Below are 57,671 nucleotides of genomic sequence, written 5' to 3'. Positions count from 1 at the left end.
AACTCGTTGATAATTCCCATAGGGACTAGCATCAATCCCGCCCTTAAATTAACATTGTTAGCCACATTATAATTTATAAAAGCTTGTTCTACAAAAACTTCCTCTACATGCTCTATTTCAATCTCCGTAACAAATTGTGTTTTTTCATTGAATTTATATCCAAATAATAAAACCAGCCGTTGTACATCTATTTCACCATTATCCCCCTCAGGTTGATTGTAAAGGACTTCTCCATACGCCCCCACTGTAACTGCTGATGCATAATTGCCCGATAAAATACGTTGGGCGGCATTTAATTGCTTTTGGGGGTCTAATTGGATAGAATCTGTTAAAATAGTTTGCGAATAGGTAATTAATGAAATAAAAGACGTAGTTAAAAAAAGTTTGAATTTCATTTTAGCTTTATTTAGACTGATTTTAAATAATTATTGTTTTACGGGACAAAAATAAAAATGAAAATGAAACACACAAAGCTTATTTAGACTTATTTTAAATAAATTTTAAAGAAGGTATAAACAGGAATGGTTTTTAGTATAGCTGACTCCTTATTTAATAATATGCTGTGAATATTTTGGTAGCTTCATTATAGGCACTTTCAAAACTCATGGCATGCAAACCTGTATCTGCTTTAATACTGTTAAAATAAGACACCATCTTTTCTGTGGGCATATTTCCGGTGAGTTCATCCTTCGCCATAGGGCATCCTCCAAATCCTTGGATAGCACCATCAAAGCGACGGCATCCCGCTTCATATGCCATTGCCACTTTCTCATGCCAAGACGTAGGCGTGGTATGCAAATGTGCCCCAAATTCAATCCCAGGATATTTAGGGATTAAATTAGAAAACAAATAGTTGATGACATCTGGGGTAGAGCTCCCAATAGTATCAGAAAGCGATAATATCTTTACGCCCATACCGGAAAGTTTTTCTGTCCACTCCCCTACTATGTCCACATCCCAAGGGTCTCCATACGGGTTTCCAAACCCCATGGAAAGATACGCTACTACTTCTTTACTTTTTTGAGCAGCGATTTCCAGTATCTTTTGTAAAACAATAAGGCTTTCTGCAATCGTTTTATGCGTATTCCGCATCTGGAAGTTCTCAGAAATGGAAAAAGGATAGCCCAAATAAGTTATTTCTTCATGGATGCTCGCCGCTTCAGCCCCCCTAACATTGGCCACAATGGCAAGTAATTTGCTTTTTGTCTCCGAAAGATCAAGTTGAGCCAACACTGCTGCAGTATCAACCATTTGTGGAATTGCCTTAGGCGATACAAAACTTCCAAAATCAATTGTATCAAAACCTACTCTGAGTAACGATTGAATGTAACGTACTTTCTCTAGGGTAGGAATAAAGTCCTTAATCCCTTGCATTGCATCACGAGGACATTCTATGAGTTTCACCTGTTCCATTAAAAAAGTACTTTTATTCGTTCTGTTGACAACTCCGAAAAACGCGTTATCACAAAGTCAGCTTCTGATAAATCCTGATTTCCTGAGTTCAGATTCCTATATCCTATACATTTCATCCCAGCAGCTTTAGCTGCCGTTACCCCATTTTTACTGTCTTCTATGACTACAAAAGAGTCAGCAGGTTCATTATACAATCGGGCAACTTCCAGAAATATATCCGGAAAAGGTTTTCCCCTAGCTACATCTTCACTGCTCACCAAGTAATCAAAATAATGCTGAATCCTTGTTTTTTTAGTAAACGCTTCTATGATTTTCTTAGGAGAAGAAGATCCTACCGATAATTTAAACGCTTCCTTCTTAAAAGTATCAAGCAAGAGGCCAACATGATCATTTTCCGCTATATCTCTTTTTTGGATCTCATTAAATTTAAGCTCTTTTTCAATTTCCAACAATTCTTCAATAGGGGTTGAAATTTTGTGGTCTATTTTTATTTTCTCCCACATTTGTACCGGGGCCATCCCTACTAATGTATGGTGGTAGGCTTCAGAAAAATCAATTCCGATATGTGCAAATACGTGCTCCTCCAACTCCATATGAATAGGCTCACTATCTACTAACACGCCATCCATATCAAAAATCACATAATGCATTCACTTTATTTAGAAGTGTCCAAAAATAACCAATCCAACCGATTTCTAAAATATTTTAAGGTAGTAAAATAAAAATACCAATCCCTATGAATACCATAACTTGTGTCCATTTGAGAACAACCCCTATTTGAGTATGGTGCTTAATATAATTAGAAATAACTCCTGCCATAACAGCTACCAGGCCAAAAATGATAAATGCTTGCAGCATGAAAATCCCCCCAAGAATATAAAACTGCGTGATGGTTGAAACTTCATTACTAAATAAAAAACCAGGAAAAAAAGCTAAAAAAAACAGGGTTACCTTTGGGTTTAAAACATTCATCATAAAACCTTGTTTAAAAAGTCCTGTCAATGATCTTTTTAGTACTTTATCTTTAGTTAACGACAGCAAAACATCACTCTTATATACTTTATATGCCAAATAAAAAAGATATCCCGCACCAAATAACTTTATAATAAAATAAGCGGTTGTACTCTCTTTAATAAGAACAGAAATACCAAAAGCAACCAGTGTGGTATGTATCAATATACCACTTACCAATCCTAAAGCTGTAACCACTCCATGTTTTCTTCCGTTTACCACACCCTGCATAAGTACATAAATAATATCAGGCCCGGGAGAAATGGTCAATGCCATGGAAGCTATCAGAAAAGAAAGAAGGGTTTCATAGTTCATTCTACCAAGAATTATGGCAACAAAAATAAACTTAAATTATGGCATCATATGTATTAACTACATTATAGCTGATATTTCCCTGAAAATTGCATTATGTAAAAACCCATATTAACATCTTTTTAAGGAATCCGAAGTTTCTTTTTACTAAATTTATCGCTAAACTAACGCAACATTTACAATGAAACACATTCTCTCCCTAGCGATGCTGTTTGCATCCATCGTTACATTTTCCCAAAACTTCTCCATGGATCATATAAAAGGAATGAAGCCCCGGAATATTGGCCCTGCCGGTATGAGTGGCCGGGTCACCGCTATTGATGTGGTAGAATCCAATACAGATATTATGTATGTGGGGACTGCCTCTGGTGGCCTATGGAAATCTACTTCCGGTGGTGTCAAATGGGAACCTGTTTTTGAAAAAGAAGCAACAGGGTCTATTGGTGCTGTGGCTATCCAGCAATCAAACCCTTCCGTAATCTGGGTAGGTACTGGTGAAGGTAACCCTAGGAACAGTCTAAATGGAGGTTACGGTATTTACAAGTCACTTGACGGTGGAAAAAACTGGAAATTGATGGGCTTAGAAAAAACCCGCCATATTCACAGAGTAATTATTGACCCTACCGACCCTAACACGGTTTATGTAGGGGCTATTGGTTCTCCTTGGGGGGAACATCCGGAACGTGGTGTCTATAAAACCACAGACGGTGGAGAAACCTGGCAAAAAATATTGTTCGTAAACAATAAAACAGGTACAGCCGATTTGGTAATGGACCCAACAAACCCAAACAAGATTATTGCTGCTATGTGGGAACATAAGCGCGACCCTTGGTTTTTCAAATCAGGCGGAGAAGGCAGCGGACTCTACATCACTTTTGACGGTGGTAAAACATGGAAAAAACGTACCGATGAAGATGGCTTGCCCAAAGGAGAATTAGGACGTATCGGGATTGCAATTTCCGCTAACAAACCCAATATTGTATATGCCCTGATAGAAGCAAAGAAGAATGCCCTGTACAAAAGTGAAGACGGCGGTTTTAAATGGAAAAAAATAAACGATAAAAATGATATCGGAAACCGTCCATTCTACTATTCTGAAATCTATGTTGACCCACAAAATGAAAATCGGGTATATTCCATCTATACCTATGTGAACGTATCAGAAGACGGTGGCAAAAACTTTAAGCAGCTCATGCCAGCCTATGGAGTAGATAATGGCGTACACCCCGACCACCACGCCTGGTGGATACACCCAAAAGATGGCAGCTTCATGATTGATGGGAATGACGGGGGCATGAATATTACACACGATGGTGGGGAAACATGGCGGTTTATTGGCAACCTCCCTGTAGCACAATTCTATCATATCAGTTATGACAATGAATTTCCATACAATGTTTATGGAGGCATGCAAGACAATGGTTCATGGAGAGGTCCTGCATATGTGTGGAGGGCACAAGGGATACGCAATGCCTATTGGCAGGAAATCGCTTTTGGCGATGGGTTTGATGTAGTCCCTGACCTTGATGATTCCCGCTACGGTTACGCTATGAGTCAACAAGGGTTTGTAGCTCGTTATGATTGGATGACTGGAAACAGCTACTCTGTAAGACCTACGCACCCTGATCCTGATGTAAAACTTCGTTTTAATTGGAATTCAGCTATTGGGCAAGATCCTTTTGACAATGCAACTGTGTATTTTGGAAGCCAGTTTGTTCATAAAAGTACTGACAAAGGCTTAACATGGGAAGTGATTTCACCCGATCTAACTACAAATGACCCCGAAAAACAAAAACAAAGCGAAAGTGGTGGATTGACCATTGATGCCACAGGTGCAGAAAATCATACCACCATTCTAGTTATAGAACCTTCACCTCTTGAAAAAAACATGCTCTGGGTAGGAACAGACGACGGAAATGTACATATTACCCAGAATGGAGGGGCTACTTGGACCAATGTATCAGCAAACATCAAGGGATTGCCCAAAGGAAGTTGGATTCCCCAAATAAAAGCATCCAACAAAAACAAAGGGGAAGCTTTATTAATTGCCAATGACTACAGGCGGTTCAATTATACCCCTTATGCATACAGGACTAAAGATTACGGAAAAACATGGCAGCGCATTGTAGATGAAAACGATGTTGAAAGCTATACACTTAGTATTATTGAAGATCCCGAAAATCCGAATTTATTGTTCCTAGGAACGGATGATGGACTATACATCAGTATAGATGCCGGCAACAAATGGACAAAATGGACCGAAGGATTTCCCACCGTATCTATAAAAGACCTCGCTATCCATCCTCGGGAACACGATCTCATCATTGGGACTTTTGGGCGCGCTGCATGGATACTAGACGATATTCGTCCGTTGCGTGCCATGGCTAAAGATAAAAGTGTGCTATCCAAAGAAATTGCACTCTTTGATCCCCCAACAGCTTATCAAGCTGCCTATCAGCAACCTAACGGAAGCCGTTTTGGAGGTGATGCATTATACAATGGAGAAAACAGAAAACGAGGTGCTATGCTCTCTTTTTATCTCCATAAAAAAGAAACTCCAAAAGAAGAAAAAGATAAAAAGGAAAAAGACGATCCTAAAAAAGAAGAAGGCAAAGAGAAAAAAGCCACCAAAGATTCTATAAAAATAGAAATCTATGATGGTGACCGGTTGATACGCACCCTCAAACAAAAAACCCCGAAGGAAAATGGTATTCACAGAGTCTATTGGGGCATGGATGAAAAAGGGCCCGACAGGCCATCCAGAACCATTCGTAAAAACCAAAGAGAGCCCGGCGGCACGCAGGTAAAACCCGGAACTTATACCGTTAAGCTTATATATGGTGAGCTCGTTGAAGAAACCTCCATTACCGTAAAATCAGATCCTCGTATTCCGGTATCGCAAACAGCTATCAATGAACAATACGATGCTGTTAAGAAACTGGAAAACTATACCCAGGTAGCAGCAGATGCTGTAAAGCAGTTGGTAGAAAGTAAAAACACAGTCTCTGAATTTGAAAAAGAACTTAAAGAAGCCGACAAAGAAAAATACAAAGAGGCCATTGAAGCATCGAAAGAGATTGTAAAAAAGATTGACAGTGTTGTTGCTTTATACATTGGCAAAGAAGACAAAAGGCAAGGGATTACCAGGAATCCAGAGCCAAGTGCTATCCAGCGTCTCCAAACTGCTTATTTCTATAGCGCAAGTAGGCCTTCAGGTATTACAGCTACCGAAAAGCAGTTGATACAACAAGCAAAAGATGCACTGGATGCCGCTGTTAAAAAAACCAATGGGTTTTTTGACAATGAATGGAAAACATACAAAGAAACCATCGAGCAAATTGAGCTCTCCAAATTCAAAGAAACAAAAGCCTTTAAACTAGAATAAGGCTTAAAAAATAAATTATGTTATTTTTAAAGGATGTCATATTGAGCGCAGTCGAAATATGACATCCTTCTTGTCTCTAGTAAACAAAAACAATACAAAATGAGTGTAACTATTATAGAATTCAAAAACAAACAGGGACAAACCCTATCCGGACGTTTAGAATTGCCCGCAGACAGCCGTCCGCACAACTTTGTGCTCTTTGCACATTGTTTTACCTGCAACAAAAACCTGAGTGCCGTTCGCAATATCAGTAGGGCACTCGCTAGTAACGGTTTTGGTGTGCTCCGGTTCGATTTTACCGGATTGGGCGAAAGCGAAGGCGAGTTCGCCGATACCAATTTCTCCGGAAATGTTGAAGATTTAATCACTGCAGCCAATTATTTAGCAGAACATTATAAAAGTCCTTCCCTCATTATTGGGCATTCCCTTGGCGGGGCCGCTGTTATCTTCGCTGCCTCAAAAATAGACAGCATCCAGGCCATTGCCACTATAGGTGCCCCATCCAACCCCACACACGTAAAACATTTATTCAAAAGTGACTTGGATGCCATCAATAAAGACGGGAAAGCAACCGTAAACCTTAGTGGCAGGGATTTTACCATAAAAAAACAGTTTATAGACGACCTCGAAAGCAAATCGTTGCCCGATACCGTCAAGGAAATGCGGAAACCATTGCTCGTTATGCACTCCCCGCAAGACACCACTGTAGGCGTGCAAAACGCCAAAGAAATCTATGATGCTGCTTTTCACCCCAAAAGTTTTGTTTCCTTAGATGGTGCCGACCATCTACTCACCAACAAGCAAGATTCGCTCTATGTGGGCGAGGTCATCGCCTCCTGGGCAAAACGCTATATTTCCACTCCAGAGACCCCAAAGCTACAGACACAACACCAAGTAGTGGCCAACCTCGATACCGAAGACGGCTTTACCACACAAATGAAGTTAGGCGACCATTTTCTCACGGCTGACGAACCCGAAAGTGTGGGCGGGCAAAACTTCGGACCCAACCCGTATGAATTGGTATCTGCTGGCTTAGCGGCTTGTACCGCCATGACCATACGGATGTATGCCTCCCATAAAAAGTGGGATTTGCAAAATATTGAAGTGCACATCAGCCACGATAAAAAATATGCCGAAGATTGTGAAAATCCCGAATCTAAAACAGCAAAGATTGATACCTTTACCCGGGAAATAAGGCTCATAGGCAACCTCGAGGAAACCCAGCGCAACCGTATTTTGAACATCGCCAATAAGTGCCCCGTCCATAAAACACTCCATAGTGATATTAAGGTAGAAACGGTTCTAAAATAATAAAGAAGCTATTGTCATATTGAGCGCAGTCGAAATATAACAACAGTTGAAGCACCACAACATGAAAGACGAAGAAAACTACATCGCCATCAACAAAGCAGCCTGGAACAACAAAACCCAGCACCACATACATTCCCGGTTTTACAACCTGGAAGGCTTTTTAAAAGGCGATTCTTCGCTCAACGAGATCGAACTCCAATTGCTGGGCGATATCCAAGGCAAAAGTGTATTGCATTTACAATGCCACTTCGGGCAAGACACTATCTCACTGGCCAGAATGGGGGCAAGCTGTACCGGGGTAGACCTCGCTGACAAAGCCATTGAAACTGCTATTTCCCTCACCGAAAAAACCGGGGCCGATGCCCGTTTCATCTGTTGCGACCTCTACAGCCTCCCCGAGCATTTAAACGAGCAATTCGATATTGTCTTTACCAGTTACGGCACCATTGGGTGGTTGCCCGACCTCAACAAATGGGCCGGCATTGTAGCCCGTTACCTAAAGCCCGGCGGTACATTTATCATGGCTGAATTCCACCCCGTTATCTGGATGTACGACGACCATTTCCAGATCGTGGAACACAGCTATTTTAATACCGGGGCCATTATCGATACCGAGCAGGGCACCTATGCCGACCGCAACGCCCCCACCACACAAAAGTACGTAAGCTGGAACCACAGCCTTAGCGAAGTTCTCAACAATTTGATAGCGCATGGGCTAGAAATAACTACGTTTAACGAATACAACTACTCCCCCTACAACTGCTTTGTAAATGCGATAGAAATTGCCCCGAAAAAATACCAGATTGCCTATATGGGCGACAAAATCCCAATGATATATGCCTTAAAGGCGACCAAAAAACAATAAACCATCAACGCAGTCATTTCGATCCCGATGGCTATCGGGAGAGAAATCTCATGAAAACAAGTAACCATTAAAAATAGATTTCTCCTCCTCGCCATCTGCGAGGGATTCGAAATGACGTTCTTTATAAAATTACAGTTTTACCGTAATAAACTACTTTTTATGTAGGTTTTTATATTTTTATTAGTAGAAATAGTTTAGATTTGTTGAGGTATACTACATAGTTTGAAATTTGACATATCTACCAACATTAGATGGATATAGAGGTAAAAGTTCAGTATATAAACTAGTTGCGCTTCATGCTGAAAAACCGAAGAGACAACAAATGAAAACGAAACAATTCGAAAGAACAATGAATCAAAAGATTAAAACTTCATGGACAAATTAAAGTTCTACATAACGAATAGATTCATACTTCTTTTAGTCAGTATAGCAATATTCATAGGAATCCATTACCTGCTAACTGACTCTATTTTGCCAGACACTTCAACCAAAAATATTTGGTTCTATTCGGGACTTTTCATGTTATTTTTTTCAATCCTGTTTATAGAGCCATACTATTCATCCCCAAAAAATGTAATTACAAATTCAATTCCATTATTGCTTGTCTATCTATCAATAAAAGAATCATTTACCAACGATACTCTTTGGTATTTCACAATATCATTAATCGGAATTTTAATCATCCTATCTATCATTGCTATTGCCCTCACATCTGACAATGAAAGCACTGAATCAGCTAGAAATAAATTATCTAATCTTCTTAAAAACATTGCAGTTTTTGTTGGAAGGGGGAAAGTCATTTACTCTTTTGTCTTCATATCAGTTCTCATCCTATACAAATCAGATATAGTTAAGGAACTAAGTGACAGTTACCTGTTTACAATGGTAATTCTGTGGGGTTCTGTTTTAATCATCGATTCAAAATCGCTTCATAATTCGTTTGCTAGAAAACAAAATAAAATTCAGTCAAATGCTATTGGCGAAATTTTCGGAGTTCAATCAAAGAAAATTTTCCTTGTAAAGCTATATGAAGATAGAAGCAAGAACATCAAGCGATTTGATATTGTAACCTTTAAATATTCAATGCAAGACTCAGATTCTTATGCAATCGCAGGTATTGTAATTGATACATATCTGCTTAATCAAGAAAAGTGGATTAAAGTATTACAGTTAGGAACTACCACTAAAGATTTATCCTACTTCAAGCGAAATGTAGTTTGTAAAGTCGTTTTGCCTAATGAAATAGAAGAACTATCTAATTCACTTAGAATAAAAGATTTCGTTGGTGTAGTAATTGAAAAATCATCTATTGGCTCGATAAAATTTGAATATTCAAAACAAACCGATGACATTCAGGAAGGAGATTTATTGGAACTGAAAGTAGGTAGCCATAGACTATTTTACCAGGTAATTGGTGGAACAACAGAACTTGAAAAGTTGGAAAGTAAGAATGAAACAGGATTTATTGAAGGAGAGGCGATACAACTAGGAGAATGGCAAAATGACCTTCTTTCTTTTCAAAAATTCGGTTGGGTTCCATCTATTAACACTCCTATTTTTAAAGCCGACACAAGTAATACAGAGATTCAAGAATTCGAATATCCTGAATTTCAACTAGGTACTATTCCAAACACAAAGCTACCTTCAATCATCAATTTAAATGAAGCTGTTAGCCATCATTTAGCGTTATTAGGAGTTACAGGCTCTGGAAAGTCATTCCTTGCAAGAGAAATAATTAAATCATTAAAAACAGATACAAATGTAATTTGTATTGATTTTACAGGTGAATACAAGATTGACCTAGAAGGACTAAATCCAATCGAATTAATAAAAGTTGAAGGATTAAATTCTCTCGAAGAGACATTTGCGGAAAAGCACGAAAAGGCTTTAAATCGTAGACCTGCGGAAGAACTTGAATTAAAGAAAAAGATTCAAGGTCAACTTGATGATTATGTAAAAGATTTTATTGAAGGAGACGAAAACCTTGGATTATTTGAACTGCCTGCATTATCGAATACTTCGTTCATTTTAGAGTTTACTCAATTTTTTATTGAGAGCGTTTTTAATTACGCAAAAGCAAATAAAGGAAGTCGTGTATGTTTGGTACTAGAAGAAGCACACACCATAGTTCCTGAGACAAACTTTTTAGGAGATTTAGGAGATTATGGTAGCTCTAAGGCACTAGTAAATAAGATGTCTCAAATTGCATTACAAGGCAGGAAGTATGGAGTTGGTTTAATTGTTATCGCTCAAAGAACAGCTAATGTATCAAAGACAGTACTTACTCAATGTAATTCAATTATTTGCTTCCAAGCTTTTGACGAAACCAGTTTTACTTTTTTAGGCAATTATATTGGCAAAGATTTAGTGCAAGCATTGCCCAATTTGAAACGATATCACGCAATTGTAACAGGTAAAGCAATTCGTTCGAATTTACCTATGATAGTAAATCTTGAAAGAGAAACTGAATAAAATAAACCCACTAGTGTACATTTACAATCCATGCCACCGCTAACACAAACGCACAACGTATACCGGCAACAACCATAAATTAAAAACATACCCTAGCCCTCCAATATGCCCACTTATATGACATATTATTTAATTAAAACTTGCAAAAAAGTAACTTTTAAGTTACCTTTGAAATGACAGCTAAAAAAGTTAGGAAAGTAATTGCGTACAAGCATTTTTTTAAAGAATTCCTTTTGGCGCAACCCACAAAGGTTCAGGACAAAATATTTAAAGTAATTGAAATCATTGAAACCTATGAACACGTTCCAAAAACATATTTAAAATCAATTACAGGAACTAACGGGCTTTTTGAAGCCCGTATTCAACTGGCCTCAAATATTTGGCGGGTCTTCTGTTTTTTTGACAAAGGAAAACTGGTTATCTTACTGAACGGGTTTACCAAAAAAACACAAAAGACACCTCAGAAAGAGATTAATAAAGCTGCCCGGTTAATGGCAGAATATTTTGAAGAAAAAAATACATCATATGAAAACAAAAGATTGGAGTGATATAAAGGATGAAGTTTACGGAAAAAAAGGTACAGGGCGCAGGGATGGCCTTGAAAGGGAATTTGAATCGTTCAAGATTGGGCTTTTACTTCGCAAAGCACGGGAAGAAAAAAACCTCACCCAAGAACAACTGGGCGACCTTGTGGATAAAAAACGCACCTATATTTCGAGGGTGGAGAACAATGGGAGCAACCTTACATTGAAAACTCTCTATGACATCGTTGAAAAAGGCCTGGGCGGAAAGGTAAAAATATCCATCGAAGTATAAATAATGCCATGTCACGTTACAATTTCAAAAATTATCTGGCACATACTCCCTTTTTACCAAAAGCAATTTCAGTACCTTTACGTAAAACTACGTATAAATTATAATCGATATTTTTATGTCAAAAAAGTGCCTATTCATACTCGCTGCCGTTCTCCTTTCAGCAGCCATCAGTTGTAAAAAAACGGAAAAGAAAACAGATCCTGTTAAAAAAGAAATAACAGAAGTTATAGAAGTAACCACCCTAAAATTCGCCCTGGAACCCAAAAGCGAAAGTACTGCCGCCGGAGAAGTAACCTTTAGTGAAGAAAACGGAAAAGTGACCATGACGGCCACTTTAACAGGACTTACCGAAGGCGAACACGCCATTCACATCCATGAAAAAGCAGACTGCTCCTCCCCTGACGGGAAATCGACCGGGGGCCATTGGAACCCTACATTTGTGCCACACGGGAAATGGGGTGCTGCAGAAGGCTACCACAAAGGCGATATCGGGAACTTTACGGCCGATGCCAATGGAAATGGCAGCATTACCATGACCACGGACGAATGGTGCATAGGGTGTGGCGATGAAACCAAAGACATTCTTGGAAGAGCAATTATTGTGCACCAAGGGGTGGATGATTATGTAACACAACCTACCGGAGCTGCCGGCGGACGTGTAAGCTGTGGTGGCATTATTCAGTAATAAACATCCTTTAAAAAAAGAAGCTACCTAAAAGTGTCATTTCGATTCCGATACCTATCGGGAGAGAAATCTTATCTAATTTTAGCAATCTGATTATTAAAAGCCTAGATTTCTCATCCCGGCAACTACCGGGGATTCGAAATGACCTGAATTCAAAATCTTTTTGAGTGGCTTTTTTGTTTACTTTTATTTAAAAATTCAAGGTATGAACCCTTCAGCCTCCGGATGGATCAAGAAAGCGTTATCATTGTTAGAAAACGAGCCTTTTTTTAACAATACTACAGATACTGCGTTTTACCTCCGGCTCAGGGAAACAGGGTTTGTGTATGGTACCAATGTTGCCACTGTTTTTGACGTGCAATCGGAAAACACCCTCACAGAGAGGGAAATGGCTAAAGTCAATCTATTTACTTCCCTTTTGTTCTTTTATCAGTCAGAAACCAAAAATAAGGACACCAAACGTGCCATTGATCACATTTTAAGCTTTTATCAATGCCTAAAAGCACGGAATTTCTCCTTTCTGGACAAGATCATTATTGGAAAACATGGTGTCGCACAGCTAGAAAAAGTGATTGATACACGTGTGCGGGGCAATACCAATATCTTCACAAAATACTTTGGGAACATCGTTACCAATGTGCTGCTTTTTGTAGATATATTGGCTTTTATTCACTACCTGAGAGGGGATAAAAATTGTGAGGTGTACGTAAAAAACACTGAAATTGTATTGACCAATACAATCTTAAAGGCCCTAAGCTCAAAAGAAAAAAAATCGGACTATGATGAATTGCTCATCCGGTTGGTAGAATCCTCCTTACGTTACCATGAAATTACATCTTTCAATATTTTTAAAGGTAAAGAGGATTGTTTTGGAAACTATACTTACTTGCTAGAAAAATATTACTTTCTCGATTTAGCTACCATGGCCATCTGGGACGATATTCAACTGGATACAAATGAGCATCATTTTTTGCATGGCCTGGGCAACCGGTTACAGCTTCCTTCCCCGTATGTATCGGAAGCAGCCACATATACCCATACTTTTATTGAAGCGCATAAAGAATCTATTGCGTTTTTTAATTCATCCAATCCTGTAAAAAACTTTTATGAGCAAGCAGGTAAAACAGTCAGCAAACTCATTCTGAGAAATAGAAAACGGTTGACCAAGGAGTTGTTAGAAAGTAAGGAGTTGGTGGTATTGCTTACAAAATCAACACATAAAGAACTCTCTGAAACCGAAAAACGAAAAGTGCGGGAACAGTTGTTGGATGTTTGTAAAAGCATTCCTTCCCTGGCCATTTTTGCTTTGCCCGGTGGGGCTGTCCTGCTTCCCATCTTTGTGAAGTTCATTCCAAAACTGCTTCCTTCTGCTTTTGATGACAACAGGGTTTCTAAAGGCCCTGATACATAAAAATGCCCCACGAAACGTGAGGCATGGCTTTAAGTGTTATAATATATACAGTTTATCCCAAAGAAGCCACATGCTTAGCAAGGCTGCTCTTTAAGTTTGCTGCTTTATTTTTATGGATAACGTTGCGTTTTGCCAACTTGTCAATCATCGATACTACCGTTGGGAACAATGTAGTCGCTTCTTTGGCCTTCTCTATAGTGCGCAGTTTTTTAATCGCATTACGAGTGGTTTTGTGTTGGTATTTGTTTCGCAAACGTTTTGATTCGTTACTTCTAATCCTTTTTAACGCTGACTTGTGATTTGCCATTTTTCTTCTTTGTTTGTTCTGCGAATACTATCGCTCTTCTAAAAATTGTTTTCGTAGTCCGTAGGGGAATCGAACCCCTGTTACCAGGATGAAAACCTGGCGTCCTAACCCCTAGACGAACGGACCGGTTTATTTTAGTAGCCCGTAGGGGAATCGAACCCCTGTTACCAGGATGAAAACCTGGCGTCCTAACCCCTAGACGAACGGACCGGTTTATTTTAGTAGCCCGTAGGGGAATCGAACCCCTGTTACCAGGATGAAAACCTGGCGTCCTAACCCCTAGACGAACGGACCGGTTTATTTTAGTAGCCCGTAGGGGAATCGAACCCCTGTTACCAGGATGAAAACCTGGCGTCCTAACCCCTAGACGAACGGGCCATGCTTTTCGCTTACGCGGATGCAAAAATACAACTATTTTTAAATGATACAATAGCTGTAAAACATTTTTTAAAACTCATGCGCTAATACGCCTTGGCAAATAGCACTCGTTGTGATGAAAGCTTTCCGCTATACACGCAAACACCTTCCTCTTTTTTACCATCTAAAAGGATGCAACGTATCGTGGCTTTGGTAAGCTCTTTTATCTTTTCCTCTGTTTCCGGGGTCCCGTCCCAATGGGCAGACAAGAACCCGCCTTTAGATTCCAAGACCTGCTTGAATTCCTCAAAACTGTTCACCTCGGTAATATGTGCTTCTCTGTGTTTTAAAGCTTTATTATATATATTGGCCTGAATCTCTTCCAACAAACTCTCTACTTTTTTCACAACATCGGCTTCTGCAACCAACTCTTTATGCAAGGTGTCACGACGGGCTATCTCATAGGTACCGTTTTCCATGTCGCGCTGGCCAATGGCCAATCGTACAGGAACCCCTTTTAGTTCATATTCATTGAATTTCCATCCGGGTTTTTGGGTATCACGGTCATCATATTTTACAGAAATACCTTTTGCACGTAATGCTTTTACCAAAGGATGTACCCGTTCAGAAATCAAGGTGAGTTGTTCTTCCCCTTTGTAAATAGGCACAATGACCACCTGTATAGGGGCCAGTTTTGGGGGCAGCACTAATCCGTTGTCATCACTATGTGTCATTACCAAAGCACCCATTAAACGTGTAGAAACACCCCATGAAGTTGCCCAAACATACTCCTGTTGCCCTTCTTTGGTTGTAAATTTCACATCAAAGGCTTTGGCAAAATTTTGCCCTAAAAAATGTGAAGTCCCTGCCTGAAGTGCCTTTCCGTCCTGCATCAAAGCTTCAATACAATAGGTTTCTTCTGCTCCGGCAAATCGTTCGCTTTCACTTTTCACCCCTTTTATTACAGGCATGCCCATATAATTTTCAGCAAAATCGGCATATACATGCATCATCTGTTCCGCTTCTGCTATCGCTTCTTCACGGGTTGCATGCGCAGTATGTCCTTCCTGCCATAAAAACTCTGCAGTACGTAAAAACAACCGGGTACGCATTTCCCATCGTACCACATTGGCCCATTGGTTCACCAAGATAGGAAGGTCCCGGTAGGATTGGATCCATTTCCGGTACGTGTCCCAAATAATCGTTTCAGAGGTTGGACGCACAATAAGTTCTTCTTCCAGTTTCGCTTCAGGATCTACTACAATACCGCTACCGTCTTCTGCATTTTTTAACCGATAATGGGTCACTACGGCGCACTCTTTGGCAAACCCTTCTACATGGGCCGCCTCTTTACTCAAGTACGATTTTGGTATGAATAATGGAAAATACGCATTTTCATGGCCCGTTTCTTTGAACATCCTGTCTAATTCTGCCTGCATTTTTTCCCAGATCGCATAACCATAAGGTTTTATCACCATACAGCCTCTTACTCCTGAGTTTTCAGCCAAATCAGCCTTTACGACCAACTCATTGTACCATTTTGAATAATCCTCATTTCTGGTTGTTAGTTTCTTGCTCATTACTTTTAGTTTGGCATAAATATTGTATCTTTATTAGAAGAAATGGTCTGGCAAAACTAACCATTTTTACTATGTACAACAATAAATTTTTGCGATGATGAAAACTTCCAACTTCCTTCAACGGTATAAATTATTTTTATTGATCCCCATTTTAACCTTTTTACTGGTTTCTTGTGGTTCCTATCAGCAATCTTCTTATTATGATAGGGTTTATGGTGAAGACCCGTATTACAATTATGGTGTTTCTGAGCAACCGGAAGAAGAGCCTACCTATTATGAAGACTATTTTGGGCAAAAAGCGCAGGATTATGAATTAATACTGGGAGAAGAAGAAGTTTTTACCGATGTTGATTCATATACTAGTACCCCTGACAGTACTGATGTAGCTTATGATTATGCGTACCGTTCAGGAAATGCCGGATGGGGCGAAAACCCAAGTAGTGTTTCCATAAACATATATAGCTCTCCTTATTATGGTTGGGGCGGATTTTATGGAAGTTACTGGAACAATTGGTATTGGGGATGGAACAATCCTTACTGGGGGTGGAATGTCGGGTTTGGAAACCCTTATTTCTATGGTTCCTGGGGAGGGTTTGGCCCTTGGGGAGGATTTGGCCTATGGGGATTACCTTACTATGGAAATTTCTACGGATATCCATATTATGGTGGATTTGCGTATGGTTACCCATATGCATACAGAAACCGCTCTTACTCCTACACCAACAGTCGTAGAGGTTATTACAACAGAAGTAACTTAAGTGGTGTAAATAGCCGCAGCAATAGGTTTTATAGAAGTAATGACGGTATTTACCGAAGAGGGCGAAATTCTACGATAAACTCTAACCGAAGGGGTTACAATAACAGTTCACGTATCAATAGTAACCGTAGCCGAAGAAATAATAATTACTATAGGGGCAACCGTTCATACAGAAATAATGATGGTAACCGCTCACGATCATACAGGAACAATTCTAATTACAAAAGGAACAATTCCAATAATCGGTCCTACAGAAATAATTCGGGCTCACGTAGGAGTTCCGGGTTTTCAAGGCCTTCTTATTCAAGACCTAGTAGCGGCTCTAACCGGTCTTCAGGAGGAAGCCGGGGAAGAAGTAACGGACGGAATAATTAATAGACATCCAACTCAATAAGTAAACTCATGAAAAAAATAGCATTCTTCTTTGCAGTGGTGTTAACTGCTACAGTCAATCACGCACAATCCATAAGTGATGTCCTCCGATATAGTATGGAAAACACGCAGGGAACTGCCCGTTTCCAAGGGCTAAGTGGAGCTATGGGGGCTATAGGAGGCGATTTATCCGCCATCAATGTAAACCCTGCAGGATCTTCATTGTTCAAGAACAGTTTTCTTACTTTTTCATTAAGCAACTACAATGCTAATAATGAAACACGCTATTTTAATGGTTTTAATGAATCGGACACTGACAATGTTGAGTTTAATCAGGCCGGTGGTGTGCTTGTATTTAAAAATGCTAATCCGGAGTCGAAAGGATGGAAAAAATTTGCCATTGCCTTCAACTATGACCTTGTAAACAGCTATGACAATGAGTTTTTTGCTTCAGGCATCAGTGATCAATCCATCGATCAATATTTCTTGACATTTGCGCAAGGAGTGCCTTTAGGCCCTTTGTTTATTCAGGATGGGGAGTTTATTGAAGAAGCATACTTAGATATTGGTGCTAACCTTGGTTTTGGCCCACAACAAGCCTTTTTAGGCTATTTTGGAGGTGTAATAGACCCCGTTGACATTAATGATGATAACAATACGGACTATATTTCAAATGGAATCTTTTCCGATGTTAATCAAGCCTATTTAAGGCTTACCTCAGGATATAATAACAAATTTACAGCTAATGTTTCAGGTCAATATAACGAGCATCTCTTTGTTGGGGCTTCTTTAAATTTCCATGATGTATTTTATGAGAATTTCTCCCTTTTTGAGGAAAGTGGTTACGATGCTACTTCACCCCTGCAAGGTGTTAGTTTTGACAATCTGCTCAGAACCTTTGGGGATGCGTTCTCCTTTACTATTGGTGGTATTGCAAAGATCAATGATGCAGTTCATATAGGAGCTACTTATCAATCCCCTACATGGTACCGTTTCACGGATCAATTATCACAGCGTATCAATTCTAACCTAGCAGATAGTGAAATTGGGTTTATTGACTTCTCTATTGTCAATATTTTCCCAGATTATAAAATTCAGGTACCGGCAAAACTTACCGGGAGCTTAGCGCTTATTTTTGGAGAAGAAGGCTTCATAAATTTTGATTATAGCTATCAAAACATGGAAAATGCTGAACTAAGGCCGAATTCTGATCCTGATTTTGCTAATGAAAATGCATTTATCAGTAGTCAACTAAAAGCAGTTTCTTCCTTTAAAATAGGGGGGGAATATAAAATTGATGACTGGCATGTACGGGGCGGTTACCGTTTTGAAGAAAGCCCTTATGAAAATAGCAATACAATTGGTGACCTAAGCGGTTTTTCTTTAGGTGTAGGCTATACTTTTGGCCCTACGGTGTTTGATGTAGGGTTTAGCCAAACACAACGCGACATTAACACGCCTTTGTTTGAGACAGGGTTGACCAATGCTGCCAACATAGATGCTACAAACACAAATTTAACGTTCTCGTTAAGTTTTAACCTATAAAAACGTTATATAAAAGCACCTAAAACAAAAAAGCGGTTATACGAATTTGCTGTTTTCTTATGATAACTTAAGATAACGTTAAACACGATATCCTCTTTAATAATTAACTATCTTTGCAGTCTTATTATTCCGATCGAATGAAAATAGATAAATCTTTAGAAAAACAATTTGAGGAGTTAGGGGATAACCATGCGGCCGGTTCTGCTAAGACACCTTTAAGGGATGATGCATTTGAATTATCAGACGATGAGAAGATTGAACGCATCCAACAAGATGTGTACAATATTATGGATACCTTGGGGCTCGACCTCACTGATGATAGCTTACGGGGAACACCAACCCGGGTTGCCAAAATGTTTGTAAAAGAACTCTTTCAAGGGTTGCACCCTAATAAAAAACCCAGTGCCTCTACCTTTAAAAACAAATATAAATACGGCGAGATGCTGGTGGAAAAAAATATTACTGTTTACTCTACCTGCGAGCACCATTTGTTGCCTATTGTTGGTAAAGCACATATTGCTTATATTTCTAACGGAACTGTAGTAGGCCTTTCAAAAATGAACCGAATAGTTGATTATTTTGCTAAACGCCCACAAGTACAGGAACGAATGACGATGCAGATTGTACAGGAATTGCAACGGGTTTTAAATACTGAAGATGTGGCTTGTGTAATTGATGCCAAGCACCTTTGTGTAAATTCCAGAGGAATACGTGATGTAGACAGTAGCACGATAACAGCCGAATTTGGTGGAAAATTTAAAGAAAAAGAAACCCGAAGAGAGTTTTTGGACTATATAAAAATGGATACTGCGTTTTAAGCTGAAAAAAGATCATCAATCAAAATGCAAGAGTACAAAGAGCAGCAGCTAAAAATTTACAATTCACTTTCCGGAAAAAAAGAAAACTTCCAACCTATTAATGAAGGTTATGTCGGCATGTACGTATGTGGCCCTACAGTATATAGCAATGTTCACTTAGGAAATTGCCGCACTTTCATTTCTTTCGATTTGGTTTTTAGGTATCTAAAACATCTGGGATATAAAGTTCGGTATGTTAGGAACATTACAGATGCTGGTCACCTAGAAAATGACGCTGACGAAGGCGAAGACCGTATTGCTAAAAAAGCCCGGTTGGAACAAATAGAACCAATGGAAGTGGTACAACGCTATACCGTTGACTTTCACAACACCCTTGCAAAGTTCAATAATTTACCTCCGAGCATTGAACCTACTGCTACCGGCCATATTATTGAGCAAATAGCAATTATTGAAGACATTCTTGATAAAGGGTATGCCTATGAAGTGAATGGCTCTGTTTATTTTGACGTTTTGAAATTTAACGAGTCCAATCACTATGGAAAATTGAGTGGTCGGAACATCGAAGATATGATCCATAATACTAGGACACTCGATGGACAAGATGACAAGAAAAACCCTCAGGACTTTGCTTTGTGGAAAAAAGCAGAGCCACAGCACATTATGCGTTGGCCTTCGCCATGGAGCGATGGGTTTCCCGGCTGGCATTTGGAATGTACAGCCATGAGCACCAAGTATTTAGGTGAGCAATTCGACATACACGGAGGTGGTATGGACTTGAAATTCCCACATCACGAATGTGAAATTGCACAAGCAGAAGCTTCTAATGGCCAAAGTCCGGTAAAATATTGGATGCATGCCAACATGCTTACTTTGAATGGTAAAAAAATGGCAAAATCGACCGGAAATAATATCCTGCCCGATGAAATTTTCTCTGGAGACAATACCATTCTAAGTAAACCTTTTGCCCCTTCTGCCGTACGTTTTTTTATATTGCAAGCACATTATCGAAGCATTCTTGACTTTAGCAATGATGCCCTCCTAGCCTCAGAAAAAGGATTTAACCGTTTGATCGATGCCATTCATGTGTTAGATGAATTAAAGCCTACTGGAGAAACCTCCGGTTTTGATAGCTTAAAGTGGAAGCAGGATTGCTATGATGCCATGAATGATGATTTTAACAGTCCTATACTTATTGCGCATCTCTTTGACGCGGTTAAGTATATCAATCAGGTTAAAGATGGAAAGGCTACTATTTCAGCAGAAAACCTCCAAATTTTAAAGAAAACTATCCATACTTTTGTTTTTGATGTGTTGGGACTTGCCCATACTGCTTCGGCAGATGCTACCACAGATAAACTGTCTGGCGTAGTGGAATTATTGATTGCGCTAAGAGCAGAAGCACGTGCCAACAAAGATTTTGCTACTTCTGATAAAATACGGGATGAACTGGAAGAACTAGGCATTCAATTGAAAGACGGGAAAGAAGGAACTACGTTCAGTCTATAAATAATTGACCTGAAAATAATAATGAGCAAACAAAAGCTAAATACCACTTCGGGAAACACTTCGTTTGCAACCATATTAAAAAGCATCTTCATAGCTCCTTTTATTCTGTTGGTAAAAATATATCAATACCTGATTTCTCCCTTAACACCGGCTACTTGCCGCTACTCTCCTACTTGTTCCCAATATACTGTTGAAGCCTTAAAGAAACATGGCCTGTTTAAAGGTGGCCGATTGGCTATCAAAAGAATTTTTAGTTGCCACCCTTGGGGAGGCAGTGGTTATGATCCGGTACCTTAAAGAATCATTCTAAAGAACCAATAAATACAAAAGTCTACTAACTATTTTCCTATATTTACAACGCTAAATTCTTTAAACCCATAAACATGTATTTTTTAGGTATTACCTGGAATCCTGATAAAGCATTATTTGAAATTGGTTCTTTTCAGCTTCGTTACTACAGCCTTATGTTTGTTATTGCATTTTCGTTAGGTTGGTATATTATGAAGCGTATTTTTACCAGAGAAGGGCAATCACTGGAAAAACTCGATTCTCTATTTGTATATTCTGTGATAGCCACTCTTTTAGGGGCTCGGCTTGGGCATGTTTTCTTTTACGACTGGGCTTATTTTAAAGACCATTTACTGGAAATCATCCTGCCTTTTCGTTTCTCACCAACATTTGAGTTTACCGGATTTAGTGGTTTGGCCAGTCATGGTGCAGCCATCGGAATTATCATCGCTATGTATTTATACCGAAGGAAATACCCGGAACTCAAACTGTCATGGATACTCGATAGAATTGTGATCCCTGTAGCTTCAGGAGCTGTTTTTGTGCGTATTGGAAACTTCATGAACTCCGAAATCAACGGAAAAGAAGTGGACGCCGATTTTCCTCTGGGTGTCCGTTTTGTACAAGATGCCATTTCTGAACGCGAAGCGTTTCAAATTACGGGAGAACGTAATATCTCGGAAGCCTATAACCTTATTGTGAGCGACCCGCGGTTTGCAGATACGTTAAATACTATTCCGTTTCGCCATCCGGCACAATTGTATGAGGCATTCTCTTATATATTCGTATTTCTCATCCTTTGGTTTGTTTATCGTAAGACCGATAAAAAAGATAAACCTTTTTTCCTCTTCGGCCTGTTCTTAGTGTTATTATGGACAGTCCGTTTCTTTGTGGAGTTTGTAAAAACAAGTCAGGGCGGATTTGAATCGGTATTCAATAATGCGCTTTCTACAGGTCAACTATTGAGCATTCCATTTATCATTGCCGGGTTGTATTTTATGTTTAAGCCCGCTAAAAAATAGTTCTTATGAAAGTTTTTAGTTCCATGTTTATCCTGATAGCCCTTGTAGGTTTGACCGTAGCCTGCAATGATGGCAAGAAAAAAAGCCCCGTAAAAAAACAGGTGGTCGCTTTTAAAAAGGAAGGTACGTTACAACTCCTGAAACCGGATCAACCAGTTTATAAAACGATAGACATTGAAATTGCGGATAATGACTATGAAACCGAAACCGGATTGATGTACCGAACATCAATGGAAGAAAACCATGGTATGTTGTTTATTTTTAAAGAAGAAGCACCTCGTTATTTCTACATGAAAAACACTGAAATTCCATTGGACATTATCTACATTAATTCCGAACTGAAGATTGTAAGTTTTGTAGAAAACGCTACACCTTTTGATGAAGCTTCACTCCCCTCTAATTTCCCTGCAAAATATGTTTTAGAACTTAATGCGGGATTGGTCAAACAGTGGAATGTTCAGGTAGGGGATTCTATTTCTTTTATAAAGGATTGATTATTAAAGCAGATTATTCAAGTATTTCCTTTTTAAGCAGAGGGGCAAGTTCTTGCTTGATAAAATTCTTAATTTATTTGGTATAGTAAAAATAATTTTTCTGTTATATTTGGTTTAGTTGTATAAAAATTCTACCGAATCATTCCATAGCTAAGACTATCATGGCTAATTAAAAAAAGAAAGACTAAAGACTTTTTTATGAGACATTTAATTCAAATTTTGACTTTAACTATATTATTATCAAGTTGCAGACAAGAACAATCAAATAATAAAGTTGAGATACAAAAAAAATCGAAATTTTCAGAGAAAGAAATTTCAATTTTCACAATCTCATCAATAATGAACCAATCCCCCTCAATTATTTCTGCGACACAAGAAAGTAACATCTATTTGGTTTCATACAAAAGACCTTCTGATGGGAAAGAATTTGAATACAAAATCAAATTTGAAGGAAAAGATAAAATTATTTGGGGAAATAGTGACGGACGATGGAGGGATACAGAATTTGACGAGAAAATTAACTATATGGAGAGTGATGATAAAATGATAATCGTTCAAAAGTTCGGTGATGGTTCGACTATTGGTAAAGAATTTACGAAGAGTGATTTTGAAAAATAAAAAACTAGCTAAAACAATGGCTAAGAAAGAAAGCATGCTCTGCAATCAATGTGTTAAAAATAATGTTATCAAAGCTGTTTCCCTGCCAAAATTGTTGGCAAAATACTTTCGGCTACTTGAATTGCCCTCTTCCTCAAGCTATTTTTCTAATGGCGCACAGTGCAACTTTAAATACCCTATTCCACAAAACCTCCCGACTTTGAACCTTATAATCTAGATTTCTATTTAAAATACAACCCTCACAGGTTTTAAAAACCTGTGAGGGTTGTATAAAAAATATTCTTTTTCTACTTTTTATCTTTTGTTGCTGTTCCTTTATCTTTTAATGTATCAAACATCACCGGGGTTGCAATAAACAAAGAAGAGTACGTACCCACCATAATACCTACGATCATCGCAAACATAAACCCTCGTAAAGATTCTCCTCCAAAGATGAAGATGGCTAACAATACCACCAAAGTAGTTAACGAGGTGTTCAACGTTCTTCCTAAGGTATTGTTAAGTGCCAAATTGGTATTTTCGCCTGCTCTCCAACCTTTTTCAGAGATAATCTCTCGGATACGGTCAAATACAATTACAGTATCGTTCAGGGAATATCCTATTACCGTTAAGATCGCTGCAATAAAGGCTTGGTCTATCTCCATATTAAATGGCATGAATTTATAGGTCAAAGAGAAGATCCCTAGTACAATGAGTACATCATGGAATACCGCTGCAACTGCCCCTAAGGAGAACTGCCACTTACGGAAACGCAATAAAATATATAGGAACACTACGGCTAATGAGCCTAAAACAGCCCATAAGGCCCCTCTCTTAATATCATCTGCGATAGTAGGTCCTACTTTAATAGATTGCATAATCCCTACTTTTTTAGTGTCGCTTCCAATCATGAAATCTTCATAGGTAATACCGGATGGTAAATACTTTTGGAGCGCTGTAAACAAACTTTGTTGGATTTCCTCATCCACTTCCGTTCCTTCTTCATCTACTTTATATTTGGTGGTTATTTTAACCTGATTAGCGCCTCCAAACGTTTTTACTTCTGTGTTTCCGAATATAGGCGACAGGTCATTTGCAATTTCCGTAGGGTTTACCGGGTTTTCAAAACGTACTTGATAGGAACGCCCTCCAACGAAATCAACACCTTGGTTTAATCCCTGCGTCACTAATGAAAAAATGCCTATGGCTATAATAATCCCTGAGATGATATATGCCATTTTTCGTTTTCCTAAGAAATTGATATTCAAATTCTTAAATAAATTCTTAGTAATAGCCGTAGAGAAATCTAAGGAACGTTTACCTTCTTTGATATAACCTTCTAACAGTAATCGGGTTACAAAAATAGCACTGAACAGTGAGGTTGCGATACCAATTAATAAGGTAGTGGCAAATCCTTGAATAGGTCCTGTACCAAATACTAACAGAATAAGTGCTGTTAATCCGGTAGTGATATTGGCATCGAGAATTGAAGATAGTGCATTACCAAACCCATCGGCAATGGATTGTTTCATACCTTTTCCTTTTGCCAATTCTTCTTTTGATCGCTCAAAAATAAGTACATTGGCATCTACTGACATCCCTATGGTCAATACAATACCTGCAATACCGGGAAGTGTTAATACCGCACCTAAACCTGAGAGTACCCCGAAAATGAGCAGGATATTAAATATCAAAGCGATATCGGCAAAAACACCTGCTTTTCCATAGTAGAATACCATCCATACCAATACGATAATCATGGCAATAATAAAAGACATGAAACCACTATCAATAGCTTCTTGTCCTAATGACGGACCTACTACTTCTGATTGTATAATATCTGCAGAGGCAGGTAATTTACCGGCCCTTAATACATTTGCTAAGTCAATAGCTTCATTGAGCGTGAATTGTCCTGAAATTTCTGAGTTTCCACCGGAAATAGCTCCTCTGGATACTCCAGGTGCCGAATATACGATCTCATCCAATACAATGGCAATATTTCCTTGTTCCCTGAACGCTTTTCCTGTAAGTTCTTCCCATATTTTTGACCCTTTACCATTCATCTGCATAGAAACGGCAGGTTTGTTAAACTGGTCATACGTCTGGGTAGCATCTACTACCACACTTCCACTTAAAGGTGCCTCCCGTTCTCTGTTTGATCTTAATGCGTACAAATCAGCTACTTCTGAATCGTCAGCTACTTTTCCCCAAACAAACTTGGCAAATTGGAGTTCTGCCGGCAAGAGTTGCCTTACTTGAGACATTTTTAAGTATGTATTTACCTTGGAAGTGTCTTTAACCGCAAAACTTGCTACTACAGGTGATCCCTGCTGCCCTCCCCCTACGATCATATCAAATAAAGGGTTTACCTGTTTTGCAAGGTCTAAAGAGTCTTTGTTTACATCTGAAAGTAATGAGTCAATACTAGATACTACTTCTTCTGGTTCTTCTTTTTCTACAGCTACCAAATCTTTTAACCGATTGTTGGCAGCTACTAAAAACGATGCTACTTCTTCCGCTTTAAAGGTTTCCCAAAATTCCAACTGTGCCGTACTTTGTAACAGTTTTTTAACCCTGTCTACATCTTTTGCTCCTGGCAATTCTACCAAGATACGCCCGGAAGTCCCTAATCGTTGTATGTTGGGTTGGGTTACCCCAAATTTATCAATACGTTTACGTAATACTTCAAATGCAGAAATAATAGATTCGTCTACTTTTCTTCGAATGATAGGCCGTACCTGATCATCTGTCATTTGAAAATTTATCTCATCGCTCAGTGTTTTGTTAGCAAAGATATCGGGGGAAGCTAAGTTGGTATCACCTTTTATGGCTTCAAAAGCTTCAAAGAATAAATCTACATAGGTTCTGTCACTGTTTTTTGAGGCTTCGTCTGCATCTGCCAAAGCTCTATTAAATACAGGGTCTTTAGAGTTGTTAGCTAATCCTTTAAGAATATCTTTTACAGATATTTGAAGGATTACATTGATTCCTCCTTTTAGGTCAAGCCCTTTGTTTAGCTCTTTTTCTTTTGCTTGGTTATATGTAAAGCTTGCTACTCCTATGTCGTATACTTGCTTGCTCCCTATAGAATCGAGGTATCTCGCTTCTTCTATTTCTCTTTTTACTACATAATCTTCTTCGGAGTCTGCTATTTTATTGGTTGCAAAAACGGTTGCTTCTTTTTCTATTTTATTCGTGATATATGTGAATGATAGTTGATAAATACTAACAATTCCAAATAAAAAAGCAAACAGCCTGATTAGTCCCTTGTTCTGCATTTTTCTTTTATTTAATAATGAGGTTTAAAAAACGAGCAAATATATAATTTACCATAAGATTAAACAATTATTTGCCATCTTATTGTATAAAAAAGGCCGTTTTATAACGGCCTTAAAAATGTATTTTTAGATTCTGTTTATTTCAAAATATCTTTTAAAGCACTATTCATGTTCCGAACAGCATCGGCACTCTTGGCAAATAAGGCTTTTTCTTCTTCATTGAGATTGACATCTACAATTTCTTCTAAACCATTTTTTCCTATAATACATGGCACCCCAATACAGATATCACTTTGACCGTATTCACCTTCCAGGTATACGGAGCAAGGGATCATTTTCTTTTGGTTATTTAAAATACTATCCACTAAGTATGACACGGATGCTCCGGGTGCGTACCATGCAGAAGTACCCAACAATTTTGTTAGTGTAGCACCACCTACCATGGTATCGGCTGCTACTTTTTTCAGGGCTTCTTCCGAAAGAAACTTAGAAACCGGAATACCGTTATAAGAGGCCAATCGCGTTAACGGAATCATAGTGGTATCTCCGTGCCCTCCTATGACCATTCCATGGACATCATTAGCAGGTTTGTCTAAAGCTAAAGACAAGTACGTTTTAAAGCGAGAACTATCCAGTGCACCACCCATTCCTATAATCCTGTTTTTTGGAAGTCCTGTAGCTTTTAACGCCAGATATGTCATGGTGTCCATTGGGTTAGAGACTACTACGATAATTGCATTTGGGGAATGTTCAAGGATATTCTCTGCCACAGTTTGTACAATCCCTGCATTGATCCCGATAAGTTCTTCTCTCGTCATTCCGGGTTTTCTTGGGATTCCTGATGTAATAACTACGACATCACTTCCGGCTGTCTTAGTATAGTCGTTGGTACTTCCTGTTACTTTAGTATTAAAACCCAAAGTAGTTTGGGTTTGTGTAATGTCTAACGCTTTTCCTTCGGCAAAGCCTTCCTTAATATCTAATAAAACGATTTCGCTTGCTATTCTTCTATACGCAATGGCATCTGCACATGTAGCACCCACATTGCCGGCACCCACTATAGTAACTTTCATGTATCTCTGTATTTTGGATTAATATTTGTTTTGGCAAAATTACAGAATTACGCAGAAAAGACACTGGCTCATTTGTTTTATTTTTAAGGTATTCTACCTAAAACCAAAGCTCACCCCAAATGAAAGGTTATTATATGATGCTAATGTATAATCGGCATTAAGCCTAAAAAAACCTAGTTTGAGGTATGCTCCCAAAGAAGCCCGTATCCCTGAGGTACTACTATCAATGGAAAGTGGGTCTATTAGTGTATCTCCTGCAATAGCTCCTGATTGTATTATGTAGGTTCCCTTTAAATCAGTTTTTGAATTTCCCGTAGCATATCCAAGTCCTCCATAAAAATTAAAAACCGGAAATTTTGTAGAACCTATCACATGAAATATCCAGGTATCAGTAACATGCTCTAAGCGTTGATTACTTCCTGAAACAATGCTTGTGGCTGTGAAATCGTAAGTTCCGTCTAAGCGGGTGTACCCTATCAAGCCGGAAATAGCTACCGGAAATAGCTTGTCAGCAGGAAGCCATGAAGTAAATTCATGTTGTATACCAAAACCGTATAAGCCGGCTTCTACTTCCTCTGTTTCTACTTTAGGGAAATAACGTGCTTTGATTTCCGTGCCTTTTATGAGCCCGAAACTAACTTGTAAAAAAGCACTGGGCATAAAATTGATATCAGATGAACCTAATCCTGTAGGCAATTCAAACACCGCATCATCTACTGCTCCCGGAAGCGGCCCTTCCACCACCATAGCTACATTTTCTATATCTCCGAAAGCCGTAGATACTTCTTTTGAAGGACTGCCATCTAAAAAGCGAAGGTTTTCATAGTCTGCTGTGTTAAGTACGAAATTTTTATTTTCATCTTTTACAAAGGATGCATTTCCTATTACGGAAATTTCAAAACCGAACAGCTTTTTTGCCTTTCCACTATTGAACCAACCACTATTTAAGTTGTATACCAATGCATCTGTAGCAGGGTTGAGATAGTCTCCCAGATATTGTTCGGTATCATTTACACCTGCTGATAAAATATCTTCTATGTTTTCTTGTGAATACGTAGTAGTAATTGCTGACATGCAAACTACCACAAATAGGATTTTTTTCATGATTTGAATATAATTTGGTTGCTACAAAGTAACAAAAAAATGAAAAACTCGTAATTACCACGAGTTTTTACAAGTTATTTATACTACTCATAAAGATACTTACGCATCAATATTGGCGTATACCGCGTTCTTTTCAATAAATTCACGCCGTGGCGGTACTTCATCGCCCATAAGCATGGAAAATATGCGGTCGGCTTCACTACCGCTATCTATGGTAACTTGCCTAAGGGTCCTAAATTCAGGGTTCATGGTAGTGTCCCATAGCTGATCGGCATTCATTTCTCCCAAACCTTTGTAGCGTTGTACAGAGGCACCATTACCAAATTGCTCCAGCAACACATCGCGTTCCTTATCACTCCATGCGTATTCTTTTTTAGTCCCTTTTTTAACAAGATATAAAGGTGGCGTAGCAATATATACATGGCCATTTTCTATGAGTTCTCGCATGTAGCGGAAGAAGAATGTCAAGATTAAAGTAGAAATATGAGATCCATCTACATCGGCATCACACATAATAATAACTTTATAATATCTTAGTTTTTCAAGGTTCAACTCTTTACTGTCTTCTTCAGTTCCTATGGTAACTCCCAATGCGGTAAAAATATTCCTGATTTCTTCATTTTCAAACACTTTGTGCTGCATCGCTTTTTCTACATTAAGGATTTTACCCCTCAGTGGCAATATGGCCTGAAAATTCCGATCTCTTCCTTGCTTTGCGGTACCACCTGCAGAGTCTCCCTCTACCAAAAATACTTCACATTTTTCAGGGTCTTGTTCGGAACAATCGGAGAGTTTTCCGGGAAGCCCCGTACCGTTCATTACCGATTTTCGCTGTACCATTTCTCGGGCTTTCCTTGCTGCATGGCGTGCCTGTGCTGCCAGAATAACTTTTTGAACAATGGTTTTGGCATCATTGGGATGTTCTTCCAGATAATTCTCCAACATCTCTGATACTGCCTGAGAAACGGCTGAAGTGACCTCTCTATTCCCTAATTTGGTCTTGGTTTGTCCTTCAAATTGTGGTTCGGCAACTTTTACAGAAACAATAGCAGTCAATCCTTCACGGAAATCATCTCCAGAGATTTCAAATTTCAACTTATCGAGCATTCCCGACGTATCTGCATATTTTTTTAAGGTGGTTGTTAAACCTCTTCGAAACCCTGAAAGGTGCGTTCCCCCTTCATGGGTATTTATGTTATTGACATAGGAATGCAAGTTTTCATTGAAGGAAGTGTTATACGTCATGGCAACTTCTACAGGAATACCATTTTTTTCACCTTCCATTGCGATAATGTCTGCTATAATGGGCTCTCTATTTCCATCTAAAAACCGGATAAATTCTTTTAATCCTTCTTCTGAATGAAATACCTCACCTTCAAACTCACCATTTTCTTTTTTATGGCGTCTATCTATAATTTCAATGGTAATCCCTTTGTTCAAGAAGGCAAGCTCTCGCATTCTTCCTGCAAGGGTATCATAGCTATATTCTGTGGTTTGTTCAAAGATACTGGCATCAGGCTTAAAGGTGACTATTGTTCCCCTTTTTGTAGTCTCTCCAACTGTTTTTACAGGATACAACGTTTTTCCTTTTTCGTATTCCTGTTCCCATATTTTACCATCTCTATGAACCGTAGCTTTTAAATGGTCTGAGAGTGCATTTACTACCGAAACTCCCACACCGTGAAGCCCTCCGGAAACTTTATAGGAATCTTTGTCAAATTTACCGCCGGCACCGATCTTGGTCATGACTACTTCTAAAGCGGATACGCCTTCTTTTTTATGAGTATCTACCGGAATTCCCCGTCCATTGTCTTCAACGGTAATGGAGTTGTCTTCGTTGATAGTTATGTGTATGGTATCGCAATGGCCTGCAAGTGCTTCATCAATAGAATTATCCACTACTTCATAAACTAGGTGATGTAACCCTCGCGTACCAACATCTCCGATATACATAGACGGACGCATGCGTACATGTTCCATTCCTTCCAACGCTTGAATATTGTCCGCTGAATAGTCATTTTTCTTTATTTCTTCACTCATAAAATGCAGATCTTAATTTATTAGAATACTAAACGAACAAATATACGGATTCACAAGCAAAATTGAGGTTTAACCATCTTATCATCAACGTTAAGTTATTAACAATTTTATGTGGAAAAACAACCTAAAAAAGAGGGTGTCTAAAAAGCCATAAAAACTCCAAATATGTCATATTGAGCGTAGTCGAAATATCTGATCATCAATTGCGTATGATTCTCGACTGCGCTCGAATTGACAGAAAAACACACTTTAGACACGCTCTTCATAAATAATAATTAAAACGATTAAATCAAATGGCAATTTTAGTGTGTTTGTGGGCAATAGTGGTGTCTGCTTTTACATGTGCTGCATTGGCCCTGCCGCTCGGATCAGGGTTTTCCTGCCATTTCGGAATCCATTTTTTAACGGTCAACGCTGCACTGTCTTGTGGGAAGTGCTTGTGGAATATTTCCCGATAATAATACGCCTCTTTTGTCGCTGGGGTATTTATTGGATATTTTGAAGCTGCAGAAGCTAGTTGTTCATCCGTTACTTGGGCTGCACAATATTCAATAAGGGTGTCTATCCAATTATAACCAACTCCGTCTGAGAATTGTTCTTTTTGCCTCCACAGTACTTCTTCCGGAAGAAAAGGCCGTTCAGGAGTATCAAATGCTTTTCTGAGGATATATTTTTCACGTCCTTCGTATGTGTCCGGCCTTTTATGATAAGGGTTTATCGACATGGCTATTTCTAGAAACTCTTTATCTAAAAACGGAACGCGAGCTTCCAGGCCATGTGCCATGGTACTTTTATCAGCTCTTAAACAGTCGGCCGTAGCCAATTTTTGGACCCTATCAATTGTTTCTCTTTGGAAATCTTCCGTAGAAGGGGCATTCCTAAAATATAAATAGCCTCCAAATATTTCATCGGCGCCCTCTCCGCTCAACACTACTTTTATGCCCAAATCGGTAATGGCTTTGCTCATAAAATACATCGGCGTGGAGGCACGTATAGAGGTCACGTCATAGGTTTCCAGATGCCAAATGAGTTTTTCGATAATCCGGATGCCATCTTCTACCGTAAAATAGAGCTCATGGTGTTCCGTGCCTAAGTAATCGGCCACTTTTCGAGCTGCAATTAAATCCGGGGCATCTTTATCTAAACCGATGGAAAAAGAATGTAATTTCTGCCCAGTTCCTTCCAGTAACCTAGATGCTATGGCAGAGGTTAATGAGGAATCTAGCCCTCCTGAAAGCAATACACCCAAAGGAACGTCTGACATTAATCGTTTTTTAGTGGCTGTTATAAGCGCTTCTCTAAGTTTTGCGATATCTAACTCTCCGGTAGCTGCTTCATCATCAAACCATTCCGGTTCATAATAACGGACAAACCCGGTTTTTGGGGTATAAAAATGTCCTGGAGGAAATGCTGCAAACTCTATACACTGATCGGCAATGGTTTTCATTTCAGAAGCAAAATACATTCTTCCTTCTTTGTCTTTTCCATAGTAAAGGGGTTTTATACCAATGGGGTCGCGCCCGGCTATGTAATCATCTCCATCAATCACTACAAAGGCAAAAACGCCGTCTAATTTGTTGCAGAAATCATAGCCAAACTCTTCATAAAGGTGAACAATGACTTCAGAATCTGAATGTGTCCTAAATGTATGTTTTTTTAGTAGTGTATTGCGAAGTTCCTCATGGTTGTATATCTCACCGTTATGCACCATCCATGCGGTAGCTGTTCCTTGTATGGGTTGCTTCCCCGTATGAAGGTCGATGATAGAAAGCCTTTCATGGCTAAGGATATGCCCTTTTTCGGTACAGTGGAGATCACTTTCATCCGGCCCGCGATGGCCCATCCGCTTAGATATTTGCTTTGCAATTGCTTTGTCTTTTCCTTCTCCAATAATTGCTAAAATTCCGCACATATTTTATCTTGTTTTAATTGATAAGCAAATATTCTATTTTAATTCCATTTTTAAAATAAATATTGTGTTTTATGTTTTAATTTAAAACTAAAAATTGATTTTTTTATAATAAAAAGAATTTTAAATGGTTCTTTCTAGTTATTCTTGTGATAATTTGTAAGTTTTATTTTTAACAATATAATATTCTTTTTATTTCATAGTTTTATAGTCAAAATTATTTGACGTCATGAAAAAAATTATTTCTTTGCTGTGTTTAGCTACTATTGTTTGTTTTACGGATACTGTTTCTGCCCAACGTTTTAGTGATTTAGACAAAAGCCCTCATGATATTTCATATTATAGGATGCGCAGAGGTGATGACCCTGATATTAAAGTGTTGTATGGAAGACCACAAATGAAAGGGCGTAAAATTTTTGGTGGTATTGTTCCTTATGACCGTGTATGGCGTACCGGAGCCAACGAAGCTACAGAGGTTACTTTTTACAGGGACTTTCGATTGGGAGGTACTACGCTTAAAGCAGGCACTTATGTATTGTACAGTATTCCAGGAGAAAATGAATGGACCATTATTTTGAATAGTAAGTTACATGTTTGGGGCGCTTATAGTTATGATAAACGACATGATGTAGCTAGTGTTAAGGTACCCGTTAAAACAGATACTAAACCTTTAGAAGCTTTCTCAATTACTTTTAAGGATGGCGAAAACTTGTCAATTTATATGATACTTGGTTGGGACACTACTCGTATATGGGTTCCTATTGAAATGGATTAATTCTTTTCATATACCATTTCCCCTCCCAGGAAGGTATGTTTTACCTGCACATTTGGGATTTCATTTTCAGGGATTTGCATGATATCTTTATCAAGTATTGTAAAATCGGCAAATTTACCTGTTTCGATACTGCCTTTTTCGGTTTCTTCAAAATTGGAGTAGGCTGCCCAAATTGTCATACCTTTTAAAGCTTCCTCACGTGATAATAGTTCTTCAGGAAGAAAACCTCCTTCAGGATAGTTATCCAAATCTTTACGGGTTACTGCTGCATAGAAGGTTAGAAACGGGCTTACCTGTTCTACTGGAAAATCAGTTCCCAAGGCTACTATTCCTGCTTGGTTTAAAAGTTTTTTATAAGCGTATGCGCCTTTTATCCTTTCTGCCCCTACTCTATCTTCTGCCCAATACATATCACTGGTTGCGTGTGTAGGCTGTACAGAGGGGATAATACCATTTTTAAACGCTTCAAATTCGTTTACATCCACTACTTGGGCATGTTCTATTTTCCAACGACGGTCTTTTTTTCCTTCTAATACTTTGTTATACGCTTTTAAAACAACACTATTGGCTGAATCGCCTATAGCATGCGTATTCATTTGGTATTCGGAAGCAGCAATGCGTGTTGCTAATTGATGAATATCAGATACAGGGGTTACCAATGCACCATAATGTCCCGGTTTATCAGTGTATGGTTCTTTTAAAGCTGCTCCTCTGGAACCTAGTGCACCATCTCCATATACTTTTACAGAACGTACATTGAGTTTATCTGTTTTTAGTATTCCTTTCGGTAAATAGTAATCGAGATTTTCCTTATTGTTACTTATCATAGCATAAATACGGATGCTCAACGCATCATTTTGTTGAAGGCTGTCAATAAGTTCTATAGTAGCTTTATTGATACCTGCATCATTTACAGTAGTAAGTCCATATTGAAAGCATATGTTTTCGGCATCTTGTAGTGCTTGTATTTGGGTGTTGGTATCGGGTTTTGGAATGACAGCATCTACCAGACTCATGGGGTTATCGATAAGGATACCTGTTAGTGCTCCATTTTTTATTTCTATCTCACCGCCCGTTACTTGGGTTGTTACTGTAATCCCTGCCATATCCAAGGCTTTTTGGTTAACCAAGTATGCATGCCCATCTATACGTTCCAAGGCTACAGGTGTGTCTGGAAATAATGCATCCAATTTATCTTTTGTAGGGAATTCTTTGTTGTCCCAATCGTTTTGGTCCCAACCTCTGCCTACAATAAAGGTTTTGTTTTTTTCTTTTTGAAAAGCCACTACTTTTTCCAATACTTCTTCATAGCTTTTAGTACCTACTAAATCAACTGATTGTTGATTGAGCCCTAATCCATAAAAATGGCAATGTGCATCTATAAGACCTGGTAAAATGGTCTTTCCTTCTGCATCTATTACTTTATTGGCCTTATATTCGTTTTGGATGGTTTCTGAACTTCCTACTGCCAAAAATCTCCCATCTTTTATGGCAAAGGCTTCAGCTTTATTAAATTCATCGTCAACCGTATATATATTGGCATTATAAACTATGGTATCTGCTTCTTTTTTGGTAGAGCAGGAAATAATTATTAGGGATAGCAGTAGGAATATCTTTTTCATTTAAACGAATTTATATTAAACAATTGCTTTTCATAGTTTCAAACTTACATTGTAAATGAAAGTGGCCACTTTTAACTATGTATTTGGTAAAAATAGTGTATTCTGAAGAATTATTTGTGGAACTGCTCTCTTAAAAATCAAATTTGTAGATAGCCCCAGCAACTAATTGAAATCCTTGCACAGGATAGTTTGCCCATCGGGCGTATTCATTCCCTGCAATGTTGTTTAATCTCATAAAAGCAGAAAGCTGATCGTCAAACTTATAATTAAGGGTCGTGTTTACATCAAAATAACTACCCAATGTTATGAGTTGTGGGGTAACATTATTAAATGGGTTCCCAAAATTGTCAGGTGTAAATATATCTTCTCGTTCTCCCATATAAAGTATTGTTGCCCCAAACGCCCATCGGTCTCCAATTTGATAGTCTAAAAAAATTGAGGCTTTTATAGTAGGTAAATTCCATGCTGTAGGCGCTTCATCCATATTATAATCAAATAGTTCGGCATTTACTCCTAACATAAAATCACTATTAATGTTAATGTCGAGCGCCCCGGAAATAGCTATGGTCTTAACATCATCGTACACTACATTAAATGTGTTGCCGTATGCATAGCCATTATTTGGGTTGCTGAATGCGTTCAAAGGGTTTAACTGGAATAATGGCTTGTTATTTTCCACTATGTATGAACCTTTTATATCATATCCTATATTAGATGATAGTTTTCCTTTCATTCCCACATAGGCATCATACTGTTTGTCAGTAGGTAAAATGTTTAATGTAGGTGCTAAAAACTGGTTGTCTTTTACAAATCCGTGATAGGAATTTTGCTGAAGTGTTCCTTCTATCCCTCCATAAACGGTTACATATTCTTCCACTAAGCGATACGATGCTGTTACTTGAGGATAAATGAAGAAATCGTTATCACTGTTTTCTACATCGAGCATATAATATATGGATGCTCCTAAGTTTAGGGTAATGTCTTCTTGCGTTAATGAAATGTTTGGATTGGCTCCTAACAGCAACATATTGTAGTTGTTTTCTTCTTCAGTGAAAAAGCTTTGGTCAAATCCTCCATTTAAATAGTCTGCTGTAAAGTTGGCTATAATGGATTGTTCTGAAAGTGGTATTTCAAAAGAAGGTTTTAGCACAAATCTTGTTTCGTTTGACTTTTCGGCATCCCAAAAGTGTCTTAAGAGAATGTCCCCTCCTTTGAAAAAAGCATTTTCCAATGCTATATCCATTCCAACATAGGCATCATAATACGTCTGTCTTTCTTCTATGCTATTCAATGTGATTTCATCAAATGTAACCTGATTGGGCAATCCATACCAATTATAAATTTGATGTTGCGCCCCTGCCCAGGCACTCCAATACATGTCTCTCTTATGTTTTTTATAGGTCCCTTCCAGTTTGGTCTTAAAAAATTTATCATCTAGCAATACATTATCAATACCTCCTTGTGAGGAATGGTGGTTGAATGATATATCTATGGTTTCATCCCTACCTAATGTCCTGCCAGTATAAAAATCAGCCTGAGCCGTATTGTAATTCCCAAAACCAATGGCTGCATAGGTATTGTACAGTTTTTCTCTCGGTGCTCTTTTAACGCCGGAAGCTTTTCCTTTTGCGGGTGTAAATGTGGAAGCAACTGGAACGGAAAAAATAGTGTAGTTAATTTCTTTTTTTGCGGTGATTATAGAATCATTAAGCACTGGTATTTCTTTTATTTTGGATGCATCCAAAATTGTTGGCGAATACGGTTTCACAATGGTTACCTCTTCTGTTTTTATGTTTTTGTCTTGTGAATATATAGCCAATGGAAATAGAGCAACTATGTGAATTATATGACTAAGGTATCTTTGCATTTGTCTGTCTAATTTATATTGTTCAGGTAACGGATTATTCAATATTATATCTTGAACTATCTTTTTATTTATGCTTTTGTATATCTGTTTTGCAATTTAATTTTTAATTTTCGGGCACTACAGAGGCATTTCGCTTAGCTTCTTCATTTTTTATTATTTCTAACTCATTTTTTGCTTGCTCAAGTACCTCGGGATAATCTGTGAAACTTTGAATCACATTTTCCAAAATATAAGTAGCTTGGAAAGCATCTTCTAATGCATAAAAGTTTTTTGCCATGATGATCAATCCTTTTGCTCCATATTCTTTATAACCGGGATAGTTTTTTGCCAGTTCTTGAATACGTACATTTGATACTTCATAGGCTCCTTCTTTATTTTTGAAATAGGCATCATAGTAAAGTGCTTCTGCGGCAAGGTTTCCCGTAGCTGATTTTTGTACTTCTGCATATGCTTCTTTTGCTTTGGCTTCATCTCCAGTTTTTATTGCCGCTCTTGCGATCATAACATGTGCATCTGCTTTAATACGGTTGTCTATCTCTTTATGCTGCAACACCTTTTCAGCATATATGATGGTTTTTTCATAGTTTTCAAGTTCATAATATGCTTTCATAAGATTAGATTGGGCATATATAACGTTTTGCGGGTACTCAGTTTCAGCTTCTAACTGTGTTAATATAGGAATGACCTCGTCATAGGTTTTTTGTAACAAGTACATCTCGCTTACTCTTAGGAGTGCCTGTTCCGTAAATTCATTCTGCTCTTTTGAAAGTACATATTTATAATGAGGAATTGTTTTTTCTTTTTGACCATCTAAATAGTATGCCTGCGCTAAATAAAAATTTGCCTGTAAACTATGTAAGCCCTCTGGAAATTTTTGTAGGTATGCCTCAAATGACTTGATAGCTGTAATAGTATTGTTTTGATTGAATTGTTTTTCAGCCGATTCATATGTGGCATGGTCCAATTCTGCATCAGATACTTCCACAAAATCAAGTTCTTTTACCCAATTTGCGTATTCATCTACACGCCCCTCGTCTATGTAAATTAATTTTGCTGTTGAGACTGCTTGTATGGCTTCTTGTGTACTCGGGAAAGCACGTACTACTTTTTTAAACTTAATCAATGCTTCCGTATTGTTCCCGGAATTATAATGTATCAGTCCCTGTTTCAATAGTGCTTTAACAACATATTTACTTTTCTGATAACTATTGATTAACCTATCAAATCTTTTCAATGCTTCCGTGTTTTGAGATCGAAGCAGATACGTACTTCCCAATTCATACATAGCGTCATCCCGTAAAGGTGATTTTTGATACGCCTCTATGAATTGTTCAAGAGTAGTCGTTTTTTGCTCACTGTTACCTACCAAGCCATGACTCATTGCTTTTTGGAAGGTTGCATAATCTGAGCTAGTACCATTTAAGGCAATGGCTTTATTATATGCTTCCATCGCTAGCCAGTATTGGGCAAGCATAAAATGGCCATCTCCAATTCTAAGATATGCATCTTCTATACGAGGACTGTCTTGTTGGTTTTCTTCAGCATACTTTTCGAAATGCACAATAGCCTGTATATAATTTTGTTGCTTAAAATATGCGTAACCTAAATTATACTGTGCATCTTTGTATCCTATTTCTTGTACATTCGATTGTTGTAGAAACTCTTTGTATCCAATAGTTGCCTCTTCATAATTTTCTAATATGTATGCAGTTTCTGCCATCCAGTACATTGCCTGCGTTGTATATGATGGGTTGCTTCGCTCTTTCAATGATTTTTCAAAATAATTGCGTGCTGCTTTATAATTTGCTTCTGTAAATAGCTCTATGCCGCGATAAAAAGTTACTTTTTGTAATGTTTCTTTGTTTGCCGTACTTCGATTATTTTCGATAACTTCTATAGCTGCTTCATAATCTCTCGTAGTGATATAGGAATCTACCAGTAAATCTTCTATCTCATTTTTATAGGGCGATTTTGGGTGTTTTTTCAGATAATCAGTAAGTACTTGTGATACATTCTCATATGGATTCCCTATATCATAACTCAAGCGTGCGTAATTAAGCCATGCATCTTGCTGAATTTCGGTATTAAAATTCATTTCAGAAGCATTCCGAAAGGCATTTAAGGCTTCTTGTTTTTTATAGGTTTTTAAATAGCACTCTGCTAAATGGTAATAGGCATTTTGGGCAACGTGGTCGTTTCCGTCAATTATTTTATTGAACTGTTGAATGGCTTTTTCATACTCTTTTTGCTTATAGTGTGCGTATCCCAATTGATAAAAATCCGTATTGTTCCACCTCCCCCTTTTTCCTTTATAAGCTTCTAAATAAGCAATAGAGGCTTCATATTGTTGTAGATTGAAGTAGCTCTCGCCTATGATCTTATTGAGTTCTGAAACTTCGTTCCGATCTGATTTTGGCAATTGTTCTTTGGCCAAATCAATAGCCTTTTGAAAATTTCCTAATTTAAAATTTAAATCAGCTTGATAATAAGATAGTTTTTCATTGACTCCCTTCTCGTCTGTTATTTGATCAAAATATATAGTAGCTTCATCATAGTCATTATTTTGATAGGCCATATAACCAATATAGTATTTTGCTTGTGCTCCATATGCTTTGGATGTTATAACTCTGTTAAGGTGCTTTTTAGCATCATTGTATTTTTTTACTGTAAATAATGCATATCCTTTTTTAAAGTTAAACTCCTCTTCTTTTTCATTGCTTATATTATTTGTTTCTACTTTATCATACCATTTTAAAGCATAGGCATATTTCCCTTGTTCAAAATAATAATCAGCTACATCCATAAATGCTGCTGTGGTTTTTGTACTAGTGGGGTATTGAGAAACAAATTCTTCCATACGCTTATCAGCTCCCAATTGGTTAAGGCGAATAGCGGCATTAGCTATATAATAAGTACAATCAGCTGTTAACTCTATATTTGTTGATCGTTTTTTTATCTTTAGAAAGATATTTTGAGCTGCTTGGTACTGTTTGCTATGATATAAGTCCAACGCTTCCTGAAAACCCTTTAAATTATGAGTATATATTGCTGATTGTTGGGCTTTTACATTTATTAATGAGAAAAGCAGTATAATAACAATGAAATGATTGTGCATTTTATCTTTTTATGATTTGTATTGTCAACATGATAATAACGAACATGACAGGTGTTAATTATACAATTAGTAAAAATGATTTAATTCCGTATTTGAGTTCTTCTTTTAATTACTAGTTTTTGTTATTACCTTTACTTATTATTTATCACTTATGAGCACACCTATTCTGGAACTTAAAGATGTAGCTATTTACCAAAAAGAAAATCTTGTTTTAAGCAGTATTAATCTAAGTATTGAAAAAGGCGAATTTGTTTACTTAATAGGAAAAACAGGAAGTGGCAAAAGCAGTTTTATGAAAACGTTGTACGGAGACCTTCCTCTTACACAAGGTTCGGGGAGTATTGTTGATTTTGACTTGAGGGCTCTCAAAGAAAAGCAAATCCCTCCTTTAAGAAGAAAACTGGGTATTGTCTTTCAGGACTTCAAATTACTTCCGGATAGAACGGTGAATAATAATATGCTTTTTGTATTAAAAGCTACCGGTTGGAAAGACAAGATTAAAATGAAGGACAAGATACATGAGGTTTTGGATAAAGTGGGGATGAGTTCAAAAGGGTTTAAATATCCACATCAATTGTCCGGAGGGGAACAACAGCGCGTAGCCATTGCCCGGGCTTTATTAAATGACCCTGAACTTATATTAGCAGATGAGCCTACCGGGAATTTAGATCCTCAAACCAGTGTGGAGGTTATGAATGTCTTGCAAGAAATTAATCAAACAGGACGTACTATCCTCATGGCTACGCATGATTATGCTTTGATCTTAAAATTCCCTTCCAAAACATTGAAGTGTGATGGGAGTAAAGTGTTTGAGGTAGTGCAAAAGAATGCAAAATGATCTCTATCCTTATCCCTATATATAATTACAATACACTTCCTTTGGTGCAAGAATTGTGCTCACAGGTAAATTTATTGGGAAAACAGTATGAGATTATATGTATAGATGATGCTTCTGATAAAAAATATAACAATGAGAAAATACGTAACTTGCCCCATTGCTCATATCTAATACTGAAAAAAAATATTGGTAGGAGTGCTCTTCGAAATTGCCTGTCTAAAAAAGCCATGTATGATAATCTCTTGTTCCTTGATTGTGATGTGATGCCTGTTAATGATACTTTTTTAGAACATTATGTATCAAAACTGCATAAAGAGGTTGTTTATGGAGGGTGTTCTGCAATTCCTAAAAAACCTTCTGTTCCCTATGTGTTGCATTGGAAATATGGAAAAAAAAGAGAGGCATTGTGTTTAAAAAAACGATTGCGTATTCCCTTTAAGTCGTTTTCCACTGTCAACTTTATGATTAAAAAAACTATCTTGGAGGACATTCCGTTTAACGAATCCTTAAAACAATATGGTTGTGAAGATAGCCTTTTAGCAGCAACACTAAAGTCAAAAAATATATCTGTCTCTCATATTGAAAATCCTGTATATCATAATGGAATTGAACCTGCTGTTATTTTTTTAGCAAAAAGTGAAAAAGCAATGGAAAATTTAGCTCAGTTAACATCCAAAAATATGCTTCCAGAAAACTTCTACAGAGTTTCAAACATATATAGGCATTTAAATTATCTTAGACTGCACAAAATCCCTGAATTACTTGTTAAACATCTAAAAGCATTTTTTACTTCAAACTTCAATTCCTCTTATCCATCTATATTTTTACTTGATCTATATAAGTTAGGATATTATTCAAAAGTCAAAAAAACAAATTAGATGCCCTTATTCTCTGTCGTAATCCCACTTTTTAATAAAGAGCGTATTATAAAAAATACGGTTGATTCAGTTCTTAACCAAACCTTTGATGATTATGAAGTGGTTATAGTCAACGATGGTTCTACAGACAATAGTCTTGAAATTGTTAAAGAAATAGATCATCCCAAGGTTACTATTTATGATTTACAGAAGAATTACGGAGCATCCTATGCTAGGAATTATGGTGTAGGTAAGGCTTCCGGAGAGCTTATTGCTTTCTTAGATGCCGATGATAATTGGTTTTCAAATCACCTTTTAGAGTTAAATCTTTTATTTCAAAAGTTTCCTGAGGCCGGTTTTTGGGGAACCAGGTATCAATTAGTCCATTTTGATACTTTTATAGAGCTCGCTAATCTATCAATTGATTTACATAATAAACCTGATCACTTTCTTATAAAAGATTTTTTTTATGCTAGCCTGAAATTTTGTCCCGCATGCTCATCCTCTACTGCTATGCGAAAAAAAACCTTTCTTTCACTTAATGGGTTCGATGTTAACATGCGCTCAGGACAAGATACTGACCTGTGGGTCCGGGTAGGGTTAAAACATAAAATGGCCTTATCAAAAACTGTTACGGCAAACTACCTTCAAAGTCCCAATAGCCTATCATCTTCACATTTTGTGGCAGATCGGGTTCAAATGGTTGACAAGTACAAGAATGACGAGTTAAACAATCCCGGGTTAAAAAAATTCATGGACCTTAACCGCTTTTCCATTGGATTAGAACGTAAAATAAAAGGGGATCTCAAAGCTTATCAAAATATCTATGATAGCATTGACCGTAATAACCTGACTTTTAAACAAAAAATATTATTAAATACTCCACGCATATTCTTAAAGCACATGATCAGACTAAGAGCATTTTTAGCTAAACGCAGAATACGATTAAAAGTTATTGGTTAAAAACCTTGTCATAATCCATTGATTCATTCCCTTCTTTTATAATACGCTTCCGTTTTTTATAAGAATCGCTAAAAATACTTCTCGACACATCTACTTCATCTGCTTCAATTTTCATAAGTTGGGATACGCTATGGAATAGATCATCAATCATATATTTCCTCTCAGGGTAAAAGGATATTGTTTTTTCCTCTTTATATTTTTGGGATCGCCATAATATAAAAGGTATCTCATACATGCTTTTTGTTGTATTATTATCTACTGCATGGCCTGCAAAAAACAAATCTTCATAAAGTTCTTCTCCATGATCAGAGAAATAAAGCACGGAGGCTTTTACATCTTTTTTTCTAACTTCTTCTATGATAGTTCTCAATAAATAATCATTATACCTGACTGCATTATCATAACTGTTTATTTGGTTATGAACCTTTCTTGAATTATACTTTGTTTCTGGGCTATCCTTAAAATATTCGAACTCCTTAGGAAACCGTTTTTTATAATCGAAATGAGTTCCCAGCAAGTGCAAAAAGATCACCTTTTTATTTGTGCCATCATTAAACACCTCTAGCATTCTATCTACAAGGTGTCCATCATAAGGTGTAATGCTACTAGTGTGTGCCGTATTAATAAAAACTTTCTTATATGCTGCTTTCCCTATTCTAGTTATCTGGCTGCTCATCATTCCGATAGGCTGTTGATTAGATATCCAGTATGTACGATATCCTGATTGATTCAATAATTGAATAATAGATCCTTCCTTAGTTTTTTCAGGTTCTTCATAATTTCCTGCAGTAAGGGCTTTAGTTAATGAATGTATTGTATATGTGCTAGGTGCTATAACGTCTTCATATATCAATAATTCATCTTTTATTTCTTCCAGCATTGGTGTTGTTTTTCGGTAATACCCATATAATCCCATATGGCTTTTGGTTGTAGATTCTCCTACTACTATTACATGTACTTCTTTCTGTTTAGGATCGGTGAGGGTTACATTATGGAAGTTACCTGTTCCATCACTTAAATTATCGTTTAATAATTCACTGTCCTCAAGGTATAAAAAGGTAGATTTAACTATAAGGTATGGTAAATTATAAACTATAAGGTTAGAGAATTTTATAAATCCTACTAAAAAAATAATTGCCCCAAATGTGAATAGTTGATTTCTATAGTTCGGCAAATTCGCAGGGTATATGGTTTTATTTATTAAATCCTTCGTTAGGAAAAACACCAGAAAGCCATAGGATGTCATATAGACCACTAAAGTTGTATCCAAATAAAAAATAAAAAATTCTTTACTCTCTGAAATATTAGTATCCAGAATTACAAAAATGGCAGATGGACTAAAATAGGTAGCAAATAGGTAAGAATATGTACTCTCGAAAATACATACTAAAGAGAAAAACAAAAAACTCCCCACAAGGTATGTTTTCTTATATTTTAAAGGAACGGAAAACATCCCCAGTATGATAAGGAATACAAAAACAAAGCCTTCAATTAAGTTATATAGAATACTGTCATCATATTTACCAAAAGCCAGTTCAAACAGAAATGAAACAACTGCAATTATTATATATGGCAATATAACTTTAATGAGATGATTCATGTTGCCGAATTTGATTAATCGCTTTTAGACCTACAAAATATTTACTTATAGCTTCTTTCATTTTAATATAGCCTTTCCTCCATAGAAAAAATATAAATTTTATCAGCCATACCCTACTACATTCTCTATACTGTATGTATTTAATAGCACTCTTTGCTTTTATGAAAGCATCACTTCCCATATCAGTGGTAGAACGAAAAAAACTATGTAGTACAATATAACGAGGCACAAAATATATTTTTAATTGTTTTTTTAACGCCTCTAAAACAAAAAGTGTTTCTTCTCCACTTAAAAATGTACTTCTCAAACCAAAGGCTTCATTAAAAAAAATGTTATTACTTATAATAGCGCGGTGCCTAAAGGCTATCTCAACAGAGGATAAATGATCAATTTCTTTTATTTTCTTTAGCTGTTTTTTCTTACTATAATACTTTTTATAAGGTCTCCCTTCGTTAGTATCAACCATAAATGCAATTATTGACGTTTCTACCAGATCGTTAAAGGCATCTAATATTATTTTTTGAAACTCTTTTTTATACTTAACATCATCATCTGCTATTAAACATATGTCCCCTATTGCATTTTGAATAGCCAAGTTTCTACTTTTTGACAATCCTTTCTCATAAGAGTTAATTACTCTTATATTTTCATCTGATGAAACTAATAATTTATCTTTTGAAGTTTGGTTTATTATAAGGACTTTCAAGTTATTTGGCAAACCAAAAGGGAACATGTCATAAAGAAACTTTAAATCTTCTCTGTCCATTGTAGCTACCAATAATTCTAAAACCATATCTTCCATGCTTAAGGTTCTTTACTATACTTAAAAGACATCTTTTTAAAGACTATTGCTGTCAATATAAAATAACTAATGTATGTAATTGTATAGGCGATAACCATCCCCTCTAACCCATATACATTAATGAAATAAATATTAGCAAAATAAATCATTAATGCTAGTAACATATCCGTAAATATGTAACTATAAACCATTTTTTTCGCATGAAACTGAGTGACTAATATCAATGATGCTACCCTAAAAAAATCACCTAACAACTGCCATTTAAATAGCGGGGATACAGGCAAAAAATCTTCTGATAAAAAAACTAAAATAATCCACTTACGAAAAATGTATACTAAAATAAGTCCTATCCCAAAAACAGGTAATATGACTTTGTAAAACCGGTATATGGTGCTATGAAGAATTGCTCTAGAGCTTATTGATGATAAGCTAGGCAATAAATATAATGTGAGCAATGATGTTACAAAAAGTAAATAATTCGATGAAATTCTATTGATAGCTTCCCAATAACCTGCTTGCTCTGCACCAATAGCATCAATTGCATAGTTTCTGATGGTAATATATACCAAGGGAAACACAATGCCTGAAAACAATGTCATAAACACATAGCCCCCTAAATTCTTTATGTGGTTTATTTTTATATCTGATTTATATATATATAACCGAATCTTTGGCTTATAGTAACTAAACATCTTAAACAAGGTGAAAAAGAATAAAAATAACGGAGTAACAATAAGTGTAAGCAATGCTCCTTTAAGCAATAGTTGCCACGTCAGCACAAACATTAAAACTGCGTTTATTATGTATCCAAAGATGTTTATTTGCAGTACTTGCCTGAAAGCACCTAAACCATTAATAATAGAAAGTAAATATACATGTGAAACATAAAAAGGGACACTAAAGCTTATTATCTTAAAAAGATATTGATATTGTTTATCATCAAACAATAAAACACTAAGGCTTTCAGAAGAAAAAAACAATAAAATTGATATCATCAATGAGATTGGAAGTACTATACAAAAAAGAGTCGTTACAAAACTCCTGAGTTTTTCTTTACTCTCTTTATATTCAGCACTATATTTAATAAGCCCTTTTTCAAGAGATAATGTAGCTACATTATGTAATGTATGGATGAAATCCCGCAAATTTCCAACATAAACAATACCCTGCGGCCCTAGAAAAAAAGCAAGCGTCTTAGATGTTATTATGCCTCCTATTATCTTTATAGTTACTGCAAATGTGTTAAAAGAAGTAACTTTCAGTAACTTATTATCAAATAGTTTTCGCACAATGCAACGTGTTGAGATTTCGTAAAACTAAATTATTGTATGCTAATTGACAACTTTACCTCCTCTTAATAAGAAGATAATATAAATTTATCCCAACAATAACCGTATTTGTCACTATTACAGGAATAGAATCTAAAAGAACTCCATAAACTACAAAAAAGATACAACCGAAAGAATTTATAATCCGAAGTGTCCGGATATTACGCATTAGAAAAGAAATCAATACCCCTACAGAGGCTATATAACCCACCCATTCTGTTAAAGAAATTCTGAATATCTCCATATATGATAATTTAATACAATGATACAACGGAAATTGAAAAACAACATCTTTTAAGCAAATTAAAATATACCTGTATATTTGTTTAAACACGTATCTTTTTGAAGTAAACGCTAATGAACAATAGAGTTAATATTAATGAAATAAAGGTATTATCAGACGATTGGTATATTTTAAAAAAAGTAAATTTTGATTATCAATTGGAAGATAGTTCATGGCAAAATCAAACCCGCGAAGTTTACGATAGGGGAAATGGTGCCGCCATATTGCTTTACAATAAAAAACAAGAAACCGTTATTTTAACCAAACAATTCCGAATGCCTACATATTTAAACAAGAACCACTCTGGGATGATGCTAGAAGTTTGTGCAGGATTATTAGATGAAGATAACCCCGAAGATTGTATCATACGTGAAGCTGAAGAGGAAACCGGCTATCGTATACCTCATGTAAAGAAAGTGTTTGAAGCCTATATGTCACCTGGGGCTGTTACTGAAAAATTATATTATTTTGTTGCTGAATACAATGAAAACATGAAAGTAAGTGAGGGTGGTGGAAATCAAGATGAGCATGAGAATATTGAAGTCATGGAGATTCCCTTTAAAAATGCTTTAAAAATGATTGAAACAGGAGAAATTCAAGACGCAAAATCAATACTATTGCTTCAATATGCCCAAGTTCATAAGCTTATATGATTATTAAAATGCTCCCAAGTAAAAAATGGATATTACCTGTTATTGTTATTGCGCAATTTCTATGCACTTCCGTTTGGTTTGCAGGCAATGCTGTTATAAAAGGGCTTATTAATGACTATGGGCTTAATAAAAATGACCTAGGGGACATTGTTGCTGCTGTACAATTTGGTTTTATTAGTGGGACACTTATCTATGCTTTTTTTAATGTTGCCGACCGGTTTTCTCCTTCCAAAGTTTTTATGGTAAGTGCATTTTTAGGGGTCTTGGCGAATATCTCCATTATTTCTAACCATCAAACTTTTACAAGTATTTTGACATTTCGGTTTTTAACTGGTTTTTTTCTTGCCGGTATTTATCCGGTAGGAATGAAGATAGCCGCTGATTATTATGAAAAAGGCCTGGGAAAAGCATTGGGTTTTCTGGTAGGGGCTTTGGTTATTGGGACTGCTTTCCCCCATTTATTGAATAGTTTTTCTGGATATATTTCATGGAAAGCAGTTATCATTTATACTTCTGCCTTGTGTTTTTTAGGTGGTTTTTCTGTTGGTTTTTTTATCAAAAATGGCCCCTACAGAAAAGCCAGTCAAAAATTTAATATAATAGTATTATTTAGCGTCTTTAAGGATATCGCTTTTCGAAAAGCTGCTTATGGTTATTTCGGACATATGTGGGAACTGTATGCTTTCTGGACTTTTGTCCCTATAATCTTAACCACTTATATAAATATCCACGGTAATGATATCAATGTTCCTCTATGGTCATTTATGATTATTGCTATTGGTAGCATAGCGTGTATTGCCGGAGGTTATATTTCCCTAAAAAAAGGGATAAAAAAAACTGCACTAAAAGCATTGCTACTTTCTGGATTTTGCTGCTTGGTTTCTCCGTTCATGTTTTTAGTTGCCTCACCTATCATTTTTATCCTCTTTCTGCTTTTTTGGGGAATGGTTGTTATTGCTGATTCTCCTTTGTTTTCTACAATGGTTGCCCAGAATGCGATCCCGCAATACAAAGGGACTGCACTTACTATTGTAAATTGTATCGGGTTTGCTGTTACTATCATAAGCATCCAGCTTATACAAGAAATGATAAAGTATATTCCCTCCACTTATCTATACCTGCTATTGGTTCCGGGACCTGTCTTTGGAGTTTTATCTTTATATATGAAAAAAATTAGGGTTTAAATACTTTTTTATACTTTTTATACGCTAACCAACGTTTCCTCCCTTCGGAAAGACTAGGATATGACAATCCGAAATTTTTGTTAACAGCAGCTATCTTATAGGCTATTCGCCATAGAAAAAGCAATTCTTTCCACGCAGCCACGAGTTTATAATTGGGGTCATATACGTGTGTAGGTTCTGCACCTACACCATTCACTTCCAATATTTTGAAATTCTGTCCTTTTTTTAGGTCTTCTACAGACTTCGCCCGGATATCAAAACGGCCAAAATAAAACCCTTTCATTTTTTTGTTCAATGCATCAAAAACATTTTGAAGGCTCATGTCATATAAATTAGCTGCATTTACAAATTTAGTCCCCCGATTATGATTGCCTATATGTTCTAAAACTAATTGCTTCTTTTCAGGAATCACTTCATTCCATTGTTCATGAAACTTCTTTTTTAATTTTTCCTTTTGTAAGATGGCTCGCGGGTTTTGTTGAACAAGTTCTGCCAGTGTATGAGTCCCATCACCGGTTACTTTGAGAAACTCTTTAATGGTTATGGATGGTATTTTTCCTTTTACCTCATTTGGCATGCGATAGTAAAAAACGCCTATTTCAATCGGATAATCAATGTATTCTTGGACAATACAATCAACTTGCATTTCTAAAAATGCTTCTTCTAATGCTTCTTCATTATTAATCTTATAAACTGATAGCCCTCTATAACCAATGTCCGGTTTTAGAATAATAGGAAAGTTCATTTTGTTTTCTTCTATTCTCTTTATAACGGATGCTAGGGAATCTTCATTTGATATAAGCATCGATAGTGGAAGGTGTTCTTGAGGAACCAACTTTGTAAGTGTTTTGTATTTAGAGTCGCTCAAAATAAAGCCTTCGGTAATAGCGGGGTTGGTGATGAAGAAAAAAAATGGGTTTCCTGCTTTTATACTAAGCCATATATGTTGTATGTATACAGGAATATATAGAAACAACATAGGCCAATGTTCCCAACTAGAACATTTTATGAAGAATGGGTGTTTTTTTATATTGTGTAGCAGCTTCATAATCGTTTCACATGCTATTGCAGAATGTTTTAAGAAGCTATATTTTCAAGTTTATGCTGCTTTTTTAAATCATATGTAAGCTGTATATTATCTTTCTCAGCTACTATTTGTGTAATACTCACTGTTTTTACATTTGGTAAGTCCAAAATGAAAGGCGTGTTTTTATACAATCCGTGAGTTTTTAGTAAATTTTCCGGAGATACTTGCCCTTCTTGAAGAAATCGACTAAAAAAAAGCTCCTTTCTATAATGCTCTTCAGAGGTGTATAATGTAGCAGAAGACCATAAATATGATTTGTCAATAGCTAGCTGTTGCTGATGTTTTACTTTTTCATCCCATACTAATACTTGCAGGTTTTCCTGCTCTTTGAGAATCAAAGTAAAGGGTTCTATATTTTGTAGATCAATTTTATCGATAAACTCAGAAAACGAATTGTATGAGAATGCTTCTGTAACAATAAGCCCTCTGCTCTTTCTATAAGGTATATTCCTTTGATGTTTTTTAAATGCACCGTTTAATAGACACGCTACTTTTTTTTCTTTGTCAGTTGCTATCCACGTACCTCCATTTGTAGTATCCACGGGGGCATAAACACTTAATCCTTTCCTTAGCTTTATTTGCTGGGGCTCACATGTTTTTCGTAAAGGATTTTCATCCCTATTAGATGTAAGGATAAACCCTTTTTTAAAGGGTACGTAGCTTACTGTGCACATGCCTTTTTATTTCTGATGGTAGAGGCTGCAACCCCAAAATTTTCATCCAATTGAAAATCTTGTCTCAGGGCTTTTATTCCTATTTTTATAATCGCTAAGTGATGTACTGTATGCTCTACATTATATTGTAATTCTCTGTACAATGAGGTTCCTATTTGGGCAGTGTCTTCTTCACTTGTATCAAAGGCATAATTTACTTTCAACTTCATTGAAACATCTTCTTTTACATCTTCTAAGAAAGTTGTGATTTTTTCAATTTCTTGCATACAATTATGTATACTTAATTCTAATGAAGCATCTCTTACCCGTGAATCATAATCAACTTCTTTAGTATGCGCTGAGTTCATCAAACATCGATAAAACTCGAGGATGTGACGCACATGCATTCCAATGGTAGAGCCACTTAAAACATCCAGTGGCATGGAAAACTGTTCATCGTTTAATTTTTGTAACGCATCTTTTAAGTACTGTAGGTTCTGGTTATTTGCTTGTTTTAGCATTTAAGATACTTTTTTAGAATTATACCATAGCTTCTTTATAAGTCGCTTACTTTGATATGCCTTACAATTAATTCTTACTTATTTGACTTATAAAGTTATGGTATTCTACTATGATTTATGCCAAAAATACACAAACTAAATAAATATCAAACCGTATTCTATCTAAATAGCTGTGTTTTCTTATAAACTTTAGTTTTCTTCTTTTGTTGATGCCTCAAAATCTACAATCCCTTTAGCATGCAGTAGGTTATACCAATGAATGATTTTTTTTATATCACTGGTATATACGCGGTCTTCATCATAATCGGGTAAAATTTCAAAAAAATAGGCCTCTAATTCTGTTTTATTAGCTTTATGATCTACGCTAGTTGCTTCTCCATTTTCTTTTTCTTTAATTTTCTGAAATATTTCCCTAAGGGGAACTTCTTCTTTTAGCGTATAAATTGCTATCTCAGAAAGCACACTTACATTATTACGAACTCCTGCGGTAATTCTTTTCCCGTCAACAAGCGATTCCGCAATAAAGCCTGTTCTTGTCTGTGCCTTTAATTCATATAGCCCGGGTTTACCGGAAATAGCCAATATTTTATCTAAATTCACTTTTACTTCTATTTATTTAATCTAAAATTTATCTTAATTTCTTAACGTCAGGAAAGCGCATCTTATAATCAACTTTTATTTTTCCTTTAGAGATGTTACTCAATCGGCTTTTTAATAGCCGCCTCTTAAGAGACGATATCTTGTCTGTAAACAGCACGCCTTCTATATGATCATACTCATGCTGAATAATTCTGGCTATTAAACCACTATATATTTCTCTATGGGTTGTAAAATGAGCATCTAAATACTCGATTTTTAAAACTTCTTTTCTGGAGACATCCTCACGGATATCTGGTATGCTGAGGCATCCTTCATTAAAAACCCATTCTTTTCCATCTTCGTTAAGTATCTTGGCATTAATGAATACTTTTTTAAAGCTTTTAAGTGCTGTTCTTTCTTCTTCACTTAGTTCTTCATCATCTGCAAAAGGGGTCGCATCAATAACAAAAAGTCGGATTGGCAGTCCTATTTGAGGAGCTGCTAACCCTACTCCCGATGCATTGTACATAGTTTCAAACATGTTGTCTATTAGCACATTAAGATCGGGGTAATCTCGCTGAATATCTTTTGATACTTTCCTCAGTACAGGATCTCCATATGCTGTGATGGGTAATATCATTTTTTAATTATTTTTTACTTTGCAAATATCCTTGTAATATAATTGTAGCGCTTATTTCATCTATCAATTCTTTATTCTTGCGCTGTTTTTTTGTTAATCCACTTGCTAACATTGTTTGAAATGCTATTTTAGATGTAAAACGTTCATCTGCTCTTTTTACAGGAATATTGGGAAGCTGTTTATTCAATTCTCTAAGAAAAACTTGTATTGAAGGCTCACTCTGAGATGAACTATAATCCATCTGTTTAGGCTCTCCTACAATTATCATTTCTACTTGCTCTTTATTTATGTAATCTTTTAAAAATTCTATAAGCTTGTGTGTAGGCACTGTAGCCAAACCAGAAGCAATAATTTGTAACTCGTCTGTTACAGCAATTCCTGTCCGTTTCTCCCCATAATCTAACGCCAAAATACGCGCCATCTTTTCCTTTTTGCAAAAATAAAGCTTTAAATTGTTATACTTATAAATTTGAGCAAATTATTAATGGGAAGCCATTATCTTTGCGCAAAACTATATGATAATGACTGTATTACAATCTACTATAGAAAAAGCATGGGATGACCGATCTTTATTAAACGAGCCTAAAGCTATTGAAGCTATTCGTGAAGTTATCCATTTATTAGATGAAGGGTCTTTACGTGTAGCTGAACAGAAGGGTTCGGGATGGCATGTTAATGAGTGGGTAAAAAAAGCTGTTGTTCTTTACTTCCCTATTCAAAAGATGGAATCAATGGAAGCCGGTCCTTTAGAGTTTCATGATAAAATACCATTAAAAAAAGGATATGCCAAAAAAGGAATTAGAGTGGTTCCACACGCAATAGCAAGATATGGTGCATATATTTCTAAAGGGGTTATTATGATGCCCAGTTATGTAAATATTGGTGCTTATGTAGATGAAGGGACTATGGTAGATACATGGGCTACGGTAGGAAGTTGTGCGCAAATTGGAAAAAATGTCCATTTAAGTGGCGGTGTAGGTATTGGAGGGGTTTTAGAGCCTCTACAAGCAGCTCCTGTTATTATTGAAGAAAATGCTTTTATAGGGTCTCGATGTATTGTTGTAGAAGGTGTAAGGATAGAGAAAGAAGCAGTTTTAGGAGCTAATGTAGTACTCACCGCTTCTACAAAAATAATAGATGTTACAGGTAGTGAACCTAATGAAACCAAAGGTGTTGTTCCCTCCCGTTCAGTAGTGATCCCTGGAAGCTATACTAAAAAATTTAGAGCAGGCGACTATCAAGTACCCTGCGCACTAATTATCGGAAGAAGGAAAGAAAGCACCAATAAAAAAACATCATTAAATAATGCGCTCCGTGAATATGATGTAGCTGTATAAAAGCATTATACAATATTTCTTTTGTATTGTTTATAAAGCTTTATCTTTGCCGAAATTTTTCTGCTTACATGACCAAACTAACGGCCCTCATTATAACCTACAATGAAATAGACCGTATTCGAGACTGCATTCAAAGCATTTCATTTGCGGATGAAATCATTGTCATAGACTCTTATAGCAAAGATGGCACCTATGAATATCTTAAAAATTTATCTAATGTAAAAGTACTGCAAAACCCTTTTGAAAACTTTACAAAGCAAAAAACATATGCATTGGAACAAGCCCATAACGATTGGATCCTTTTTATTGATGCTGATGAACGAATACCTCCTAGATTACAGGATGAAATAGTTAGTATTCTTAAATCCGAAAAAACAAATGATGCTTATTGGTGTTATCGTATTTTTATGTTTAAAAATAAACAGTTACGATTTAGTGGATTTCAAACAGATAAAGCAGTGAGGCTATTTAAGAAAAGTAAATGCCATTTTCGCCCTAACCGTATTGTACATGAAAGATTAGAAGTAAATGGTACTACAGGCACCTTAAAAAATAAATTGATTCATTTTTCTTATAGAAATTTTAAAGTTCATAAAGAGAAAATTATTAAATATGCAAGACTACGTGCTCGGGAAGAATTCAAAAAAGCAATTAGACCAAATTGGTTTCATTTCTATGTAAAGCCCACCTATCGGTTCTTGTATAATTATCTTATACGTTTGGGGTTTTTAGATGGAAGAAAAGGAATTATTATGTGTTATATGGGTTGGCTAGGTGTCTATGTACGCTATAAAGAGTTAAAAAAAATGTACAACAGTACGGACAATTAATCGTTATTATTTTTTACAATCCCATAATTGGTCCATTTCAATTTTTTATCCCGTGTATTTTTTCTGATTGCTAAATTTTTTTCAATTGATTCCTTAGTTTTATATCCTCTTTTATGATCTAAGTGTAAACAAATAGCACTATAGCGTATTTGTTTTGATTTAAGGCCATAATTGAATAAACGTTCTCCGAGCTCCCTGTCTTGTCCACCATACTGCATACGTTCATCAAAACCATTTACAGCTACTATATCTTCTTTCCATCCAGACGCATTATGACCATTCCAACTTGCATTAGTAGGGGTAATAAAGTTCAAAAACCTTGAACGAAATCCTTTTGCTGTAAGCTTATTGTTTTTAAAAGACTTTCTCAACCCATTTTCTTTTAACCACTTTAAATCAAAACATCTGCCGGATAAAATATCTTCTTTAGATATTAATCCTGAAATCTTCATCGGAAGCTTAAAATAACCACCCGATAAAAAATATCTTTTTTCTTTATAGCTGTTATGTATTTCCAAAAAATCCCTTCTGGGAATACAATCACCATCACTCATCACTATATAGTTTGCACGACACTCGGTTATCGCCTTGTTCAATATTTTTGATTTCTGAAAGCCTTCATCTTCATGCCATACATGAACAATCGGGTAAAAAACTTTTTTTTGAATACGCGCTATAAGGTCTTTTGTTTTATCGGTAGAACCGTCATCTGCAATGATAACTTCAAAACTTTTATATGTTTGAGTGTGGTATCCCCATAAGACCTTTTCCAACCATGCTTCAGCATTATACGTACTTATAATCACTGAAATCTCAGGTTTTTCCATATGCTGTTATTTATTGCAAAAATATAAAGCTCTCTACACATAACCCTATTTTTATTTTTTAATTAAGCATGATCTCCATAAATATTTTAATACATGTATTGTAAACAGTAACTTTGTAAGCCCTATCAAAAATACTCTACCAAGTATATGTAACTTTTTGATCTCATGCATAACAATCATAAAGAAGCCTTAAAGCACCCTATTTTTAAGACCATCTCACAAGCAGCGAAGGAGTTGGGAGTTGATAGTTATGTAATTGGTGGTTTTGTTCGTGATTATCTTTTAGAAAGACCTTCACCAAAAGATATTGACATCGTAGCTATTGGCAGTGGTATTGCGTTAGCAAAGAAAGTAGCTGAAAAGCTCGCCGGAAACCCTCAGGTACAACTATTCAAAAATTATGGTACTGCCATGATTAAATCTGACGCATTAGAACTCGAGTTTGTTGGAGCCCGAAAAGAAAGTTATCATTTTGACAGCCGTAAGCCTGTGGTTGAAGATGGTACCTTGGAAGATGACCAAAAACGCAGGGATTTTTCCATTAATGCACTCGCAATATCGCTTTCAGAAGCTACTTATGGTGACTTATTGGATCCCTTTGATGGAGTCTCCGACCTAAACAAAAAAATTATCCGAACCCCTTTAGATCCTGATATAACTTATTCTGATGATCCGTTACGGATGCTCCGTGCCATACGTTTTGCTTCGCAGCTCCATTTTACTATTGATCCGGAATCACTCAATTCCATAACAAAAAATAAAGAGCGGATCAAAATCATATCAAAAGAGCGCATTGTAGATGAACTCCACAAAATATTGCTTAGTAACATTCCCTCATCGGGCTTTAAACTTCTATATAGAACAGGACTATTGTACATTATACTCCCTGAACTTACTAGTTTACAAGGTATTGAGGAAAAAGAAGGGCAGCGGCATAAAGACAATTTCTATCATACATTAGAGGTAGTGGACAATATCGCAAAAAACACAAACGATTTATGGCTGCGTTGGTCCGCATTATTACATGATATTGGAAAAGCCCCTACTAAAAAGTTTCACAAAAAAATTGGTTGGACGTTTCATGGACATGAATTTGTAGGATCAAAAATGGTTTATAGACTCTTCAAAAGATTACGGATGCCACTGAATGAGAAAATGAAATTTGTACAAAAAATGGTGCTTTTAAGCTCTCGTCCTATTGCTTTAGTGCAAAATATTGTTACTGATTCTGCCGTGCGTCGATTGATTTTTGATGCGGGAGATCATATTGATGACCTTATGACCTTATGTGAAGCTGATATCACTACCAAGAACCCTAAAAAGTTTAAAAAATATCATCAAAATTTTAAAATCGTAAGACAAAAAATAATTGAAGTAGAAGAACGTGATCATGTCCGTAATTTTCAACCTCCCATAAAAGGGGAAGAGATCATGAGGACATTTAATCTGAAACCTTCAAAAGAAATTGGCATTATCAAAGAAGCAATCAAAGAAGCTATTTTAGAAGGGAACATCTCTAATGAATATGAAGCCGCCCATCAATTTATGCTCAAAAAAGCAAAAGAATTGGGATTGACACCTTCTCCCATTAATAAAAAAAACAAATGAGGAACATCACAAAAATCACGCTCATACTTGTATATCTTGTTATTGTTGCAGGGGCAACCGTACGAATGACCGGTAGTGGTATGGGCTGTCCCGATTGGCCTAAATGTTTTGGATACCTTGTCCCTCCAACGGAAAGGGCACAACTAGAATGGCAGCCTGATAATACCTACAAAAAAGGACAGGTCATTATTGTTGACGAAACATTACGGGTAGCCAAAAAAGATTTTGTTACTACTGATGCGTACTTGGAACATAACTGGAGTACTTATACAAAACACAATTATGCTGTCTTTAATGCTTTTCATACGTGGACAGAATTTATCAACCGGTTAATAGGCGCATTGGCAGGGATTGCAACATTTATTATGGCAATTGTATCGCTCCAGTATTGGAAGAAAAACAGGAGGGTAACTATTTTATCATGGATAACCGTTTTAGGAATGGGGTTCCAGGCATGGTTGGGGGCCACTGTCGTTTATTCCGTTCTGGAACCTGTGAAAATAACTCTGCACATGGTCATGGCACTTGTCATTGTTGCACTTATATTGTATATTTTGTATTCTATTCAAAAACCATTTAAGGAATCCTCTTATAACCCTCTTTTCAAAAATAGTATAATCTTTGCCTTGCTGTTAACGCTTATTCAAATTGTACTAGGTACACAAGTCCGTCAATATGTAGACACACAAATTGATGTTTTTGGAGAGACTGCTAAAGACCAATGGCTAACAAACCCTACATTACAGTTTTACCTACACCGTTCTTTTTCTGTGATGGTATTAGCAGTGAATGCATTCCTTTTTTACATGAATAGAAAAAAAGCACTTGGATATTCATTGATGAACTGGGTAATTATAGTGCTCTTTGCAGAAATCCTTTCAGGAATTATTATGTATTATAATGATTTCCCCATAGGTTCACAAGCAGTTCATTTAGTACTGGCTTCGATATTGTTTGGAGTCCAATTTTATATC

51 protein-coding genes and 4 tRNA genes (2 of these 55 cut by a window edge) are annotated in these 57,671 nt (G+C 36.7%); 26 read left to right on the top strand and 29 right to left on the bottom strand.

The annotated features are described in order from the left end of the window. The 4 genes from WBG21_RS04085 to WBG21_RS04070 form a co-directional block, all read right to left on the bottom strand. Positions 1-395, bottom strand: the 5' portion of a protein-coding gene (locus WBG21_RS04085) for a hypothetical protein (protein ID WP_340075080.1). The gene continues 772 nt to the left of window position 1, outside the view; only the first 395 of its 1,167 coding nucleotides appear in the window; the start codon lies at positions 393-395; its stop codon lies beyond the left edge, outside the window. A 154-nt stretch (positions 396-549) separates the two neighbouring features. Further along, the gene (locus tag WBG21_RS04080) at positions 550-1,413 is read right to left on the bottom strand and encodes a hydroxymethylglutaryl-CoA lyase (RefSeq protein WP_340075078.1); all 864 of its coding nucleotides are present in this window, start codon (positions 1,411-1,413) and stop codon (positions 550-552) included. Beyond that, positions 1,413-2,063: an HAD family hydrolase gene (locus WBG21_RS04075; RefSeq protein WP_340075076.1), complete on the bottom strand. Its 651-nt coding sequence runs from the start codon at positions 2,061-2,063 to the stop codon at positions 1,413-1,415. Before WBG21_RS04075 ends, WBG21_RS04080 begins: the two co-directional genes overlap by 1 nt. Before the next feature lie 55 nt (positions 2,064-2,118). Continuing rightward, a complete protein-coding gene (locus WBG21_RS04070) occupies positions 2,119-2,739 on the bottom strand; it encodes a LysE family translocator (RefSeq protein WP_340075074.1) in 621 nt (206 codons plus the stop codon). 178 nt (positions 2,740-2,917) lie between these two features. Between WBG21_RS04070 and WBG21_RS04065 the strand changes: the two genes are divergently transcribed. The 8 genes from WBG21_RS04065 (at position 2,918) to WBG21_RS04030 (ending at position 13,681) form a co-directional block, all read left to right on the top strand. Next, positions 2,918-6,121 (top strand): VPS10 domain-containing protein, encoded by a 3,204-nt coding sequence (locus WBG21_RS04065; protein ID WP_340075072.1) that lies wholly within the window; start codon positions 2,918-2,920, stop codon positions 6,119-6,121. A 99-nt stretch (positions 6,122-6,220) separates the two neighbouring features. After that, positions 6,221-7,432, top strand: a complete 1,212-nt coding sequence (locus WBG21_RS04060) for a bifunctional alpha/beta hydrolase/OsmC family protein (RefSeq protein WP_340075070.1) — start codon at positions 6,221-6,223, stop codon at positions 7,430-7,432. 61 nt (positions 7,433-7,493) lie between these two features. After that, on the top strand, positions 7,494-8,297 hold the full coding sequence (locus WBG21_RS04055) for a class I SAM-dependent methyltransferase (RefSeq protein ID WP_340075068.1): 804 nt from the start codon (positions 7,494-7,496) through the stop codon (positions 8,295-8,297). A gap of 471 nt (positions 8,298-8,768) precedes the next feature. Further along, positions 8,769-10,769 carry an ATP-binding protein gene (locus tag WBG21_RS04050; protein ID WP_340075066.1) on the top strand — a complete coding sequence of 667 codons (2,001 nt, stop codon included), beginning with the start codon at positions 8,769-8,771 and terminating at the stop codon, positions 10,767-10,769. A 173-nt stretch (positions 10,770-10,942) separates the two neighbouring features. Continuing rightward, a complete protein-coding gene (locus WBG21_RS04045; RefSeq protein ID WP_340075064.1) occupies positions 10,943-11,317 on the top strand; it encodes a type II toxin-antitoxin system RelE/ParE family toxin in 375 nt (124 codons plus the stop codon). After that, positions 11,295-11,585, top strand: coding sequence for a helix-turn-helix domain-containing protein (locus tag WBG21_RS04040; RefSeq protein ID WP_340075062.1), 291 nt, complete (start codon positions 11,295-11,297; stop codon positions 11,583-11,585). The genes WBG21_RS04045 and WBG21_RS04040 overlap by 23 nt, the downstream gene beginning before the upstream one ends. A gap of 115 nt (positions 11,586-11,700) precedes the next feature. Then, the gene (locus tag WBG21_RS04035; protein WP_340075060.1) at positions 11,701-12,270 is read left to right on the top strand and encodes a superoxide dismutase family protein; all 570 of its coding nucleotides are present in this window, start codon (positions 11,701-11,703) and stop codon (positions 12,268-12,270) included. Positions 12,271-12,475: 205 nt separating this feature from the next. Continuing rightward, on the top strand, positions 12,476-13,681 hold the full coding sequence (locus WBG21_RS04030) for an LETM1-related biofilm-associated protein (RefSeq protein ID WP_340075058.1): 1,206 nt from the start codon (positions 12,476-12,478) through the stop codon (positions 13,679-13,681). 52 nt (positions 13,682-13,733) lie between these two features. On the opposite strand, the gene rpsT is transcribed toward WBG21_RS04030, so the two are convergent. The 6 genes from rpsT to proS all read right to left on the bottom strand — a co-directional run bounded on the left by rpsT (position 13,734) and on the right by proS (position 15,925). Continuing rightward, on the bottom strand, positions 13,734-13,988 hold the full coding sequence (gene rpsT, locus WBG21_RS04025) for a 30S ribosomal protein S20 (RefSeq protein ID WP_340075056.1): 255 nt from the start codon (positions 13,986-13,988) through the stop codon (positions 13,734-13,736). 54 nt (positions 13,989-14,042) lie between these two features. Continuing rightward, positions 14,043-14,114, bottom strand: a tRNA-Glu gene (locus tag WBG21_RS04020). 12 nt (positions 14,115-14,126) lie between these two features. Further along, positions 14,127-14,198, bottom strand: a tRNA-Glu gene (locus WBG21_RS04015). Between the two features lie 12 nt (positions 14,199-14,210). Further along, positions 14,211-14,282, bottom strand: a tRNA-Glu gene (locus WBG21_RS04010). A 12-nt stretch (positions 14,283-14,294) separates the two neighbouring features. Continuing rightward, positions 14,295-14,366: transfer RNA gene (locus WBG21_RS04005), tRNA-Glu, on the bottom strand. Between the two features lie 83 nt (positions 14,367-14,449). Beyond that, positions 14,450-15,925, bottom strand: coding sequence for a proline--tRNA ligase (proS, locus tag WBG21_RS04000; RefSeq protein WP_340075054.1), 1,476 nt, complete (start codon positions 15,923-15,925; stop codon positions 14,450-14,452). Between the two features lie 94 nt (positions 15,926-16,019). Here proS and WBG21_RS03995 point away from each other — a divergent pair, with 94 nt between their 5' ends. The 8 genes from WBG21_RS03995 to WBG21_RS03960 all read left to right on the top strand — a co-directional run bounded on the left by WBG21_RS03995 (position 16,020) and on the right by WBG21_RS03960 (position 23,345). Continuing rightward, a complete protein-coding gene (locus WBG21_RS03995; RefSeq protein ID WP_340075052.1) occupies positions 16,020-17,057 on the top strand; it encodes a hypothetical protein in 1,038 nt (345 codons plus the stop codon). Positions 17,058-17,084: 27 nt separating this feature from the next. Further along, entirely contained in the window at positions 17,085-18,599 is a 1,515-nt protein-coding gene (locus WBG21_RS03990) for an OmpP1/FadL family transporter (protein WP_340075050.1), read from the top strand. A 137-nt stretch (positions 18,600-18,736) separates the two neighbouring features. Further along, entirely contained in the window at positions 18,737-19,417 is a 681-nt protein-coding gene (folE, locus tag WBG21_RS03985; RefSeq protein ID WP_340075048.1) for a GTP cyclohydrolase I FolE, read from the top strand. Positions 19,418-19,441: 24 nt separating this feature from the next. Then, a complete protein-coding gene (gene cysS / locus WBG21_RS03980; protein ID WP_340075046.1) occupies positions 19,442-20,923 on the top strand; it encodes a cysteine--tRNA ligase in 1,482 nt (493 codons plus the stop codon). Between the two features lie 21 nt (positions 20,924-20,944). Further along, positions 20,945-21,220 (top strand): membrane protein insertion efficiency factor YidD, encoded by a 276-nt coding sequence (yidD, locus tag WBG21_RS03975; protein ID WP_340075044.1) that lies wholly within the window; start codon positions 20,945-20,947, stop codon positions 21,218-21,220. A gap of 86 nt (positions 21,221-21,306) precedes the next feature. Continuing rightward, a complete protein-coding gene (gene lgt / locus WBG21_RS03970) occupies positions 21,307-22,233 on the top strand; it encodes a prolipoprotein diacylglyceryl transferase (RefSeq protein ID WP_340075042.1) in 927 nt (308 codons plus the stop codon). Positions 22,234-22,238: 5 nt separating this feature from the next. Further along, a complete protein-coding gene (locus WBG21_RS03965) occupies positions 22,239-22,727 on the top strand; it encodes a DUF192 domain-containing protein (RefSeq protein WP_340075040.1) in 489 nt (162 codons plus the stop codon). Between the two features lie 339 nt (positions 22,728-23,066). Beyond that, positions 23,067-23,345 (top strand): hypothetical protein, encoded by a 279-nt coding sequence (locus tag WBG21_RS03960; RefSeq protein WP_340075038.1) that lies wholly within the window; start codon positions 23,067-23,069, stop codon positions 23,343-23,345. A gap of 287 nt (positions 23,346-23,632) precedes the next feature. Here WBG21_RS03960 and secDF read toward each other — a convergent pair whose 3' ends face one another. The 5 genes from secDF to asnB all read right to left on the bottom strand — a co-directional run bounded on the left by secDF (position 23,633) and on the right by asnB (position 32,731). Beyond that, positions 23,633-26,602, bottom strand: coding sequence for a protein translocase subunit SecDF (gene secDF, locus WBG21_RS03955; protein WP_340075036.1), 2,970 nt, complete (start codon positions 26,600-26,602; stop codon positions 23,633-23,635). Positions 26,603-26,739: 137 nt separating this feature from the next. After that, a complete protein-coding gene (mdh, locus tag WBG21_RS03950; protein WP_340075034.1) occupies positions 26,740-27,675 on the bottom strand; it encodes a malate dehydrogenase in 936 nt (311 codons plus the stop codon). Positions 27,676-27,768: 93 nt separating this feature from the next. Then, entirely contained in the window at positions 27,769-28,779 is a 1,011-nt protein-coding gene (locus WBG21_RS03945) for a DUF6588 family protein (RefSeq protein WP_340075032.1), read from the bottom strand. 99 nt (positions 28,780-28,878) lie between these two features. Further along, on the bottom strand, positions 28,879-30,819 hold the full coding sequence (gyrB, locus tag WBG21_RS03940; protein ID WP_340075030.1) for a DNA topoisomerase (ATP-hydrolyzing) subunit B: 1,941 nt from the start codon (positions 30,817-30,819) through the stop codon (positions 28,879-28,881). A gap of 289 nt (positions 30,820-31,108) precedes the next feature. Then, the gene (asnB, locus tag WBG21_RS03935; protein ID WP_340075028.1) at positions 31,109-32,731 is read right to left on the bottom strand and encodes an asparagine synthase B; all 1,623 of its coding nucleotides are present in this window, start codon (positions 32,729-32,731) and stop codon (positions 31,109-31,111) included. A gap of 226 nt (positions 32,732-32,957) precedes the next feature. Between asnB and WBG21_RS03930 the strand changes: the two genes are divergently transcribed. After that, the gene (locus WBG21_RS03930; protein ID WP_340075026.1) at positions 32,958-33,503 is read left to right on the top strand and encodes a DUF2911 domain-containing protein; all 546 of its coding nucleotides are present in this window, start codon (positions 32,958-32,960) and stop codon (positions 33,501-33,503) included. Here the strand turns inward: WBG21_RS03930 and WBG21_RS03925 are convergent. From WBG21_RS03925 to WBG21_RS03915, 3 genes are all read right to left on the bottom strand, one after another. After that, positions 33,500-35,125 carry an amidohydrolase gene (locus tag WBG21_RS03925; protein WP_340075024.1) on the bottom strand — a complete coding sequence of 542 codons (1,626 nt, stop codon included), beginning with the start codon at positions 35,123-35,125 and terminating at the stop codon, positions 33,500-33,502. The genes WBG21_RS03930 and WBG21_RS03925 overlap by 4 nt on opposite strands. Positions 35,126-35,255: 130 nt before the next feature. Further along, positions 35,256-36,992: a TonB-dependent receptor gene (locus tag WBG21_RS03920; protein WP_340075022.1), complete on the bottom strand. Its 1,737-nt coding sequence runs from the start codon at positions 36,990-36,992 to the stop codon at positions 35,256-35,258. A 103-nt stretch (positions 36,993-37,095) separates the two neighbouring features. Then, positions 37,096-40,107 carry a tetratricopeptide repeat protein gene (locus WBG21_RS03915; protein ID WP_340075020.1) on the bottom strand — a complete coding sequence of 1,004 codons (3,012 nt, stop codon included), beginning with the start codon at positions 40,105-40,107 and terminating at the stop codon, positions 37,096-37,098. Positions 40,108-40,258: 151 nt separating this feature from the next. On the opposite strand from WBG21_RS03915, the gene WBG21_RS03910 reads away from it, so the two are divergent. Genes WBG21_RS03910 through WBG21_RS03900 form a run of 3 tightly spaced genes read left to right on the top strand, consistent with a single transcriptional unit; the run spans position 40,259 to position 42,765 of the window. After that, positions 40,259-40,945 carry a cell division ATP-binding protein FtsE gene (locus WBG21_RS03910; RefSeq protein ID WP_340075018.1) on the top strand — a complete coding sequence of 229 codons (687 nt, stop codon included), beginning with the start codon at positions 40,259-40,261 and terminating at the stop codon, positions 40,943-40,945. Beyond that, positions 40,942-41,823: a glycosyltransferase family 2 protein gene (locus tag WBG21_RS03905; protein WP_340075016.1), complete on the top strand. Its 882-nt coding sequence runs from the start codon at positions 40,942-40,944 to the stop codon at positions 41,821-41,823. Before WBG21_RS03910 ends, WBG21_RS03905 begins: the two co-directional genes overlap by 4 nt. Continuing rightward, complete coding sequence (locus WBG21_RS03900) at positions 41,824-42,765, top strand: glycosyltransferase family 2 protein (protein ID WP_340075014.1); 942 nt, start codon at positions 41,824-41,826, stop codon at positions 42,763-42,765. Here WBG21_RS03900 and WBG21_RS03895 read toward each other — a convergent pair. The 4 genes from WBG21_RS03895 to WBG21_RS03880 are packed head-to-tail and all read right to left on the bottom strand — an operon-like array spanning position 42,755 to position 46,739. Continuing rightward, on the bottom strand, positions 42,755-44,365 hold the full coding sequence (locus WBG21_RS03895) for a sulfatase-like hydrolase/transferase (protein WP_340075012.1): 1,611 nt from the start codon (positions 44,363-44,365) through the stop codon (positions 42,755-42,757). The genes WBG21_RS03900 and WBG21_RS03895 overlap by 11 nt on opposite strands. Then, the gene (locus WBG21_RS03890; RefSeq protein WP_340075010.1) at positions 44,349-45,167 is read right to left on the bottom strand and encodes a glycosyltransferase family 2 protein; all 819 of its coding nucleotides are present in this window, start codon (positions 45,165-45,167) and stop codon (positions 44,349-44,351) included. Before WBG21_RS03890 ends, WBG21_RS03895 begins: the two co-directional genes overlap by 17 nt. Before the next feature lie 2 nt (positions 45,168-45,169). Then, positions 45,170-46,456 (bottom strand): O-antigen translocase, encoded by a 1,287-nt coding sequence (locus WBG21_RS03885; protein ID WP_340075008.1) that lies wholly within the window; start codon positions 46,454-46,456, stop codon positions 45,170-45,172. A 55-nt stretch (positions 46,457-46,511) separates the two neighbouring features. Continuing rightward, positions 46,512-46,739, bottom strand: a complete 228-nt coding sequence (locus WBG21_RS03880) for a uroporphyrinogen decarboxylase (RefSeq protein ID WP_340075006.1) — start codon at positions 46,737-46,739, stop codon at positions 46,512-46,514. A gap of 113 nt (positions 46,740-46,852) precedes the next feature. Between WBG21_RS03880 and nudK the strand changes: the two genes are divergently transcribed. Continuing rightward, complete coding sequence (gene nudK / locus WBG21_RS03875; RefSeq protein ID WP_340075004.1) at positions 46,853-47,431, top strand: GDP-mannose pyrophosphatase NudK; 579 nt, start codon at positions 46,853-46,855, stop codon at positions 47,429-47,431. An 8-nt stretch (positions 47,432-47,439) separates the two neighbouring features. Next, positions 47,440-48,615 carry an MFS transporter gene (locus WBG21_RS03870; RefSeq protein WP_340075002.1) on the top strand — a complete coding sequence of 392 codons (1,176 nt, stop codon included), beginning with the start codon at positions 47,440-47,442 and terminating at the stop codon, positions 48,613-48,615. On the opposite strand, the gene WBG21_RS03865 is transcribed toward WBG21_RS03870, so the two are convergent. The 6 genes from WBG21_RS03865 to ruvX form a co-directional block, all read right to left on the bottom strand. Beyond that, positions 48,605-49,663 carry an ATP-grasp domain-containing protein gene (locus WBG21_RS03865; RefSeq protein WP_340075000.1) on the bottom strand — a complete coding sequence of 353 codons (1,059 nt, stop codon included), beginning with the start codon at positions 49,661-49,663 and terminating at the stop codon, positions 48,605-48,607. The genes WBG21_RS03870 and WBG21_RS03865 overlap by 11 nt on opposite strands. A 29-nt stretch (positions 49,664-49,692) precedes the next feature. Continuing rightward, complete coding sequence (locus WBG21_RS03860) at positions 49,693-50,376, bottom strand: NRDE family protein (RefSeq protein WP_340074998.1); 684 nt, start codon at positions 50,374-50,376, stop codon at positions 49,693-49,695. Then, positions 50,364-50,876 carry a hypothetical protein gene (locus WBG21_RS03855; protein ID WP_340074996.1) on the bottom strand — a complete coding sequence of 171 codons (513 nt, stop codon included), beginning with the start codon at positions 50,874-50,876 and terminating at the stop codon, positions 50,364-50,366. Before WBG21_RS03855 ends, WBG21_RS03860 begins: the two co-directional genes overlap by 13 nt. 189 nt (positions 50,877-51,065) lie before the next feature. Continuing rightward, on the bottom strand, positions 51,066-51,476 hold the full coding sequence (locus tag WBG21_RS03850) for a DUF5606 family protein (RefSeq protein WP_340074994.1): 411 nt from the start codon (positions 51,474-51,476) through the stop codon (positions 51,066-51,068). A gap of 28 nt (positions 51,477-51,504) precedes the next feature. Continuing rightward, on the bottom strand, positions 51,505-52,095 hold the full coding sequence (def, locus tag WBG21_RS03845) for a peptide deformylase (RefSeq protein ID WP_340074992.1): 591 nt from the start codon (positions 52,093-52,095) through the stop codon (positions 51,505-51,507). Positions 52,096-52,102: 7 nt separating this feature from the next. Then, a complete protein-coding gene (gene ruvX, locus WBG21_RS03840; protein ID WP_340074990.1) occupies positions 52,103-52,516 on the bottom strand; it encodes a Holliday junction resolvase RuvX in 414 nt (137 codons plus the stop codon). Positions 52,517-52,616: 100 nt separating this feature from the next. Here ruvX and WBG21_RS03835 point away from each other — a divergent pair, with 100 nt between their 5' ends. Together WBG21_RS03835 and WBG21_RS03830 are read left to right on the top strand one after the other, a co-directional pair. After that, entirely contained in the window at positions 52,617-53,432 is an 816-nt protein-coding gene (locus tag WBG21_RS03835) for a 2,3,4,5-tetrahydropyridine-2,6-dicarboxylate N-succinyltransferase (protein WP_340074988.1), read from the top strand. Between the two features lie 68 nt (positions 53,433-53,500). After that, positions 53,501-54,262: a glycosyltransferase family 2 protein gene (locus tag WBG21_RS03830; RefSeq protein WP_340074986.1), complete on the top strand. Its 762-nt coding sequence runs from the start codon at positions 53,501-53,503 to the stop codon at positions 54,260-54,262. Here WBG21_RS03830 and WBG21_RS03825 read toward each other — a convergent pair. Continuing rightward, a complete protein-coding gene (locus WBG21_RS03825) occupies positions 54,259-55,089 on the bottom strand; it encodes a glycosyltransferase family 2 protein (protein WP_340074984.1) in 831 nt (276 codons plus the stop codon). The genes WBG21_RS03830 and WBG21_RS03825 overlap by 4 nt on opposite strands. A 165-nt stretch (positions 55,090-55,254) precedes the next feature. Here WBG21_RS03825 and WBG21_RS03820 point away from each other — a divergent pair, with 165 nt between their 5' ends. Beyond that, complete coding sequence (locus tag WBG21_RS03820; RefSeq protein WP_340074982.1) at positions 55,255-56,697, top strand: CCA tRNA nucleotidyltransferase; 1,443 nt, start codon at positions 55,255-55,257, stop codon at positions 56,695-56,697. Beyond that, positions 56,694-57,671: the 5' portion of a COX15/CtaA family protein gene (locus tag WBG21_RS03815; RefSeq protein WP_340074980.1), read on the top strand. The gene runs 45 nt beyond the window's last position; only the first 978 of its 1,023 coding nucleotides appear in the window; the start codon lies at positions 56,694-56,696; its stop codon lies beyond the right edge, outside the window. Before WBG21_RS03820 ends, WBG21_RS03815 begins: the two co-directional genes overlap by 4 nt.

This window comes from Leptobacterium meishanense (assembly GCF_037645805.1).
Lineage (GTDB): Bacteria > Bacteroidota > Bacteroidia > Flavobacteriales > Flavobacteriaceae > Leptobacterium_A > Leptobacterium_A meishanense.
Note: the sequence above shows the minus strand (reverse complement) of the source record. Positions and strands in the feature narration are given on the sequence as shown.

What these genes read in the sequence shown, in the direction of transcription:
- WBG21_RS03960 (WP_340075038.1), top strand. Translation starts at nt 23,067, where the DNA reads ATGAACCAATCCCCCTCAATTATTTCTGCGACACAAGAAAGTAACATC.
- nudK (WP_340075004.1), top strand. Translation starts at nt 46,853, where the DNA reads ATGAACAATAGAGTTAATATTAATGAAATAAAGGTATTATCAGACGAT.
- WBG21_RS03895 (WP_340075012.1), bottom strand. Translation starts at nt 44,365, where the DNA reads ATGAATCATCTCATTAAAGTTATATTGCCATATATAATAATTGCAGTT.
- WBG21_RS04030 (WP_340075058.1), top strand. Translation starts at nt 12,476, where the DNA reads ATGAACCCTTCAGCCTCCGGATGGATCAAGAAAGCGTTATCATTGTTA.
- WBG21_RS03915 (WP_340075020.1), bottom strand. Translation starts at nt 40,107, where the DNA reads ATGCACAATCATTTCATTGTTATTATACTGCTTTTCTCATTAATAAAT.
- WBG21_RS04035 (WP_340075060.1), top strand. Translation starts at nt 11,701, where the DNA reads ATGTCAAAAAAGTGCCTATTCATACTCGCTGCCGTTCTCCTTTCAGCA.
- folE (WP_340075048.1), top strand. Translation starts at nt 18,737, where the DNA reads ATGAAAATAGATAAATCTTTAGAAAAACAATTTGAGGAGTTAGGGGAT.
- mdh (WP_340075034.1), bottom strand. Translation starts at nt 27,675, where the DNA reads ATGAAAGTTACTATAGTGGGTGCCGGCAATGTGGGTGCTACATGTGCA.
- WBG21_RS03995 (WP_340075052.1), top strand. Translation starts at nt 16,020, where the DNA reads ATGATGAAAACTTCCAACTTCCTTCAACGGTATAAATTATTTTTATTG.
- WBG21_RS03930 (WP_340075026.1), top strand. Translation starts at nt 32,958, where the DNA reads ATGAAAAAAATTATTTCTTTGCTGTGTTTAGCTACTATTGTTTGTTTT.
- WBG21_RS03965 (WP_340075040.1), top strand. Translation starts at nt 22,239, where the DNA reads ATGAAAGTTTTTAGTTCCATGTTTATCCTGATAGCCCTTGTAGGTTTG.
- WBG21_RS03820 (WP_340074982.1), top strand. Translation starts at nt 55,255, where the DNA reads ATGCATAACAATCATAAAGAAGCCTTAAAGCACCCTATTTTTAAGACC.
- ruvX (WP_340074990.1), bottom strand. Translation starts at nt 52,516, where the DNA reads ATGGCGCGTATTTTGGCGTTAGATTATGGGGAGAAACGGACAGGAATT.
- def (WP_340074992.1), bottom strand. Translation starts at nt 52,095, where the DNA reads ATGATATTACCCATCACAGCATATGGAGATCCTGTACTGAGGAAAGTA.
- yidD (WP_340075044.1), top strand. Translation starts at nt 20,945, where the DNA reads ATGAGCAAACAAAAGCTAAATACCACTTCGGGAAACACTTCGTTTGCA.
- WBG21_RS04075 (WP_340075076.1), bottom strand. Translation starts at nt 2,063, where the DNA reads ATGCATTATGTGATTTTTGATATGGATGGCGTGTTAGTAGATAGTGAG.
- proS (WP_340075054.1), bottom strand. Translation starts at nt 15,925, where the DNA reads ATGAGCAAGAAACTAACAACCAGAAATGAGGATTATTCAAAATGGTAC.
- gyrB (WP_340075030.1), bottom strand. Translation starts at nt 30,819, where the DNA reads ATGAGTGAAGAAATAAAGAAAAATGACTATTCAGCGGACAATATTCAA.
- WBG21_RS04080 (WP_340075078.1), bottom strand. Translation starts at nt 1,413, where the DNA reads ATGGAACAGGTGAAACTCATAGAATGTCCTCGTGATGCAATGCAAGGG.
- WBG21_RS03855 (WP_340074996.1), bottom strand. Translation starts at nt 50,876, where the DNA reads ATGCTAAAACAAGCAAATAACCAGAACCTACAGTACTTAAAAGATGCG.
- lgt (WP_340075042.1), top strand. Translation starts at nt 21,307, where the DNA reads ATGTATTTTTTAGGTATTACCTGGAATCCTGATAAAGCATTATTTGAA.
- WBG21_RS04060 (WP_340075070.1), top strand. Translation starts at nt 6,221, where the DNA reads ATGAGTGTAACTATTATAGAATTCAAAAACAAACAGGGACAAACCCTA.
- WBG21_RS03880 (WP_340075006.1), bottom strand. Translation starts at nt 46,739, where the DNA reads ATGGAGATATTCAGAATTTCTTTAACAGAATGGGTGGGTTATATAGCC.
- WBG21_RS03890 (WP_340075010.1), bottom strand. Translation starts at nt 45,167, where the DNA reads ATGGAAGATATGGTTTTAGAATTATTGGTAGCTACAATGGACAGAGAA.
- WBG21_RS04070 (WP_340075074.1), bottom strand. Translation starts at nt 2,739, where the DNA reads ATGAACTATGAAACCCTTCTTTCTTTTCTGATAGCTTCCATGGCATTG.
- WBG21_RS04065 (WP_340075072.1), top strand. Translation starts at nt 2,918, where the DNA reads ATGAAACACATTCTCTCCCTAGCGATGCTGTTTGCATCCATCGTTACA.
- WBG21_RS03825 (WP_340074984.1), bottom strand. Translation starts at nt 55,089, where the DNA reads ATGGAAAAACCTGAGATTTCAGTGATTATAAGTACGTATAATGCTGAA.
- WBG21_RS03900 (WP_340075014.1), top strand. Translation starts at nt 41,824, where the DNA reads ATGCCCTTATTCTCTGTCGTAATCCCACTTTTTAATAAAGAGCGTATT.
- WBG21_RS03905 (WP_340075016.1), top strand. Translation starts at nt 40,942, where the DNA reads ATGATCTCTATCCTTATCCCTATATATAATTACAATACACTTCCTTTG.
- WBG21_RS03865 (WP_340075000.1), bottom strand. Translation starts at nt 49,663, where the DNA reads ATGAAGCTGCTACACAATATAAAAAAACACCCATTCTTCATAAAATGT.
- WBG21_RS03945 (WP_340075032.1), bottom strand. Translation starts at nt 28,779, where the DNA reads ATGAAAAAAATCCTATTTGTGGTAGTTTGCATGTCAGCAATTACTACT.
- WBG21_RS03990 (WP_340075050.1), top strand. Translation starts at nt 17,085, where the DNA reads ATGAAAAAAATAGCATTCTTCTTTGCAGTGGTGTTAACTGCTACAGTC.
- WBG21_RS03860 (WP_340074998.1), bottom strand. Translation starts at nt 50,376, where the DNA reads ATGTGCACAGTAAGCTACGTACCCTTTAAAAAAGGGTTTATCCTTACA.
- WBG21_RS03920 (WP_340075022.1), bottom strand. Translation starts at nt 36,992, where the DNA reads ATGCAAAGATACCTTAGTCATATAATTCACATAGTTGCTCTATTTCCA.
- rpsT (WP_340075056.1), bottom strand. Translation starts at nt 13,988, where the DNA reads ATGGCAAATCACAAGTCAGCGTTAAAAAGGATTAGAAGTAACGAATCA.
- WBG21_RS03910 (WP_340075018.1), top strand. Translation starts at nt 40,259, where the DNA reads ATGAGCACACCTATTCTGGAACTTAAAGATGTAGCTATTTACCAAAAA.
- WBG21_RS04040 (WP_340075062.1), top strand. Translation starts at nt 11,295, where the DNA reads ATGAAAACAAAAGATTGGAGTGATATAAAGGATGAAGTTTACGGAAAA.
- WBG21_RS03830 (WP_340074986.1), top strand. Translation starts at nt 53,501, where the DNA reads ATGACCAAACTAACGGCCCTCATTATAACCTACAATGAAATAGACCGT.
- cysS (WP_340075046.1), top strand. Translation starts at nt 19,442, where the DNA reads ATGCAAGAGTACAAAGAGCAGCAGCTAAAAATTTACAATTCACTTTCC.
- WBG21_RS03925 (WP_340075024.1), bottom strand. Translation starts at nt 35,125, where the DNA reads ATGAAAAAGATATTCCTACTGCTATCCCTAATAATTATTTCCTGCTCT.
- WBG21_RS03870 (WP_340075002.1), top strand. Translation starts at nt 47,440, where the DNA reads ATGCTCCCAAGTAAAAAATGGATATTACCTGTTATTGTTATTGCGCAA.
- WBG21_RS04055 (WP_340075068.1), top strand. Translation starts at nt 7,494, where the DNA reads ATGAAAGACGAAGAAAACTACATCGCCATCAACAAAGCAGCCTGGAAC.
- secDF (WP_340075036.1), bottom strand. Translation starts at nt 26,602, where the DNA reads ATGCAGAACAAGGGACTAATCAGGCTGTTTGCTTTTTTATTTGGAATT.
- WBG21_RS03835 (WP_340074988.1), top strand. Translation starts at nt 52,617, where the DNA reads ATGACTGTATTACAATCTACTATAGAAAAAGCATGGGATGACCGATCT.
- asnB (WP_340075028.1), bottom strand. Translation starts at nt 32,731, where the DNA reads ATGTGCGGAATTTTAGCAATTATTGGAGAAGGAAAAGACAAAGCAATT.
- WBG21_RS04045 (WP_340075064.1), top strand. Translation starts at nt 10,943, where the DNA reads ATGACAGCTAAAAAAGTTAGGAAAGTAATTGCGTACAAGCATTTTTTT.